Raw genomic sequence first — 57,671 nt, 5'->3', positions numbered from 1 at the left:
CTCGCACGGAGGCCTTCGCGTGGACCGCGACGGTCAGGGCACCAGCGCCCGGGCAGGATCCAGGGCCTCTCGTTCGGATCGTGCCGGGCTCGTGTGCCCCGGTGCGTACGCTCGCCGCGTTGTCGTCGGTCGCCCACGCTCCGCGTGGGCTCCTTCCTCCGCCGGGCGATCGCACGCACCGGACCCCGCTCACCGATCCATCCCGATCCAAACGAAAGACCCTAGAACACCGGAGCGCCGTCGCGGGTCAGCTTCCAGCCCACGGACGCGAATGCGGCCGGATCCACCGTGCCCTTCGTCGTCACCCACTGAATGATCGTGTTGCGGATCTCGTCCGAATTGGCCCACAGCTGCTGCGCCTTCGCGACGTGCGGGAACGCACCGCCGCCGCTCGCACGGTAGTTGTTCACCGCGAGCACGAACTGCCCCGCCGGGTCGATCGGCTTGCCGTCGAACGACAGACCCACGATGCGCGACCCGGCCGGCTTCGCGATGTCGATCTCGTACGTCAGCCCCGAGACGGCGTCGTAGTTGTAGTCCGGGATGCCGTCGGCGTTCGTCAGCTTGGCCGTGTCCACCGGCGCACCGGCCGGCGTCTGGACGTAGTACCTGGCCGAGTACTCCAGATAGTCCTTCAGCTGGGCACCGGTCAGCAGCCGGGCCTCCAGCGTGTTCTCGAACGGGTAGAGCCCTGCGGCGTCCCTGATGGTCACCTGTCCGGCCGGAATGGCCGCCGTACGCGAGAAGCACGACGCCTGCGAGAGCACCGGCAGGGCCGCGTACTGCCCGCCGGCCAGTGCCGCCTTCACCGTCTCGGCCTGGACCTGGTTGATCAGGTCGATGATCGGCTCGTCCTTCCACGGCGCATCGGCCGTGGCCATGGCGGCGGTGGAGGTGCCGATGACCTGGTTGACGTAGGCGACGACCTTCTTGTGCTCGTCCCCGAGGAGGCCCGCGATCGCCGGGTCCTCCGCCACGGTGTTGGAGTTGAGGACCTTCGCACCCACCTTCTCGACGCTCCAGCACCCCTTCTCCCACACGAGCTCGAAGTCGAAGAGGGTGAGGCGCTGGCCCCACTTCAGCGGCTCGGACAGGACCACCTGCTTGCCGGTCTGCTTGTTGGTGACGAAGTACTCGACGATCTCGGTGTGCGCGTGCCCGACCAGGATCGCGTCGATGCCCGGAACCTGCTCGGCGACGAGCGCCGCGGCGTTCTCGATGTACGGCAGCTGGTCACCGTAGGACGAGGTGCCGCTGGAGCCGGAGTGGGCCGAGACGATGACGACGTCCGCACCCATCGAACGCAGCTTCGGCACCCACTTCGCCGCCTGCTCCTCGAGCCCGGGGAACACCATCCGGCCGCTGACATTGGCCTTGTCCCAGATGGCGATGCCCGGGTTGGTGAGCCCGAGAACCGCGACCTTCACATCCCTGCCGTGCGGGGTGCACAGCCGGTGCATGCTGTACGGCGGGAAGGCGGGCCGGAGTGTCTTCGCGTCGAGGGCATTGGCGCCGAGGAGCGGGAAGTCGCACTGCTCCTCGAACTTGCGAAGGACCGGTATGCCGTAGTTGAACTCGTGGTTGCCGAGGGCGGCCGCGTCGTATCCGATGGCGTTCATGGCCTGCGCCATGGGGTGGACCGGACCGCGACGGGCGGTGATCGGGTCGACCTTGGCGTAGTAGTACGAGAGCTGGGTGCCCTGGATGGTGTCACCGGCGTCGATGAGCAGCGTGTTGCGCCGCCCCTTCTCCTGCCTGACCTGCTTGACGAGGGTCGAGATCTTCGCCAGGCCGACGTCGTTGTGGTTCTTGTCGTCGAACTCCTTGTCCGTGAAGTAGTCCCAGTTGAAGACATTGCCATGGAGGTCGGTCGTGCCCATGACAGTGAATGAGTACCGCTTCCTCCGTTCTCTGCGGCCGTGTGCCTGAGCGGGCACGGCAACGCTCCCGGCGACGGCCGCACCGGCCCCGGCGGCGGCCGAACGGCCGAGGAACGTCCTGCGATTCAGCGGCATGTGATCTCCCTCGTCAGTGCACAACGCGCGTAGATTCTGGCGCAGCGCGACCACATGCGAAAGTGATTCGAGGCCACAGGCGAACGAAGTGAGGGAGCCCACCATGAGCACCGATGCACCGGTACCGGCACCTTTCGGGACACCCGAGACGCCACGGGTGGCGGTGCGCGGCGAAGCACGGCTGGAGGTGGACCCCGAGATCGCCAGGATCGGGGTGACCGTCAGCGCACGCGGAACGGACCGGCGCAGCGCGCTGCAGGACCTGACCACCCGCAACGGAGCCGCACTCGACCTGATCAAGTCCTACGGCGAGGCGATCGAGAAGCTCGAGACCGGCGCCTTCTCCATCAGCCCGGAACTCGCCAGGCACGGCCGGGGCGAACGTGTCCGGGCCTACCACGGACGAGTCCACATCACGGCCGTGCTGAACGACTTCACCGCACTCGGCGAACTCACCACCCGCCTCGCCGACCAGGAACTCACCCGTGTGGACGGACCGTGGTGGTCACTGCGCCCCGACTCGCCGGCCCACGGCGAGGCCCGTCGCCAGGCCGTCCTCGAAGCCGTCCAGCGAGCCCGCGAATACGCCGAAGCCCTCGGATCCCGTCTCGCCGCCCTCGTCGAACTCGCCGACCTGGGCGCGGAAACCCCCGCCTCCTACGGCATGCCTCCGGCACCCGGTGCCATGCGTTCCGCGGCCTACGCCGGCGCAGCCCCCGAATCCGCCCCTTCGCTCGACCTCGAGCCCCAGCGCCAAACGGTCTGCGCCCAGGTCAATGCACGGTTCACCATGACGCCCCCGCAGCTTTGAGGCACGCAGTGCCCCGTCCGTTGAATTGCTCAGAAGAGCGACCCCCTGCACAATTCAATACTTGTCAATAGCCCTTCACTCAAAGGTTGTTGAGTGGTCATGTGCATCCAATTCACTACCGGCCGGTAGGTCTTAGGCTCGAACCATGCGCCGAGCAAAGATCGTCTGCACACTGGGCCCCGCCACCGACTCGTACGACCAGATCAAGGCACTGGTCGAGGCCGGAATGGACGTTGCCCGATTCAACCTCAGCCACGGCACCTACGCCGAGCACGAGGAGCGCTACCAGCACGTCCGCAAGGCCTCCGACGAAATCGGCCGCAGCGTCGGCATTCTCGCCGACCTTCAAGGTCCGAAGATCCGCCTCGGACGCTTCCGCGAGGGCCCCGTACTGCTTGAACGCGGCGATGAATTCACCATCACCGTCGAGCCCATGGAAGGTGACCGCCACAGCTGCGGAACCACCTACTCCGGCCTCGCCGCCGACGTCACCACCGGAGAACTCATCCTCGTCGACGACGGCCGCGTCACCCTCGAAGTCACCGCGGTCGACGGCCCCCGCGTCCACACCACCGTCATCGAAGGCGGCATCGTCTCCGACCACAAGGGCCTCAACCTCCCCGGCGTCGCCGTCTCCGTCCCGGCACTCTCCGACAAGGACGTCGAAGACCTCCGCTGGGCGATCAGAACCGGCGCCGACATCATCGCCCTCTCCTTCGTACGCAGCGGAAGCGACATCGACGACGTCCACCGGATCATGGACGAGGAAGGCCGACGACTCCCCGTCATCGCGAAGATCGAAAAACCCCAGGCCGTCGACAACATCGACGACATCGTCGCCGCCTTCGACGGGATCATGGTCGCCCGCGGCGACCTCGGCGTCGAGATGCCCCTGGAACAGGTACCCATCGTCCAGAAACGCGCGATCAAACTCGCCAAACGCAACGCAAAGCCGGTCATCGTCGCCACCCAGATGCTCGACTCGATGATCGACAACTCCCGGCCCACCCGCGCCGAAGCCTCCGACGTCGCCAACGCCATCATCGACGGAACCGACGCCGTGATGCTCTCCGGCGAGACCAGCGTCGGCAGATACCCCCTCGCAACGGTCACGACCATGTCGCGGATCGTCGAAGCAGCCGAAGAAGACGTCCTCGCCAAGGGCCTCCCCCCGCTCACCGAACGCAACAAACCCCGCACCCAAGGCGGAGCCGTCGCCCGCGCCGCCGCCGAAATGGGCGACTTCCTCGGCGCCAGATTCCTCGTCGCCTTCACCCAGTCCGGCGACACCCTCCGCCGACTCTCTCGCTACCGCTCCCCGATCCCCCTGCTCGCCTTCACCCCGGACCCGGCCACCCGCTCCCAGCTCAACCTCACCTGGGGCGTCGAAACCTTCCTCGTACCGCAGGCCGACTCCACCGACGCCATGGTCGCCCAAGTCGACGAAGAACTCCTCAGAATCGGCCGCTGCGACAAAGGCGACCTCGTCGTCATCACCGCCGGCTCCCCGCCCGGGGTGGCCGGCACCACCAACCTCGTCCGTATCCACCACATCGGCGAGGACGACTACCGCCACCCCTGACCGGGTTTGCCCACAAAGTTCCTGGGCAGTCGGCGACTACAGGAGGCCCCGCACCAAGGGCCCGCCGACAACGGACACAAACGGAGGTCCGGATGTCCACAGGAACACTCCTCGCCATCATCATCCCCATCGCGGTCCTCCTGATCCTCATCGCAGTGGGGGTATGGGTCACCATGCGCCGACGCCACCTCCAGGAACGGTTCGGACCCGAATACGACCGGACCATCGACGCAGGCGACAGCCGGCTCTCCGCCGAACGCGATCTGCGTTCCCGGGAACGACGGCACCAGAAACTCGACATCAAGGAACTCGCACCAGCAGCCCGCGACCAGTACGCAGCCGACTGGAAGGACGCACAGGAACGCTTCGTCGACCAGCCACGACAGAGCGTCAGCGACGCCGACCGCCTGGTCACCCGGCTCATGCAGGAGCGCGGCTACCCCACCGAAGGCTTCGAACAGCAGCTGCGCGACCTCTCCGTGGAGCACGGACGCACCCTGGAGCACTACCGCGTCGCCCACGACATCAGCCTCCGCGACAAGGACGGCACGGCGACCACCGAAGAACTCCGCGGCGCCATGGTCCACTACCGCGCCCTCTTCCAGGAGCTGCTCGGCGACCAGAACACCCAAACCCAGCGACACACACGACACACACGGCACGACGCAGCCTGAACCCACGTGCCGACGAGGTGAGTTGACATGCGAAACCGCGAAACCACGAGGAGCGCACCGCCGGACAGCGGCCTCACCACCGAGGACCTCGCGCACCCCAGGCAGGACACCGCAGAACACGGCACCCAGGACGCCCCCGCACCCGCCTACCCCGGTGAGGCCACGGCCGTGCCCGGGACCCCGGAAGGGAGCGAATCCGCCGAAGTCCCCGAAGCCCTGGGAACCGACGAACAGTCAACCACCCGGCAGGCAACGGCAGAAGAGCCGACAGCCGCACCGGAGCAGGCAACGGCAGCAGAACCCGCCCCCGAGAGCGCACAGCCCCTCATCCCGCCCGGGGACGCCGCCGACTACCGCGACCGCTGGCAGCAGATCCAGGGCACCTTCGTCGACGACCCGCAGGACTCCGTCCGCGCCGCGGACGCCCTCGTCGCCGAAGTCATCCAGTCCCTGGCCGCGACCTTCGCCGACCACAAGCAGGACCTCGAGTCCCAGTGGAGCCGCGGCGAGACGATCGAGACCGAAGGTCTGCGCGTCGCACTCCAGCAGTACCGGTCCTTCTTCAACCAGCTGCTCCACACCTGACCTCGAGCCAGCAGGGCACCCGCGCTCAGTACTTGGGCCCGATGTGCGCGTCCATCAACGCGACGGAGGCGCGCCGGGAGACGGAGATGCTGTAGGGCTTTCCGCCGCGGGTGCACCGCTTCCACTCGACACCCAGCCGGTCGAGGGTGTCCGTGTAGAGCAGCCGGATGTCGTCCGACACGTTCGTGAACCAGTACCTCGGATACTCGTACCGCTTCCGGACCCCGCTCACCACGCGCGTGGTCCAGTTCATGTTCCGGCACCCGTCCGAATGGACCAGTCCCCGCACGAACTCCCAGGGGTGGGCGTCGACGATGTCCTGCTGCCACGGTTCGAGGGCGATGGGGCGTTCGTGCTTCCTGCCGGGGCCGTGTTGGGGGAAAAGGCACGGCCAATGGCGGCCGTAGCTGGTGACCATGACGCAGCCCTGCTTCCGCACGAGGTGGACGCTGTCCTCGGGCCGCACATGCGCGATCGCCGTACGGCACGCGTCGATCAGCCCCGGCCAGGCGTCCGCGCAGGCGATGCGGAGCTGGTGACCGCCGCGGGGCTGGGCGCTGATGCAGCCGTCACCGAGGTAGAGGGCCAGTAAGTAGGCATACGCTGACGTGTCGTGGGGGGCGCCCGGGACGACCCGGCATCTTGGGCACGGGGCGGCCTGGGCGAGGAGGCGTGGCCGAGGTTCGCTGCGCGTCTTCCAGGCACGAATGGCAGACCTGGAAACGCCCGTCTCCTTGCTGACGGAGTTCAGGCTGCGCCCCGCGGCGAGTAGCGCAAGGGCCTGTGCGCGCACCCCCAAGTCGTACACGTGGGCGAGTCTGCCTCGTCGACGGTGACGGGAGGCGCACTCTGCGGGCTCTTCACGAGGACGGGTGAATTTGCGCGAAAACGGGCGTGACCTTGGAATTGAAGGAAAAGTGCCCCGGGTCGGACTCGAACCGACACTGTATGGGTTTTGAATCCATTGCCTGCTGCCAATTGGGCTACCGGGGCTTGCGCAATCGAAGGTCATCGAGGACCCGCTGCCCGTACACCTTACCGCAGCTGGGTAGGCTCATGGGCAGCAGTACCTGACCGCACCGAGGAGCCCCTGTGACCGCCCCCGAGTCGCCCCAGCCCGTCGCAGACGACGACAACAAGTCGCACGTCCCGCCGCTGACGACCCGCGTCGTCATCGCCGAGGACGAGGCCCTCATCCGCCTCGACCTCAAAGAGATGCTCGAGGAAGAGGGTTACACGGTCGTGGGTGAGGCCGGGGACGGGCAGAAAGCCGTCGAGCTGGCGCGGGAGCACCGGCCGGATCTCGTCATCCTCGATGTGAAGATGCCGATCCTCGACGGGATCTCCGCCGCGGAGAAGATCGCCGAGGAGTCGATCGCCCCGGTGCTGATGCTGACCGCCTTCTCGCAGCGCGACCTGGTCGAGCGGGCCAGGGACGCGGGCGCGATGGCGTATCTCGTGAAGCCGTTCAGCAAGAGTGACGTGGTGCCGGCCATCGAGATGGCGGTGTCGAGGTTCGCGGAGCTGAAGGCGCTGGAGCAGGAGGTCGCGGATCTCTCGCAGCGGCTGGAGACGCGCAAGCTCGTGGACCGGGCGAAGAGCATTCTGCAGACGCAGTACGGGCTGACGGAGCCGGCGGCGTTCCGGTGGATCCAGAAGACGTCGATGGACCGGCGGCTGTCGATGCAGCAGGTGGCCGAGGCGGTCATCGAGGACGCGGAGGAGAAGAAGGCCGCGAAGGGGCAGTAGCCCGCCGGGACGGTGGTCCGTCGGTGGTTGCCGTTTCGTCGGCGACGCACGGCGAGGGCGCGCTCGGCGTCAGTCGGCCGGCGTCCGGTGTGGGTTCGTTCGCCCGGCATCCGGCGTGTGCATGCGAGAGGCCCGCACCCTTTTCGGGGTGCGGGCCTCTCGGGTATTCGGTGGGTGTCAGTCCTCGCCGAGGTAGGCCTTGCGGACCGACTCGTCGTGGAGCAGGTCCCGGCCGTTGCCGGACAGGACGATCTTGCCGATCTCCATGACGTGACCCTGGTCGGCCAGGGAGAGTGCGGCCTGGGCGTTCTGCTCGACGAGCAGAATGGTGGTGCCCTGGGCCTTGAGCTCCGCGATGGTGGCCATGATCTTCTGCATCATGATCGGCGAGAGGCCCATCGACGGCTCGTCCAGCATCAGCAGCTTGGGCTGGGACATCAGGGCCCGGCCCATCGCGAGCATCTGCTGCTCACCGCCCGAGAGCGTGCCTGCCGCCTGCTTCCTGCGTTCGCCCAGGATGGGGAAGAGGTCGTAGGCGCGCTGGACGTCCTTGGTGATGCCTTCCTTGTCGTTGCGGAGGAAGGCGCCGAGGAGCAGGTTGTCCTCGATCGTCATGCGCGGGAAGATGTGCCGCCCCTCGGGGGAGTGGGCGAGCCCGAGCGAGACGATCTGGTGGGCCGGGGTCTTGCGCAGCGACTTTCCGTTGAACTTGATCTGCCCGCCCACGGGCTTGAGCAGTCCGGAGAGTGTGCGCAGGGTGGTGGTCTTGCCGGCGCCGTTGGTGCCGATGAGGGTGACGACCTCGCCCGCCTCGACCTTGAACGAGATGCCCTTGACGGCCTCGATCTTGCCGTAGGCGATGCGCAGGTCCTCGACCTCGAGAAGTGCGGTCATCAGTCGTTCTCCTTGCCAGAACCGGAGGCCTGGGCGGTGTCGCTGTCGCTGTCACCGTCGGTGGAGGCGTCCGGCGCGTCGTCCTGTGCCTCGTCCGGCGAGTCGGCCTCGTCGGCGGCCGGTTCGTCGGCCGACTCGGCCGGGGCCGGGTCGTCGTCGGTGTCGGCGGTGTCTTCCTCGGCGGTGGCCTCGGTGGCGGCCTCTGCCTCTGCCGCGGCAGCTGCTTCGGCTTCGGCGACTTCGGCGGCCTCTGCCTCGCCGGGCTCACCCTCGAAGGGCTCGCCGAGGTACGCGGCGACGACGCGCTCGTCGCTCTGCACCGTTTCCTTGTCGCCCTCGACGAGCTTCTGGCCCTGGACGAGTACGGCGACCCTGTCGCAGAGGTTGAAGATGAAGCGCATGTCGTGCTCGATGACGAGGACGGCGATGCCCATGTCCCTGATCGCGAAGACCAGTTCCTCGGTGGCCCGGGTTTCCTGCGGGTTCATGCCCGCGGTGGGCTCGTCGAGGAGGAGCAGGCCCGGCTCGCTGGCGAGCGCGCGGGCGATCTCCAGCTTGCGTTGTTCGCCGTAGGGCAGGTTGCGGGCGAGGTGTTCGGCCTTGCCCGCGAGGCCGATGAACTCGAGGAGTTCCATGGCCTTCTGGCGCGAGGCCTCTTCTGCCTTGTGGAAGCCGGGGCCGCGCAGCAGGGCGGACCAGAGGCCTTCCTTGGTGCGGGTGTGACGGCCGACGAGCACGTTCTCCAGCACGGTCATGTTGCTGAAGAGCCGGATGTTCTGGAACGTGCGGGCGATGCCGGCCGCGGTGACCTTGAAGGATTTCGGCGGCAGGACCGTGCCCTTGTAGCGGACCTCGCCCTCGGTGGGGATGTAGAGGCCGGTGAGGCAGTTGAAGAACGTGGTCTTGCCGGCGCCGTTGGGGCCGATGAGACCGACGATCTCGCCGCTCTTGACCGTGAGGTCGACGGAGCGTACGGCGGTGAGGCCGCCGAACCGCATGGTGACGCCTCGCGCGTCGAGGACCGTCTCGCCGGTCGGCGTGGGGGCGGTCGCCTTCATGGTGGTGTCGGTGGTCATGTTCAGACACCTGCCTTGGTGAGGGTGGCGGGCGCTTCCTCGTTCTCGTGGAACTCGAGCTGGCGGCGACGGTTGGGGATGAGGCCCTCGGGGCGGAAGCGCATCAGGAGGATGAGCGCGACACCGAAGGCGAAGAGCTGGTACTCACCCATGAACTGGAGCTTGTTCGGGATGAGGTACAGCAGTGCGCCGCCGACGAGCGGACCGCTGATGGTGCCCATGCCGCCGAGGACGACCGCGGCGAGCAGGAAGGCCGAGTTGGGCGGTACGACGTGGGCGAACTGGTACTGCTCGGGGGTCACGGTGTAGGTGACGTGGGCCTGGACGGCGCCGGCGAGGCCGGCGAGTGCGGCGCCGAGGGCGAAGGCGATGAGCTTGACGCGGAAGCCGTTGATGCCCATGGCTTCGGCGGCGGTCTCGTCCTCGCGGATGGCGACCCAGGAGCGGCCGATGCGGGACTCGGAGCTGCGGCGGAAGACCACCACGACGACGAGCGTGATCAGCAGCATGAGCAGGAAGTAGTTCGCGAAGCGGCCGATCGTGAACCCGGCGATCGTGTGCTCGGCGCCGAAGTCGAAGCCGAAGATGGTGAGGTTCGGGATCGACGAGATGCCGTTGGAGCCGTTGGTGATGTCGGGGCCCGAGGTGCCGTCCATGTTGTTGACGGCGATACGGAAGATCTCACCGAAGCCGAGCGTGACGATGGCGAGGTAGTCGCCGCGCAGGCGCAGGGTCGGGGCGCCGATGAGGACGCCGAAGACCATGGATGCGGCGGCGCCGATGAGGATGGCGGCCCAGAACGGCAGGTGGAGGCCGAAGGGGGACGACGGGGAGCCGGAGACCATGGCGGCGGCGTAGGCGCCGACGCCGAGGAAGGCGACGTATCCGAGGTCGAGCAGGCCGACGAGGCCGACGACGATGTTGAGGCCCAGGGCGACGGTGGCGAAGATCAGGATGTTGACGCCGATGGTCGCGTACTGGTCGTCGGACTGGGTGAAGGGGAAGGCCGCGGCGGCGGCGAAGGCGCCGACCATGGCCACGTTGCGGTGGCGGGCGGCGATTGCCGAGACGCGCGCCGCGAGTCCCGCCTTGCTGAGGGCCGCGAAGCTGAAGCAGGCGGTGATGAGGAAGCCGATGAACAGCTCGTCGTACTCGGTGCCGATGCCGTAGGTGAAGACGGTCAGTCCGAGTGCGAGCACCGCGGCGAGGATCAGGATCTCGGCGTAGGCCGGGAGCTTGCGCGCCGGGGCGGGGGTGCCGGTCGCGAAGGCGGCCTTGGTCACCGTCCACTTGTTGCCGGCGTTGTGCTTGAACTGGTCGAAGCCGGTGTCCTCGGGGTCGGCGGGCTCGGTGGCCGGCCGGTCGAACGGCAGCGCGAGCGCGCCGATGAGGGCGGCGAGTGAGGCGGCGGCGGCGACGAAGCCGCCCGGCTCGAGGTTGACGAGGCCGCCGAGCTGGGCGCTGATGGCGAGCACCGTGTACCAGGCGGTCACGAAGGTGCCGAGGGCGGCGAGCTTGATGGCTGCGTCGGCTCCGGCGGGGACGAGCCAGCGGGTGCCCTTGACGCCGTACGACGCGAGGCCGAACAGGGCGGTCAGGGCGCCGCCGATGAGGACGAGCCACTGGAGTCCGCCGGGGTAGCCGTAGACCGTGAGGTCGCCGGGGAACGCGGCGGTCCAGGTCCAGGACATGAAGGCGGAGGCGACGGCGAGTGCGCCGCCCGCGGTGGCGGTGGCCCGTGCGACGTTGGGCGGCAGGGCGATGAGGCCGGTGCGTGTGTCGGCCGGCGAGGTGCGCGGGGTGTCCGCGGTGGTGGTCTCAGTAGTCATGTTGATCACGCCCTGTCCGCCACGCGCTCGCCCAGCAGACCCTGGGGCCTGAAGAGCAGCACGAGGATGAGGAGTACGAACGCCCAGACGTCGGCCCAGGCCTGGCCGCCGAGCTGCTGCATACCAGGGATGTCACTGATGAAGGCCGTGGCCATGGTCTCGGCGATGCCGAGGACGAGGCCGCCGATCATGGCGCCGTAGATGTTGCCGATGCCACCGAGGACGGCGGCGGTGAAGGCCTTGAGGCCGAGCAGGAAGCCCATCTTGAAGTTGACCTCGCCGTACTTGAGGCCGTACGCGACGGCTCCGATGGCGGCGAAGGCGGCTCCGAGGGCGAACGCGACCACGATGATGCGGTCGGTGTTGATGCCCATGAGCTTGGCGGTGTCCGGGTCCTGGGCGGTGGCCTGCATGCCGCGTCCGGTGCGGGTCTTCATGACGAACCAGCCGAGCACTGCCATGGAGATCGGGGCCGCGATCAGCAGGAAGACGTCACCGGTCTGGATGGTGACATTGCCGAGGTGGAACGGTCCGCCGGGGATCTCCGGGAAGGTCAGGGAGGACTTGGCTCCGGGGTACCACGCCCATACGGCCTGCTGGAGGGCGAGCGAGAGGCCGATGGCGGTGATGAGTGGTGCGAGCCGTGGTGCGCTGCGCAGTGGCCGGTAGGCGAAGCGTTCGGCTCCTACCGCGATGGTGGTGGCGACGATGATCGCGCCGATGATCATGAGCGGCAGGGCCACCCACATGGTGGTGCCCGAGGGGAGCATCAGCCAGACCGTGAGGGCACCGAAGCCTCCGGTCATGAAGATCTCGCCGTGGGCGAAGTTAATGAGCTGGACAATGCCGTAGACCATTGTGTAGCCAATGGCGACGAGCCCGTACATCGATCCGAGTAGCAGGCCGTTGACCAGCTGTTGCGGCAGTTCGTTCACCGCAGGTCCTCCGAAGTCTTTCGCCGGATGTGACACCGCGCGGGGCGCGTGTTGCGTGCGCCCCGCGCGGCCATGAATGTGATGCGGTGGGGGATCAGCCGGAGAACGTGCCGGACTTGACGGGCGCCCAGGCGCCGCCCTTGTACTGGTACACGGTGAGCTGCTTGTTGGTGGCGTCGCCGAACTCGTCGAACGAGACCTTGCCGGTCACACCGTCGAAGGAGACGCCCTTCATGGCCTCGAGGACCTTGGCGCGGGCGTCCTTGCCCTCGGGCAGCTTGCCGTCGTTGTCGTCGACGGCCTTCTTCACGGCCTCGATGATCGCCCAGGCGGAGTCGTAGGAGTAGCCGCCGTAGGCCTCGAAGGCCTCCTTGTAGCCGGCCTCCTTGTAGTTCGCGACGAACTCCTTGGCGGACGGCAGGGTCTCGACGGGGGCGCCGACGGAGGTGGCGAGGTCGCCCACACCCTCCTTGCCGGAGAGCTTGATGAACTCGGCGCTGTAGATGCCGTCACCGCCGACGAGCGGGATCTTGGCACCGGCCTTCTTGATCTGCTTGCTCAGCGGGCCGGCCGCGGGGTACTCACCGCCGTAGTAGACGACGTCGGCACCCGAGTTCTTGATCTTGGTGGCGACCGCGGAGAAGTCCTTGGTCTCCGGGTTGATGTGGTCCTCGCCGGCGACCTTGCCGCCCAGCTTGGTGAACTCGGCCTTGAAGGTGGCCGCGAGTCCGGCACCGTAGGTCTTCTTGTCGTCGACGACGAAGACCTTCTTCTTCTTGGCGTCGTTGAAGAGGTACTGCGCGGCGAACGGGCCCTGGATGGCGTCCGTGGTGGCCGTACGGAAGTACGAGTTGAACGGGCGCTTCTTGGTGCCGGTGTTCCACTCCGGCCCCTGGGTCAGGGCGGGGTTGGTGTTGGCCGGGGAGACCTGGACGAGCTTCGCGTCGTCGAAGACCTTCTGCATCGACTCGGCGACCGAGGAGTTCAGCGGCCCGACGACACCCATGACCTGCTTGTCGGCGACGAGCTTGGTGGCGTTCTGCTGGCCCGAGGAGGGCTGTGCCTGGTCGTCGAGGGCCTCGACCTTGAAGGTGATGCCCTTGACGTACTTCTTCTCGTTGGCCTGCTTGGCCGCAAGGTCCACGGAGTTCTTGATGCCGAGTCCGAGCGCGGAGAGGTCGCCGGTGAGCGGCGCGTCGACACCGATGACCACGGTGGTGTCGCCACCGGCCGCAGAGTCTCCGCCCTTGTCGTCGCGCGAGCCACAGGCGGTAAGGGTAAGTGCCCCCGCAGCGAGTGCAGCGGTTATGGCTATGAGCGAACGTTGACGCACGAATCTGGTCCTTTCACCTGGCACGGCATCTCCCGTTGGAGTGCCGAGTCGAGCGCTGGAGCCTTACTGGCAAGGAATCCGGTGGCGCGGTGACTGGCCGTGACTCTAAGCGGGTAAATGGGAATTCAGCACTGGTCTGGGCAAGGCTGTGACGCTCTTGTTATCCCGAACGGATTTGCGGCATGGAGTGCATGACTGTTTCCGGACTTTGGTCATGACAGCCGTGGTGGTTGCTCGCAGTAGTCGGTCACGGCCCTGGCCAGGTCCCGTGCGTAGCGGTCGCCCAGGATGAAACTCTGGTCCTGTTTTGCGCGGACATTACGGAGCGTTACATCGAGGAAAGGGAGACCGGCATTCCGTGGCGCTTTTCCGCAGTCGCCCACTTTGATCATGATGTCTGCGCTACGGGCTGACCCGGCTTTCACCGTAAAGGGGGGGTTCGGGGAGGTGCTCAGGCGCAGACCGCCCGAGGGCTGCCGGATGCTCTCGACCGTGACGGGAGGGCCCGAGTCGACGGTGACCAGCACGGAGAAGCGCAGTACGCCGTCCGTGCGGCCCGCAGCCGTGGAGGCGCCCTCGTACGCCACCGAGACCACCTGCGCAGGCCAGGGGCCGGGGTCGGGACGGGGCCGGGTGGCGTAGAGCCAGACGGAGCCCGCGGCGAGCGCGAGCAGTGTGGGCACCGCTGCCGCCGTGCGGCGGTGGCGCGCCGTCCATGCCCCGGCCGGTCCCCGGCGGGGCCGTGGCGGGGGAGCGTGAACGGGGTGGGTGCCCTCGCCCGGCTCCACGGGGCCGACGCCGCTCATTGCCACGGCCCGCCGCCCGGAGTGCCGCCCCGGTGGCGCTCCCTGCAGCGTCCTTCCGCCTGACGGTCGATCAACTTCACTGCACCGGGGATACCGTTGCGCCTCTTCTCCGCGCGAGCTGCGTCCAGGGTCTCGCGCAGGATGTCGTACTGGGCGTTGGACAGGCCCATCGACTGGTAGTCGCCGTAACCGGTTTCGCCGGAGGCGAGGATCCGGTGTCCCCACTGGGCGACGACGTGTGCACACAGTTCCTGGGGTGAGGTCGTACGCGGCGAGGGGGCGGGCCGGGCGCTGCCGGGGCCCGCGGAGCAGCCCGCCGCGACAGCGAGGACACCGGCCGCCAGGGCTGCGCGGACGGCGGTCCCGGCCGGGCGGTACGCCTTGTGCCTCATGGCAGAACGCTAGGCCCGCCGTCTGCGGGTGCACAACACGTCGGTCAACAACACCCCGGGTGAAGGGCGTTGCGCACTGGTGTGCCCGGTGCACAAGCGGTGGAATGTGTCCGCGCTTCCTGCGTGATCGTCACCAACTCCGGCCGTGGAGGCAGGCACGATGGCGAGACCCATCCGAGTACGCGCGGTGCGTACATCCCTCTTCAGCACATCACCTTTCCGCACATCCACCACGGAAGTCACTCCCCGCGGGGCATCCCGTTCCCGTACGTCCCGCTCGATGCGCCGGGCCAGGACCTGGGGCACGGCGGCCCTGGCGGTCTCCCTGCTGACGGCGCTGCCCGCGCCCGCGGCAGGGGCCGGGGAACCCTCACTGAGCATTGTGGACAACGAGACCCGGCCGGTCTTCTCCCGCGCCGACGCGATCTACCAACAGGTCGACATCGAGACCGAGGCCGACAGTGACGGTGACGGCCGTCGTGACACCGTACGGATGAGGATCCTGCGCCCCAAGGAGACGGACGCGGGGCTCGAGGTCGCCACGATCGTCGAAGCGAGCCCCTACTGGGCCGGCGGCAACGAGGTGCAGAACCACAACGTCGACGTGGACGAGGACGGGCTCCCGGCGGGCAGGCTGCTGGCACCGGGGGAGCGTGTCCCGGGGCTCGTGGACGCCTCCGCGCAGTCCGGCCCCGGCTCCGCCGGGCTGTCCGGTCCTTCCGTTCCCTGGGCCGGATACACGGACAACTACTTCCTGCCGCGCGGCTATGCGGTGGCACAGGTCGACAGCCTCGGAACCGGCGGCTCCACCGGCTGCCCGACCTCCGGCGGCCGGAACGAGACCCTCGGCGCCAAGGCCGCGGTCGACTGGCTGAACGGCCGTGCCAGGGGCTGGGACCTCGGCGGCGATCCGGTGGACGCCCCCTGGTCGACAGGTGACACCGCCATGATGGGCATCTCGTACAACGGCACCCTGCCCACCGCCGTCGCCTCGACGGGGGTCGAGGGCCTCAAGGCGATCGTGCCGATCTCCGGGATCTCCTCCTGGTACGACTACTACCGCGCGGGCGGCGGGGTGGTGGCGCCGGGCGGCTTCCAGGGCGAGGACACGGACGTACTTGCCACGTACGTTCACACGCGTGCGGACCGTGAGGTCTGCAAGCCCGTGATCGAGCGGCTGACCGCCGAACAGGACCGGGTGACCGGGGACTTCACCCGCTTCTGGAAGGAGCGGGACTATCTCCGGGACGTGGGCAGGATCAAGGCGGGCGTCTTCGTCGTGCACGGCGGCAACGACTGGAACGTGAAGACCCAGCAGTTCGGACAACTGTGGGACGCACTGAAGAAGCACGACGTGCCGCGCAAGCTGTGGCTGCACCAGGCCGGTCACATCAATCCGATGCCGTTGCGCATGGAGGAGTGGCTGAAACAGCTGCACCAGTGGTTCGACCACTGGCTGTACGGACTCGACAACGGCGCGCTCACGGCGCCCCGTGTGGAGGTCGAGCAGGCCGACTTCAGCTGGCGGCAGCAGTCGGACTGGCCCGCACGCGGCACCCGTGACCTCACGCTGCGGCTGAACGACGACGGTCTCTCGCCGCTGCCGGGCAGGCCGGTGCTGCGGACGATGACCGATGCGGGCCGCACGGTGCCCGCGGAGCAGCTGGTCGCCGCCCCCGACACGGTCAGGCCCGACCGGCTCGCGTACACGACCGGACCGCTCCCGGCCGATCTGCGGGTCAACGGTGTGCCTCGGGTGTCGGTGCGCGCCTCGCTCTCCGGCACGTCACCGTATGTCACTGCGTTGCTGGTCGACTACGGCACCGACACCCGTGCGACCGCCGCGACCGTCGCCGACACCTCGCAGCAGATCTGCTACGGCGAGGGCATCCCCGGTGACACCGGATGCACGTTCCGGACCGTTCACCGGACCGAGACCGCCCCCTTCAAGATCGTGTCCCGCGGCTGGCTGGACATCCGCAACAGGCATTCCGCCGAGCGGGAGACCAAGGTGGTCGAGGGCCGGGAGTACCGCCTGAAGTGGGGGATGCAGCCACAGGACCATGTGTTCAGGAAGGGGCACCGGCTGGGAGTCGTGCTGATCTCGACCGACTACGACTACACGCTGCGGTACCCGGCCGGGACGGCGCTGTCCGTCCGGGCCGGGATCAGCAGCGTCACACTGCCGGTCGGCCGGTAGGGGCGGTCCGTCAGACCGTCGCCCCCGGGATGTTCTCCGCGTCCTGGGGGCGCACGTCCCGGAGCATGCAGGTCAGGCGGGCCGTGCAGACCCGCCTGTCCTGCTCGTCGGTGATCACGATCTCGTAGGTGGTGGTGGAGCGGCCCCGGTGCACCGGGGTGGCCACCCCGGTGACCGTGCCGGAGCGGACACCCCGGTGGTGGGTGCAGTTCAGGTCCACGCCCACCGTGATCCTGGAGACCCCGCCGTGGAGCATCGAGCCGACCGAGCCCAGGGTCTCGGCCAGGACCGCGGAGGCACCGCCGTGCAGCAGCCCGTAGGGCTGGGTGTTGCCCTCGACGGGCATGGTGCCGACGACGCGCTCCGCCGAGGCCTCGACGATCCGTACGCCCATGCGGGTGCCGAGCGTCCCGGCGGAGAACAGTGCGGGCAGGTCGATGCCGAGCTCCGCGTACTCGTCGATGACCTCTTGCGGGAACTTCACGGTGGTCTGCTCGCCCATGGGCCCGGCTCCGTTCGTGTGCGTACGTCTGTGTACGTCGTCATGCATCGGTATGAGTCCTCAGCTGCCTGAGCAAACGCTTAGGCGGACGGTGATTGTTCCAGACGGACGATGACGGACTTGCTGGCGGGGGTGTTGCTGGTGTCCGCGGTGGCGTCCAGCGGCACCAGGACATTGGTCTCCGGGTAGTAGGCGGCGGCGCAGCCCCGGGCGGTCGGGTAGTGCACCACACGGAAGCCGGGTGCACGGCGTTCCACTCCGTCGTGCCACTCGCTGACCAGATCCGTGTACGCGCCGTCCGCCAGGCCCAGCTCACGGGCGTCGGCGGGGTTGACGAGGACGACGCGACGGCCGCCCTTGATACCGCGGTAGCGGTCGTCGAGACCGTAGATCGTGGTGTTGTACTGGTCGTGGGAGCGCAGGGTCTGCAGCAGGAGCCGGCCCTCGGGCACCTCGGGGTACTCGACCGGGGCCGCCGTGAAATTGGCCTTGCCCGTGGCGGTGGGGAAGCGGCGCTCGTCGCGGGGCGCGTGCGGCAGTGTGAAGCCGCCCGGCCGCGCGATCTTCGCATTGAAGTCCTCGAAGCCGGGGACCACCCGTGCGATCCGGTCGCGGATCGTCGCGTAGTCCGCCTCGAACTCCTCCCACGGTGTCCGTGACTGCGCTCCGAGGACCGCACGTGCCATGCGCGCCACGATCGCCGGCTCGGAGAGCAGATGGGGACTTGCCGGCGGCAGGTTGCCCCGCGAGGCGTGCACCAAGCCCATCGAGTCCTCGACGCTCACCACCTGCCTGCCGCTCTTCTGCACGTCCTTGTCGGTGCGGCCGAGCGTGGGGAGGATCAGTGCGCGCATGCCGGTGACCGTGTGCGAGCGGTTGAGCTTCGTCGACACATGCACCGTGAGCCGGGCGCGGCGCATCGCCGCCTCCGTGACCTCGGTGTCCGGGGTCGCCCCGATGAAGTTGCCGCCCATGGCGAAGAACACCTTGGCCCGTCCGTCGCGCAGTGCACGGATGGACTGCACGACGTCGAACCCGTGGTGGCGCGGTGCCCTGATGCCGAATTCCCTGTCCAGGGCATCGAGGAAAGCGGACGTGGGCCGCTCGAAGATGCCCATCGTGCGGTCGCCCTGCACATTGGAGTGGCCGCGGACGGGGCAGACCCCGGCGCCCGGCCGGCCCATGTTGCCGCGCAGCAGGAGGAAGTTGACGACTTCCTTGATCGTCACGACGGCGTGCTTGTGCTGGGTCAGGCCCATCGCCCAGCAGACGATGATCCGCTTCGAGGCCAGCACCATCCGCAGGGCCCGGTCGATCGCCGAGCGCTCGAGTCCGGTGGCGGCCAGCGTCTCGTCCCAGTCCGCGGCCTTCGCGGCGGCCGCGAACTCGTCGTAGCCGTGCGTGTGCTCCCTGACGAACTCCTCGTCGACGGCGCCGTCCGTCTCCAGGACCAGCCTGTTGAGGAGCCGGAACAGGGCCTGGTCACCGCCGATACGGATCTGGAGGAAGAGGTCGTTCAGCGAGGCACCCTTGAGCAGGCCCATCGGGGTCTGCGGGTTCTTGAACTTCTCCATGCCCGCCTCGGGGAGCGGATTCACCGAAATGATCTTCGCGCCCGACTGCTTGGCCTTCTCCAGCGCGGACAGCATCCGCGGATGGTTGGTGCCGGGATTCTGACCGGCCACGATGATCAGATCCGCCCGGTGCAGATCCTCCAGGGAGACGCTTCCCTTGCCGACGCCGATCGTCTCCACGAGTGCCGAGCCCGAGGACTCATGGCACATGTTCGAGCAGTCGGGGAGGTTGTTGGTGCCGAACTCGCGGGCGAAGAGTTGCAGCAGGAACGCCGCCTCGTTGCTCGTCCGCCCGGACGTGTAGAAGAGAGCCTCGTCGGGGGAGTCGAGCGCGGTCAGCTCCTCCGCGATGATCGCGAACGCCCGCTCCCAGGTCACCGCCTCGTACCGGTCGGCGCCCGCCGGGAGATACACGGGCTGGGTGATACGGCCCTGCTGGCCCAGCCAGTACCCACTGCGGGACGCCAGGTCGGAGAGCGGGTGCGCGGCGAAGAAGTCGGGCGTGACCCGGCGCAGCGTCGCCTCCTCGGCGACCGCCTTCGCGCCGTTCTCGCAGAACTCCGCCACATGCCGCTTGTCACCCTCGGGCCAGGCGCAGCCCGGACAGTCGAACCCGTCCTTCTGATTGACCTTGAGCAGTGTGCGCGCGCTGCGCACCGTCCCCATCTGCTGCTGCGCGATCCTCAGCGTGTGCCCGATCGCGGGGAGGCCGGCGGCGGCGTGCCGGGGCGCCTCGACCTGCGGTGCGTCCTGCACCGGATCATCTGCGGGCGGCTTGCTGGCCATCGTGCTCCCCTTTGAGCGCCGGACGGAGTCGTACACAACAAATCCTGTCACGCATCGCCGACAACGAGCCCCCCTCCTTCCGCGCGAGCGGCATTGTCGGCGGTCCGTGGCAGGATCGTGTGCGTGGCAGAGACAGCATCGAAGAAGACCGCAGACGAAACCCGTCCCCGCCTGCTCCTCATGGACGGGCACTCCCTGGCGTACCGGGCGTTCTTCGCGCTGCCCGCGGAGAACTTCACCACCGCGAGCGGCCAGACGACCAATGCCGTCTACGGCTTTGCGTCGATGCTGGCGAACACGCTGCGCGACGAAGCGCCCACGCATTTCGGTGTGGCCTTCGACGTGTCCCGCAAGACCTGGCGCTCCCAGGACTTCCCGGAGTACAAGGCGAACCGCTCGAAGACCCCGGACGAGTTCAAGGGCCAGGTCGAGCTGATCGGCGAGCTGCTGGACACCATGAACGCGGTGCGCTTCGCGGTGGACGGCTTCGAGGCGGACGACATCATCGCCACCCTCGCCACGCAGGCCGAGGCCGCCGGCTTCGAGGTGCTGATCGTCACCGGTGACCGGGACTCCTTCCAGCTGGTCTCCGACCATGTGACCGTGCTCTACCCGACCAAGGGTGTCTCCGAGCTGACCCGATTCACCCCGGAGAAGGTCGAGGAGAAGTACGGACTGACCCCGCAGCAGTATCCGGACTTCGCCGCCCTGCGCGGCGACCCGTCCGACAATCTGCCGGGCATCCCCGGCGTCGGAGAGAAGACCGCCACCAAGTGGATCAACCAGTTCGGTTCGTTCGCGGAGTTGGTCGGGCGCGCCGACGAGGTCAAGGGCAAGGTCGGGCAGGCGCTCCGCGACCACCTCGAGGCCGTCAAGCTGAACCGTCACCTGACCGAGCTCGTGCGTGACGTCGAGCTGCCCCGGTCCGTCGCCGACCTGGAACGCGCTCCCTACGACAGGACGGCCCTCAAGGGCTTCCTGGAAGTCCTCGAGATCCGCAATCCGAGCCTGCGGGAGCGGCTGCTCGCGGTCGACCCGGGCGCCGAGGAGGAAGAGGCCCCCGCCCCGGACGCCGGTGTGGAGCTGGACGGCAGTGTGCTGGGAGCCGGCGGGCTCGCCCCCTGGCTGGAGCAGCACGGCGGACAGCCGCTCGGCGTGGCGACCGTCACGGCGTGGGCGCTGGGCGTCGGCAGCGTCAGCGAGGTCGCGCTGGCGGCCGCCGACGGGAAGGCGGCCTGGTTCGACACCACCCGGCTCGACGAGGCCGACGAGCGGGCCTTCGCCGGCTGGATCGCCGACCCTGCACGCCCGAAGATCATGCACAACGCCAAGGAGGCGCTGCGGGTCTTCCCCGAGCACGGCTGGGACATCGCGGGCGTCACGATGGACACCGCGCTCGCCGCCTATCTGGTCAAGCCCGGCCGCCGCTCGTTCGCGCTGGACGCCCTGTCCGTCGAGTATCTGCACCGTGAGCTGGCACCCGCCGCCGCCGACGGGCAGCTGGCGTTCGGTGTGGACGAGCACGCCGAGGCCGATGCCCTGATGGCCCAGGCCCGTGCGGTCCTCGACCTCGGCGAGGCGTTCGGCGAGAGGCTGAAGGACGTCGGCGCGGCCGAGCTGCTGCACGACGTCGAGCTCCCCACCTCCCTGCTGCTGGCCAGGATGGAGCGGCACGGCATCGCCGCCGACCGCGCCCATCTGGAGGCGATGGAGCAGCAGTTCGCCGGAGCCGTGCAGCAGGCCGTGAAGGAGGCGCACGCCTCGGTCGGCCATGAGTTCAACCTCGGCTCTCCCAAGCAGCTCCAGGAAGTCTTCTTCGGCGAGCTGAATCTGCCCAAGACGAAGAAGACCAAGACCGGTTACACGACGGACGCGGACGCGCTGGCCTGGCTGGCCGCTCAGACCGAGCACGAGCTGCCGGTGATCATGCTGCGCCACCGTGAGCAGGCCCGGCTCCGGTCCACGGTCGAGGGCCTGATCAAGACCGTCGCCGCGGACGGCCGGATCCACACCACCTTCAGCCAGACGGTCGCGGCCACCGGACGGCTCTCGTCGACGGACCCGAACCTGCAGAACGTGCCGGTGCGCACCGATGAGGGGCGTGCCATCCGCCGGGGGTTCGTCGTCGGCGAGGGCTTCGAGTCGCTCATGACCGCCGACTACAGCCAGATCGAGCTGCGGGTGATGGCTCATCTGTCGGAGGACGCGGGCCTGATCGAGGCGTTCACCTCCGGCGAGGATCTGCACACGACCGTCGCCTCGCAGGTCTTCGGTGTCGAGCGGCCGGCGGTCGACGCGGAGATGCGGCGCAAGATCAAGGCGATGTCGTACGGACTGGCCTACGGTCTCTCGGCGTTCGGGCTGTCACAGCAGCTGAACATCGAGGCGGCCGAGGCACGGGCTCTCATGGACACCTACTTCGAGCGCTTCGGCGGAGTCCGTGACTATCTGCGCCGTGTCGTGGACGAGGCCAGGGCCACGGGCTACACGGCGACGATGCTCGGCCGCCGTCGCTATCTTCCCGACCTCAACAGCGACAACCGCCAGCGCCGTGAGGCGGCGGAGCGCATGGCCCTGAACGCGCCGATCCAGGGCACTGCGGCTGACATCGTCAAGGTCGCGATGCTCCGCGTCGACGATGCGCTGCGGGCGGCAGGGCTCACCTCCCGCATGCTGCTGCAGGTCCACGACGAAATCGTGCTGGAGATCGCTTCGGGGGAGCGCGACCGGGTCGAGGAGATCGTCCGCCACGAGATGTCGACGGCGGTGGATCTGCGGGCGCCGCTGGATGTGTCGGTCGGCGTGGGCACGGACTGGGAGTCGGCAGCGCACTGACCCGACGGCGGGGGCCGACGCCCCCGCCGTCCGCCCGCCCGCCGGGCCTGTCCGCTTGCCTGTGGCCGGGCCCTGTGCGGGGACCGTTCAGGCCACGCCCGTGCGGTCGTCCTCGGTGCGGGGGACCGGTGCCGTGTCCCGGCGTATGCGCAGGCGCACCACCGCGCCGAAGAGCACCACACCCGCGGCCAGGCCCGCGCCCGCGCCGAAGCAGGCCGTGGGGATGATGTCCAGGGGCGTGTCGATGCGGCCCCAGTACTGGTACCAGCGCACACAGCGGTGGGCCGTGCCGGCGAGCACACACGCGACCAGCAGTGCCACCGCCGCCGCTCGCTCCCCACGGCCGAGCACCGGAAGGTCCGCGGGAAGCGGTGTCGTCACCGGCAGCCGGCGCAGTGACGAGGCCACGAACCAGACGACGGCCGTCAGGGCGAGCGCCGAACTGCCGTACTGCGTGTACGTATAGAGGGGAAACCCGGACACGGTCTCGCTCAGCACCGGCAGCGCCCGCACACCCCAGCGGTCGAAGTGCGTGAACGCGTCCCACACCACATGCGTCGTCGCACCCAGCACCGCCGAGACGTAGAACCACAGCGCCGCGACTGCCGGCGGCCGTTCGTCCCAGGCACGGCCCCGCAGCAGTGTGGACAGCCGCCCCCGCCACCGGCGCGGCAACAGGGACACCACCGGATCGCGAACGAGCAGCCAGAGCCCCACGAGCGCCGCGGTGAGGACCGCGTCGACCGTCAGCACCCCTGCCGGAGCGTGGGTCACGCTGCCGAACTCCATCGCGCCGGGCAGGACGCTCGCCGCGAAGTACGTCATGTCGGGCGAGAAGGACCCCGCAACGAGCGCCGATGCGAACAGCGGACCACGCGCAGTGCCGTTCCTCCGGATGCCGGGCAGCACGGCCGCGGCATGGCTGAGTGTGAACGGCATGAAGGTCCCCCAGTGCGACCGGCTTCGAGCAGTCCGACCCAGTATGCGCGATGCCGACCGTCCGCCCTGCGAACGCGTCGTCCCGGGGACCGCGCACTGCCGCCGGATGACCGGTTGGTGAACAGGACGCAAGAGCGGCCGGGGGGACTGTGTTACGCAACCCGTCGTTGCCGTAGGGTCGCCTGAGGCAAGGCGCGGGGAGCGCGGAAGCCGTCCACGGGGAGGGGACACACCTATGGCAGCGCAATTCGGCCGACGGCTGCGCAAGGGAGCCACCACAACTGCGGTGGCCGCGGCGGCGGTGGCGGCGCTTTCCGCGTCGCAGGCGCCAGGGGTGACCCCCGGCACCGCCGGAGGCGACGGCAACGCGGCCGGGTCGACCACCCCGCCCACGAACTCGGCCACCGGCGACTCCCCGTACTTCACGGATCTGCCCCCGCTCAACACCCCGAACAAGCCGGGCACTTCCGCGGACGTCCCGGTGGTGACGGGTCCGGCGGAAGCAGGTATCCCGGCCACGGTCCTGGATGCGTACAAGCGGGCCGAGACCGCCCTCACCACCGCCGACCCCGCCTGCCGCCTTCCCTGGCAGCTGCTCGCCGCGATCGGCAAGGTCGAATCCGGACAGGCGCGCGGCGGCCGTGTCGACGGCAACGGCACGACGACCTCACCGATCCTCGGCCCGGTCCTCAACGGAGCCGGCTTCGCCAACATCCCGGACACCGACAACGGTGCCTACGACGGTGACACCACCCACGACCGCGCCGTCGGCCCCATGCAGTTCATCCCCTCCACCTGGGACGGCTGGGGCCAGGACGGCAACGGCGACGGCCGCAAGGACCCGAACAACATCTACGACGCGGCACTCGCAGCCGGGAAGTACCTGTGCGCCGACGGCCGTGACCTGTCGCAGCAGGCCGACCTGGACCGGGCGATCCTGAGCTACAACCGTTCGCAGGAATATCTGCGCACGGTGCTGTCCTGGTTCGAGTACTACAAGCGCGGCAGCCATGAAGTCCCGGACGGTGCCGGCGTGATGCCGGTCGACCGCAGCGACAACGGCGTCTCGCCGGCCGACCCCGTCACCCCCGGTCCCAGCACGAGTCCCGGTGCCGGCCCCCGGCCCGGCCCCAAGCCCGGTGACAAGCCCGGCCCGAAGCCACCCCCGACGACCCCGCCGACGACCCCGCCGGCCAAGCCCGCGCCCGGAGGCGGCACGGCCACTCCGACGCCGCCGCCCGTCCTGGGCGTGGCGCGTGTCGAGGACGCGGGCACCGGGGCGCTCACGGCCACGGCGGGCAAGGAGTTCGTCGAGCGGATCAAGGTCCGAGCCGAGAACCGGATCGGCGCCGGTGTCGCGAGGACGGAGCTCACGTTCGAGATCGTCGGTGACACCGACGCCCGCTTCAGCGAGGGCCGCACCAAGGCCGTCGTCATGACAGGCGCCGACGGGCGCGCCGTCGCGCCCGTCCTCAAGGCCGGTGAGAAGACGGTCGACTTCAGCGTCCGGGTCACCGTGTCCGGCCGAACGCTGCCCGGCCTCGACTACGCAGCGACCGTGACCGAGCGCCGGGCCGACGCCCTGGCCAGGACCGGCGACAAGGAGCTGACCGCCGCGCCCGGCGCCGAGTTCACCGAAGCGGTCGAGGTCAAGGCCACGTTCAAGGGCGCCGCTGCCGCGGGCGTGGCGGTCACCGCCACCATGATCACCTCGGCCGACGACCCGGCGGAGAACACCAAGGGCCCCTACTTCAAGGACGCGGAAGGCAAGCCGGTCCGCACCCTGACGGCGCTGAAGACCGACGCCGAGGGTGTGCTCGTCCTGCCGAAGGTCTTCGCCGACGACCGGACCGGGACCTTCCTGCTGCGTCTGACCACGGCGGGCGGTGCGACGCTGACCCTCGAACTGAAGGTCGCGGCCCCGGACCCCGCCCCCGGCCCGTCGACGGACCCGGCCCCGGACCCGACGCCGTCCACGGACCCGGCCCCGGGCGCCTAGGGCCCTCGTTTGGATCTTGCCGGGCTCGCGTGCCCCGGTGACTGATCCAGCCCGATCCAAACGAAAGACCCCAGGTCCTGTCCGGGCCGTACGCCTCCCCGTCAGGGCCCGGCAGCCCGTCGCGTGCACGGCGCCGCCCCTCACCGCTCAGGTGAGGGGCGGCGCCGTGTCGTGTGCGGTGCCGTGTGTGCGGCTGTTCTCATCTCGCGGACGCATTGCTACGGTGCCTGCGCCCCGATGTTCTGACGCCATGTCAGTTCCAGCCGGATCCGATCCATGCCCCCGGGAGGCCGACCATGCGCGCCCTCGCCGCCGCCGCCATCGGACTTGCCCCCGTGCTGCTCGTCGTGCTGCTCCTCGCGGTGCTCGACGTGCCCCCGGGCGAGACCTCCCCCCGGCCGCTCCTCACCACCGTCCCCGGCCCCAAGAAGTAACGGGAGGACCAGCAAGCCATGCGCCGCCGAGCGAGCCTCGTGCTCCTGTCCCTCGCCGTCTTCTTCGCCGCCCTGGCGCCGGTCCTGCGCTGGTACGCCTTTCCCCGGCTGGCGAAGATCCCCCCCAGCCAGTACCAGGAGATGGTGCTCGAGGCGAAGCCGGCGACCCTGCTGCAGTACGACACGATGCAGGCGAAACAGGTCGAGAAGGTCACCATCGTGCAGACCCTCAAGGGGAACGTCGAGGAGTCGGAGAGGATCGAGCGGGACGCGGGCCGGGACGTCGTCGTGTGGGACTCGCTGTCCCATGTCCAGGGACCCGACGGCGCGATGATCTCCCAGATACCCGAGCGTTACATCTTCGACGCCCACACCCAGGCACCCGTGCACGCGACCGGTGAGACGGTCGACGGGGACGCGGTGCGGCGCGAGGGCATCGAGTTCAAGTGGCCCTTCCTCACGGAGAAGCGGGACTACGAGTACTTCGACGCCCAGACCCGTGCCTCCGCGCCGATCCACTACAGGGGGACGAGGACCTTCCGGGGTCTGGAGGTCTACTACTTCGAGCAGACGATCCCCTGGACGAAGGTCCCGTACCCGAAGAAGATGCCGATGCCGGGCATCGACGCGACGACCCTGGAGAAGCAGACCGGCACCACGCGCTGGTACACCACCAAGCGCATGTTCTGGGTCGAGCCGGTCACCGGCGCCCCCGTCAACGGCGAGGAGATCCACACGGAGGAGCTGCGCGGCGGCTCGCTGCTCGGCGGCAGGGACAAGGTCACGGCCTTTTCCGGTCATGTGAGGATGCGCGAGGACTACATCGCGTACACCGTCGATCTCGTCTCGGCCAACCGCACGATCGTCCTGCTGCTGGTCTCGTACCTGCCCTGGGGTTTCGTGGGCGTCGGGCTCCTGCTGCTCGTGCTCTCCCTCTGGCTGGAGGCACGGTCCCGGCGCCCCGACGGTCCCCCCGTGCCACGGCGCGAACCGGAACCGGTCAGCGTCTGACGCCGCGCGTGGGCTCCGCCGACATGGGGTCCTCGGGCCAGGGATGCTTGGGGTAGCGCCCGCGCAACTCCGCCCGTACGGCACGGTATCCGTCGCGCCAGAAGGACGCGAGATCGGCGGTCACGGCCGCGGGCCGCCCGGCGGGCGACAGCAGATGCACCAGCACCGGCACGCCCGCGACGGCCGGCGTCGCCCTCAGCCCGAACAGTTCCTGGAGCTTCACCGCCAGCACCGGCTGCTCGCCCGTGTAGTCCACCCGGACCCGGGAGCCACTCGGCACCTCGATGCGTTCCGGGGCGAGTTCGTCGAGACGGGCCGCGTCGCCGGTCGCCCACGGCAGCAGCCGCTGCAACGCCTGCCCGGCGTCGATACGCCCCAGATCGGCCCGCCGGCGGGCACGGGACAGCTCGGGCTCCAGCCATTCCCCCGCCCGCTCCAGCAGCGCCCCGTCCGACACCTCGGGCCAGGGTGCGCCGAGCACCCGGTGCAGAAACGCCAGGCGCCGGCGCAGTGCCTGCGCATCGCGCGACCAGGCGAGCAGCCCGGGCCCCTCGCGCCGCAGCCCCTCCAGCAGCGCGCCTCGCACAAGCGACGGATCGGGATCCTTCAACGGCCGGACGGACAGCTCCACCGCCCCCAGCCGTTCCACGTGCCGGGCGACGACGTCCCCGGCCTCCCAGTGCGTCTCCTCGCCACTGGACAGCAGATGGTGAGCGGCGCCACGGGCCATGCCCTCGTCGATCACCGCGGCCAGACGCACCCGCGCCGACGCGTCATGCGAAGCCCGGTCCGCGACGGCAACCGCCAGCCACGGCGCACTCCGCAGGCGGGAACCGTCCCCGAGCTCCGCCCCAGTGCCGGAGGCCATGAGAAACGCCTGTTCCCCGCGCGCCCGGGCGACCCGCTCGGGGAAGGCCAGCGCGGTGACGAACCCCGCGACGGTGTCGTCGGCGGCATGCCCCCCGCCGCCCGTCGGCCGCCCCCGCGAACCGGGCCCGGCCGTTGCCGGGGCGGTATCGCCCAGGGCGCGCGCCAGCCGCTGCGCCTCCGCGCGCCAGCGCGGCCCGTACGCGTCGCCGCCGTGACGGGCCGAGCGCCAGGCCGACGCGAGATCGTCGCCGTACTCCCGCGGGGGCTCCTCGCTCAGCAGGGCCACCACCTCCGCCGCGCGCCGCGCACCCACCTCCGGGGCGCCGTCCAGGAGGGCGCGGGCGAGCCGCGGGTGCAGACCGAGCCGGGACAGCCGGACACCCCGGTCGGTTGCCCGCCCGGACGCGTCGACCGCGCCGATCGCCGAGAGCACCGAGCGGGCTGCGGCCATCGCACCGTCCGGGGGAGGGTCCAGCAGCGGGAGCCCGGACGCCGAGGGGTCGCCCCAGCAGGCTGCCTGCAGGGCGAACGCGGTGAGATCCGCGATCTGGATCTCCGGGGCGGGAAAGCGCGGCAGCCGTGCGTCCTCGGCCTCGGTCCAGCAGCGGTAGACCGCACCCGGTGCCTCACGCCCAGCCCGGCCGGCGCGCTGGCGGGAAGCCGCCCGGGACGCCCTCACCGTCGTGAGCGAGCCGATCCCCCGGGCATGGTCGGTACGCGGTTCCCTGGCGAGGCCCGCATCCACGACGACCCGAACGCCCGGAACGGTCAGGGACGACTCCGCGACCGATGTGGCCAGCACGACCCGGCGGCCCGGCCCGGGGGAGAGAACCGCGTCCTGCACCGACGCCGGAGCCCGCCCGTGCACCTGCAGCACCTCGGCGTCCAGGCCCCGGAGCAGTCCCGCGACCCGGGCGATCTCCCCGGCGCCGGGCAGGAAGCAGAGGACGTCTCCCGTCCGTTCCGCCAGGGCGCGCCGCACCACCGACGCCACATGCGCGAGCAGTGCCGGATCCACCCTCATCCCGTGCGGCGGCCGCACGGGGCGGGCGGGAGGTGCCCACACCACCTCCACCGGATGCGCGACGCCCTGGGCCTCGACCACCGGCGCGTCGCCCAGCAGCCGCGCCCACCCCGCCGCGTCCGTCGTCGCCGAGGCGGCCACCAGCCTCAGGTCCGGCCGCAGGGCCGCCCGCACGTCCAGCAGGAACGCCGCCACCGTGTCGGCGTCCAGATGCCGCTCATGGCACTCGTCGAGGATCACGACGTCGACGCCCGGCAGTTCCTGGTCCCGCTGCAGCCGCTGCAGCAGAACGCCCGTGGTGACCACCTCGACGACGGTCTCCCGGCTCACCGCACGCTCTCCGCGCACGGTGAACCCGACCCGCTGCCCGATCTTCTCCCCGAGCAGCCACGCCATCCGCCGGGCCGCCGCCCGCGCCGCGATCCGGCGCGGCTCGGCGACGAGGACACGCCCGCCGGCCGGGTACGAACCGCTGCGCGCCGGTTCTTCCGACAGCCCTGCCAGGGCCAGCGGCACCAGCGTCGTCTTGCCCGTGCCGGGCGGTGCGCACAGCACCGCGGCCCCGTGCTCGTCCAGCGCCCGCCCCAGCGCGGGCAGGGCGGTGCGTACGGGCAGTCGGGACAAGGCGTCCTCGCGGACCACGGCCTAGTCCCTCCCCCCGGGGGCACCGCCGGCCGGAGGCCGGACGACGTCGGCAGGGGGGACCACCGTCCCGTCCCTCTCGCACACGAAGATCGCCGTCCCCGGGATGAGATTCCCCCGCAGCGGGGACCAGCCGCCCCACTCCTGGCTGTTCCAGGCCGGCCACTCCGGCTCGACCAGGTCGAGCAGACGGAAGCCCCCGGCCACCACGTCCCGCACCCGGTCGCCGACCGTCCTGTGGTGCTCCACATAGACGGCACGCCCCTGCTCGTCCTGCTCGACGTACGGCGTGCGGTCGAAGTAGGAGGAGCCCACGCTCAGCCCCTCGGGGCCGGGCTCGTCCGGGAACGCCCAGCGGACCGGATGCGTGACGGAGAAGACCCACCGCCCGCCCGGCCGCAGTACACGGTGGACCTCGCGGAACACCTTCACCGGGTCGGACACGAAGGGGACCGCACCGTAGGCCGAGCATGCGGCGTCGAAGGAGGCGTCGGCGAACGGCAGCGCCCCGGCATCCGCCTCCACCAGCGGGAAGCCGCCGCCGATGCGGCGGGCGTGCTGCAGCTGCCGGTGCGAGAGGTCCAGGGCCACCGGTCGCGCCCCCTGCGCCGCGAGCCATCGCGAGCACTGGGCCGCGCCCGCGCCGATCTCGAGCACGTCCAGCCCGTTCAGGGAGTCCGCGGGTCCGAGCAGCCGTGCGTCCGCCTCGTCCAGCCCCTCCGGGCCCCACACGAACCGGTCGTCGCCCAGGAACGTTCCGTGTTCTCTCTGGTACTCGTCCGCGTTCCGGTCCCACCAGCCGCGGCTCGCCCGGCTGCTCTCCGCGTCCCCGGCGTCACGCCGGGTGGCTTCCGGCTCCGATTCCGGTCCGGCGTCCGTTCCGTACTCTTGGATCATCTCGCCCGTCGTTGTACGTTGCTCGGGCCTCGCACGGACGTGTCGCCGACGTGTCGCGGAAGAGCGAGGCGCGGCCATTGTGGCCTTGGCAAACCTTAGTTGTGCCGGGTATGGGTCATTCCGCCCCGGGTGGGCGGCTTCGCGCATTGACCGTGCCCTGCCGCCCCCTTATGCTAAAGGTTGCGCTGCGGGCTTGCGCGCCTCAGACGGAGCAGGCCGCGCTCGCATCTGTTGTATGTCCCCTCGGTTTTCGAGGCGCCATTCCCCTCGGGTTGGCGCTTCCTTGGCTGTCCGGCTTCTTCAGCTGCGGTATCGGGCTCACGGCGTAGCAGTACCTACGACTTCAATGTCCGTACCGGAGCCCTTTCCCACATGACGAGCAGCACCGAGACCACCGCCACCACCCCGCAGGTTGCGGTCAACGACATCGGTAACGAGGAAGCCTTCCTCGCCGCGATCGACGAGACGATCAAGTACTTCAACGACGGCGACATCGTCGACGGCGTCATCGTGAAGGTCGACCGGGACGAGGTCCTGCTCGACATCGGTTACAAGACCGAAGGTGTCATCCCGAGCCGCGAGCTCTCGATCAAGCACGACGTCGACCCGAACGAGGTCGTCAAGGTCGGCGACGAGATCGAGGCCCTGGTTCTCCAGAAGGAGGACAAGGAAGGCCGCCTGATCCTCTCGAAGAAGCGCGCGCAGTACGAGCGTGCGTGGGGCACCATCGAGAAGATCAAGGAAGAGGACGGCATCGTCACCGGTACCGTCATCGAGGTCGTCAAGGGTGGTCTCATCCTCGACATCGGCCTCCGCGGCTTCCTCCCCGCCTCCCTCGTGGAGATGCGTCGCGTCCGCGACCTCCAGCCGTACGTCGGCAAGGAGCTCGAGGCGAAGATCATCGAGCTGGACAAGAACCGCAACAACGTGGTCCTGTCCCGCCGTGCCTGGCTGGAGCAGACCCAGTCCGAGGTCCGCCAGACGTTCCTCACCACCCTGCAGAAGGGTCAGGTCCGCTCCGGCGTCGTGTCCTCGATCGTCAACTTCGGTGCCTTCGTGGACCTGGGTGGCGTCGACGGTCTGGTCCACGTCTCCGAGCTGTCCTGGAAGCACATCGACCACCCGTCCGAGGTTGTCGAGGTCGGCCAGGAAGTCACCGTCGAGGTCCTCGACGTCGACATGGACCGCGAGCGTGTCTCCCTGTCGCTGAAGGCGACGCAGGAAGACCCGTGGCAGCAGTTCGCCCGCACGCACCAGATCGGCCAGGTCGTCCCCGGCAAGGTCACGAAGCTGGTTCCGTTCGGTGCGTTCGTCCGCGTGGACGAGGGCATCGAGGGTCTGGTCCACATCTCCGAGCTGGCCGAGCGCCACGTGGAGATCCCGGAGCAGGTCGTCCAGGTCAACGACGAGATCTTCGTCAAGGTCATCGACATCGACCTCGAGCGTCGCCGGATCTCGCTGTCCCTGAAGCAGGCCAACGAGTCCTTCGGTGCCGACCCGGCGTCGGTCGAGTTCGACCCGACCCTGTACGGCATGGCTGCGTCCTACGACGACCAGGGCAACTACATCTACCCCGAGGGCTTCGACCCGGAGACCAACGACTGGCTCGACGGCTTCGAGAAGCAGCGCGAGGAGTGGGAGCGCCAGTACGCCGAGGCGCAGCAGCGCTTCGAGCAGCACCAGGCGCAGGTCATCAAGTCCCGCGAGGCCGACGAGGCCGCTGCTGCCGAGGGTGGCGCCGCCGCTCCGGCCGCCGCGCCGACCGGTGGCTCGTACTCCTCGGAGTCGGACGACAACTCCGGCGCCCTGGCCTCGGACGAGGCCCTGGCTGCCCTTCGCGAGAAGCTGGCGGGCGGCCAGAGCTGAGGCTCTGACTTCCGGCACGGCTGACAGCAGCTGAGTGAGGCCCGCTCCCCTTCGGGGGAGCGGGCCTCATCCGTTGGAGAGGACGACCCGGTCGGCCCCTGACCGGACCGGGCACGCTCGCGGAACTGCTCGGCCCCTTCCGGCCGGCCCCTCCGGCACGGCTTCGCCGTCCCGGGAATGACCGCACCCGCCGTGATGTTGCTACCGGTGAGTTCGGACGAGGGGCGGTAATGGTGGTTGATCCTCAGAGTTTGTACGAGTGGGAGCCGAAGGGCCTGGCGGTCGTCGACATGGCGCTCGCGCAGGAGTCCGCAGGGCTGGTCATGCTGTACCACTTCGACGGATACATCGACGCGGGGGAGACCGGTGAGCAGGTCGTCGGTGCACTGCTCGACTCGCTTCCCCACCAGGTGGTCGCCCGCTTCGACCACGACAGGCTCGTGGACTACCGGTCCCGCCGCCCGCTGCTGACCTTCCGGCGCGACCGCTGGGCCGACTACGAGGATCCCGCACTGGAGGTCAGGCTGGTGCAGGACGCCACAGGCGCGCCCTTCCTCCTGCTCTCCGGCCCGGAGCCCGATGTCGAATGGGAGCGCTTCGCGGGTGCCGTCCGGCAGATCGTCGAACGTCTCGGGGTTCGCCTCTCCGTCAATTTCCACGGCATCCCCATGGGGGTCCCGCACACCCGGCCGGTCGGCATCACCCCGCACGGCAATCGCACGGACCTCATGCCCGGCCATCGCAGCCCCTTCGACGAGGCCCAGGTGCCGGGGAGCGCGGAGGCACTCGTCGAGTACCGGCTGATGCAGTCGGGTCATGACGTCCTCGGCGTCGCCGCCCATGTACCGCACTACGTCGCCCGTTCCTCCTATCCCGATGCCGCGCTCACCGCCCTCGAGGCGATCACGGCCGCGACGGGACTCGTCCTCCCCGGTGTCGCGCAAGCCCTGCGCACCCGGGCCCAGCGCACCCAGACCGAGATCGAACGGCAGATCGGCGAGGGCGACGAGGAGCTCGTGGCCCTGGTGCGAGGGCTTGAGCACCAGTACGACGCGGTGGCCGGTGCGGAGACGCGCGGCAGCCTGGTCGCGGAACCCGTCGACCTGCCGTCCGCTGACGAGATCGGGCGGGAGTTCGAGCGCTTCCTCGCGGAGCGGGAGGGCGACGCCTAGCAGCCCCGGCCGGACCCCTAAGCTTCGGCTCATGCTGAAGGTGGGCCTGACCGGCGGAATCGGAGCCGGCAAGAGCGAAGTGTCGCAGCTGTTCGTGTCGTACGGGGCGGTCCTCATCGACGCCGACAGGATCGCGCGCGAGGTCGTCGAGCCCGGGACGCCCGGCCTGGCCGCCGTCGTGGAGGCCTTCGGACCGGAGATCCTCACCGCCGAGGGCACCCTTGACCGGCCGAAACTCGGCTCCATCGTCTTCGCCGACGCCGACCGCCTCGCCGAGCTCAATGCGATCGTGCACCCCCTGGTCGGCGCACGTTCCGCCGAGCTCGAAGCCGCCGCCGGTGAGGACACCGTCGTGATCCACGACGTACCCCTTCTCGCCGAGAACCGGCTGGCCCCGCTGTACGACCTGGTCGTGGTGGTGGACGCGTCGGAGGAGACCCGGCTGGACCGGCTCGTACGGCTTCGCGGAATGACCGAGTCCGAGGCACGGGCCCGCATGGCCGCACAGGCCACGCGGGAGGAGCGGCGTGCCGTCGCCGACATCGTCATCGACAACGAGGGGTCGCTCGAGGAGCTCGAGCCCCGGGCCCGCAAGGCATGGGCGGTACTCACGGAGCGCGCGCACCGCTGACGGCCGTCCCCTCATCCCTGGCGGGCGACACCCGGGGGAGGGCGTGCAGGGTGTCGCGAGTCGGTGAACCCTTCCGGTCCGCGCACCGGCTCCTTGGGACGCGGGGCCGGGACTGGCGGCACACTCCCGGTGCGACGGTCCGGATCTCCTGGACCGCGGACCCGGCCGCAGCCGTCCCCTCCGGCCATGAGCGCGTCCGCGTCGAGGGATGCTTCGTGGTGGCCGGGGCCACTGATCGCACCGCTCGGGCCCGGCACTCGCTGTCACCGCGTTCTGACGGTCGGAATACCCATGTCCCGGGGGATGTTGAACGGCCAGAGCAAGGGGAAGGATGCGAGCGTGCCCGAGACGAACCCGGAGACTCACGTCATTGACTTCCGAGCAGCCGAGCAACTGCTCGCCGCCCGTGACCCACGCGGTGCCGTGAAGCTGCTCGACTCGGTGATCGCGGCCCATCCGGAAAACACGGCGGCACGGCTGCTGCGTGCCCGCGCCTTCTTCGCGGCTGCCCAACTGCGGCCCGCGGAGCTCGAGTTCGAGATCGTCCTGGAGCGCGAGCCGGACAATGCGTTCGCCCATTTCGCACTGGCGCGCACCTTCCAGCGTTCAGGCCGTCCGGAGCAGGCCAAGCGGCACTTCAGACTGGCGGCCGCACTCGACCCCAAGCCGGAATACCTGGAGGCGGCGCGTTTCGAGGACTGAGCGGTCGGCGGCGGGAGGGCCGGTGAGGGGTGCCCGGCTCCGGTGGCCGCCGGCTCACGGCGGTCAGTGGGGTGGCCTGTTGTCACCGTGGTCGGGTTCGTACGGCGGGATGTCGGGACCCGGCTGGTAGTGCGGCCCCTGGTGGAGCCGGTGCACCACCATCATCAGATCCGCCGCCACGACCAGCACCAGTACCGCACAGGCGATCGCCCAGCCCGGCCGCTCGGTCAGAGCGAAGGCGGCCGTACCCGCGACGGCCCAGAGCAGGCCCCATACGCTCAGCCAGAACCGCATCCGCAGGGGACTGCGTGCGGTTGTCGGTTCACTCCCAGTGCGCATGGCCATCGCCTCTTCCCCTCCAGGATGTACCCGATTCCTGCCGGATGTGCCGTGCTGACGAGGTGCGCGGGGCGGAGACGGGCATCGGGCGGTGACGGCGTCGTCCGTCCTGGTGGCGCCGGCCCCATGCCGACGCGTGACGCAGTCGGCGGCGGGCACATTCCATGGCCCCAACTGCGATGATTTCCGCGCGTGTTCCCGGTCTGAATCCATGAGGGCGCCACGAAGCCGGCGCCACGGATGCCGTACACGAGGAGAACGCCATGTCCGCCACACCCTCGACCGTTCCGACCACCGCCAACCCCGGCACGACCGCCAACCCCGGCACGACCGCCACGGCCGGAACGGCCGCCGGTGCGGCCGCGAGACGGCTCAGTCGGCGTTCGGACCTCGCCGTGCGCACCCTGCAGATCGTGCTCGCGCTGTTCCTCGCCGTGCCGAGTGCCTTGCCGAAGCTCGTCGGACATGCGTCGGCCGCGGAGTCGTTCGACAGGATCGGCTTCGGCGACTGGTTCATGTATGCCGTCGGGGCGCTCGAGCTGGCCGGCGCCGTGGCGCTGGTGATCCCCGTCCTGTCCGGGGTGTCCGCCCTGGCCCTGATCGGCCTGATGACCGGTGCGTTCATCACCCAGCTGACCGTGTTCGACGGCCGGTACGCGATCACCCCGGTCCTGGTGGCGATACCGCTCGGCGTCATCGCCTGGACCCGGCGGGACCGCACCGCAGCGTTCTTCGCGAGGGTCCGTGGGCGGTTCTGATCCGCGGGCGCGTCCCGCCGGGCGGGTGCTTCGCACCCGCACCGGCGATCACACCGCACCCCTGGCCCCGGACGGTCTCCGCCCGGGGCCAGGGGTGCGGTGCGGCTCAGTGCACGAGCGTGTAACTGCGCCACGGTGGGTAGCCGGGCGCGATGTTGCCGAAGAGCGTCGTCGGGATGTACGCCGACTGGGGCCCCGTGCAGTTGGGTGTCGTGTACATGATCATGTCGATCAGGGTGGCGTTCTCGACCCGGTGGGCACCGAGCGGGAGTCTGTGGCAGCCGTTCACACCGGGGTTGGAGATGGAAACGACCCGCTCGCCCACGGTCTCGTAGTTGACGGTGCCCACCGCGTTGCGGCCGAGGCCGGAGCAGCCGGCGACGGCGAGGGTCAGGAGCAGTGCCCCGGCGGCGATGCCGGGACGCCGGAGATGGGACATGGCCGGTCCTCGTCTGTCGTGGATCTTCTGCTGTCGGTCCTCGGCGGGACCCGGCGGGTGCGCCGTCGTCCGTGATCGCGGGGCTCGTGCTCGCCACACTGCCGGACATCCCGCGGGGCGGCACCCCGGATGCGGCCGCACAGGGGATCCGGATGCTCGACCGGGCGTCAGGACGGGAATACCGTTGAAGAGGGGACCGGTGCGGACGGCAAGGGGTGCCGTGATGGTCGAAGAACTCGTGGTGGCAGGTCTGGCGGCCGGATCCGCCTGCGTGGTGTACGGGCTTGCCGCGGCCAAGGTCATCAAGCAGTTCGAACGCGGTGTCGTGTTCCGCCTCGGGCGCCTGCGCGCGCGTGTCCGTGAGCCGGGACTCACCTTGATCGTTCCGGTGGTCGACCGGCTGCACAAGGTGAACATGCAGATCGTGACCATGCCGGTGCCCGCCCAGGAGGGCATCACCAGGGACAACGTCACGGTCCGGGTGGACGCCGTCGTGTACTTCAAGGTGGTGGACGCGGCCGACGCGATCGTCAAGGTGGAGGACTACCGTTTCGCCGTCTCCCAGATGGCGCAGACCTCACTGCGCTCGATCATCGGCAAGAGCGAGCTGGACGATCTGCTCTCCAACCGGGAGAAGCTCAATCAGGGCCTCGAGCTGATGATCGACAGCCCGGCGCTCGGCTGGGGGGTGAGCGTCGACCGCGTGGAGATCAAGGATGTGTCCCTGCCGGAGACGATGAAGCGTTCGATGGCACGGCAGGCCGAGGCGGACCGCGAGCGCAGGGCCCGGGTCATCAACGCCGACGCGGAACTGCAGGCGTCCAAGAAGCTGGCGGAGGCAGCGCACCAGATGGCCGATGCGCCATCGGCCCTGCAGTTGCGGCTGCTGCAGACCGTGATGGCGGTGGCCGCCGAGAAGAACTCCACACTGGTGCTGCCCATCCCCGTCGAACTTCTGCGCTTCCTGGAGCGGGGGCACTCCGGCCCGCAGTCCGCCGCCTCCTCCGAGTCCGGCCACGGCGGGTCCGCCCTGCCGGACGCGTCCGGCGCCGCCGCCGGTTCCCTCGCCCCGAAGGAGCTCACCACGGACGGACCCGACACGAACGACGCGGCCGAGGAAAAGCCTGCGGCCCTGGAAGGGCTGGAGAGGCTCACAAGCCTGGATGTCCCCCTGCCGGACGCGCCCGTGTCATCGGTGCCTCCAGAGCTCTCGCCGGAGCGTGCGACCGACGGTCGCGACAGGGAAGGGCGCAACAAGGACGGCCAGGACATGGACGCCGAGGACGCCGGGGGCCGAAGGACCGTCGACCGTCCGGGATGAATGCGCCGACCGTTTCCGTGTGGCTGTGGCTGTGGCTGTGGCTGTGGCCGGGGAGCGGGGAGCGGGGATGGCGCCGACCGCCCGTGGTGATCCGTGCGCGCGGCAGGGCACCGCGCAGCGGGCGCTGTCAGTGCCCACCCGTAGGGTCGCGGATGCGAGGGACTCGACCAGAGGGAGGGAGGTCCGCGCATGCTGCACACCTGTGCCGCGGTGTTCGTTCCTGCCGCCCTGCCGAGGGAGGGACGGGTCGCCTTCTGGAGCCCGGACGGCGCCGGGACTCCCGTCACGTCCACGGCCATGGGGGAGTCCGGCGAGCTGACGGTCGTCGGATCGCACGGCACCGGAGTCCGGAGCCGCTCCGTCCCCGTGGTACTGCTGTCCGTCGCCGAGGCCGTACCGCTGCTCCTGCGCGCCCGGTCCGACCCGGCGGCGCACCCGGCCACCGCCTGCTGGGGAGCGGCCGCGCAGCATGCCCTGCAGCTCGTCGCGCGCGGCAGACTGCTGCCCGGGCTGACGCACGACGACCACGATGCCTGGCGCGCGGGGCCCCTGGACGCCGACGACATCGCTCATCTGCGGGCCGTCGGCGCCGCCATGCCCCCCGAGGCGTACGCCACACCGCTCCCGGGCCCGCGCCCTCTTCGCCTGCCCGAGCCGGAGGCCCTGATCAGGGCGTTTCTGGACGCGGTCGCGGACACCCTGCCGCGTACACCCGCTGCCGAGCACGCGGCAGGACGGCCGTTCGCCGCGACGGCACCGCAGCGGCTGCCCGCGGCGCGGGAGTGGGCGGCGGAGGCCGCGGCCGGAATGGACGCGGGCGTGAGGATCTCGCTGCGCCTCGATCTGCAGGCGCACCAGCTCTTCGATCTCGCGGAGGAGGACGGCGCCGGACGGCAGGCGGGCGCCGCACTCGTGCAGGTGCACAGCCTCGCCGACCCGTCGCTCGTCCTGGACGCCGCCCGGCTGTGGGCGGGCGAGGGCGACGAGCACTTCGGACCGAGGGCCCGCATCGACGCTCTGCTGGCCCTGCGCCGTGCCGCCAGGGTGTGGCCGGCGCTCGGACGGCTCATGGAGCGCGAAGTCCCCGACGTACTGCCGCTCACCGACGACGAGTTGTACGAGCTGCTGGGTGAGGCGGCGGCCCGGCTCGGCGCGGCGGGGGTGGCGGTCCACTGGCCCAAGGAGCTGGCCCGGACCCTCAGCGCCACAGCCGTCGTCCGGGCGCCCGCGCCCGGCTCCGCAACCGACGGGACTCCGTTCTTCGACAGCGAGCAGCTCCTCACGTTCAACTGGCAGCTGGCGCTGGACGGCGACCCGCTCACCGAGAGCGAGATGGACGCGCTCGCCGAGTCGCACCGTCCGGTCGTCCGGTTGCGCGACCAGTGGGTCGTGGTCGATCCCGGTCTCGTGCGCAAGGCACGCAAACGTGAGTTGGGCCTCCTCGAGCCCGTGGACGCGCTGGCCGTCGCGCTCACCGGCACCGCCGAGGTGGAAGGAAGGACGGTCGAGGCCGTCCCCGAGGGTGCGCTGAGGGCCCTGCGCGACCGGCTCATCGAGGGTCCGGCGGGCCTGGCCCCGCCCGCCGGTCTCGACGCCACCCTGCGCGACTACCAGCTGCGCGGTCTCGCATGGCTGGACCTGATGACCTCGCTCGGCCTCGGCGGTTGTCTGGCCGACGACATGGGCCTCGGCAAGACGGTCACGCTCATCGCGCTCCATCTGCACCGCGCCGAGCGCGGCGCACACCAGGGCACCCGCACGGCACCCACGCTCGTCGTGTGCCCGGCCTCGCTGCTCGGCAACTGGCAGCGCGAGATCACCCGGTTCGCCCCCGGTCTGGCGGTGTGCCGCTTCCACGGTGCGGAGCGCACTCTGGACGGGGCCGACGCCGACCCCGACCGCCCCGGCTTCGTCCTCACCACCTACGGCACCATGCGCACCCGCGCCGCAGAGCTCGCGGCCCGGCGATGGGGCATGGTCGTCGCGGACGAGGCCCAGCACATCAAGAACCCCTTCTCCGTGACCGCCAGGGCGCTGCGCACCATCCCGGCCCCCGCACGGGTCGCCCTCACCGGCACACCTGTCGAGAACAACCTCTCGGAGCTCTGGTCCCTCCTCGACTGGACCACGCCAGGACTCCTCGGCCCGCTCAAATCGTTCCGTGCCCGTCACGCCCGCGCGGTCGAGAACGACGAACACGTCGAGAACCAGCAGGCCGTGGAGCGGCTCGCACGCCTCGTCCGGCCGTTCCTGCTGCGCCGCAGGAAGTCCGACCCGGGCATCGTGCCCGAGCTGCCGCCCAAGACCGAGTCCGACCACCCGGTCCCGCTCACCCGGGAGCAGGCGTCGCTCTACGAGGCGGTCGTGCGCGAGACCATGGCGCAGATCGAGAGTGCCGAGGGCATCGCCCGCCGGGGCCTCATCATGAAGCTGCTGACCTCCCTGAAGCAGATCTGCAACCACCCGGCGCAGTATCTGAAGGAGGACACCACCCGTCTCTCCGCCCGCTCCGGCAAGCTCGCCCTCCTCGACGAACTCCTCGACACCATCATCGCGGAGGACGGCTCGGTCCTGGTGTTCACCCAGTACGTATCCATGGCCCGGCTCATCTCCGGCCATCTCAGCGCCCGGGGGATCACGTCCCAGCTGCTCGACGGCTCCACTCCCGTGCCCGAGCGGGAGCGGATGGTCGACCGCTTCCAGTCGGGGGAGATCCCCGTCTTCATCCTCTCCCTCAAGGCCGCGGGCACAGGACTGAACCTCACCCGCGCCGGCCATGTCGTCCACTACGACCGCTGGTGGAACCCGGCGGTCGAGGACCAGGCCACCGACCGTGCGTACCGCATCGGCCAGACACAGCCGGTGCAGGTGCACCGTCTCGTCGCCGAGGGCACGGTGGAGGACCGTATCGCCGAAATGCTGCGCTCCAAGCGGGCGTTGGCGGACGCCGTGCTCGGCTCGGGGGAGGCGGCGCTGACCGAGCTCACCGACCGGGAACTGGCTGATCTGGTCTCGCTGAGGAGGCCCTCATGAGAGCGGTCGCCGGGACGTCCGTCATGCGGACGACGACCATGGGGAGGACTGCATGACGGCCCGTCGCGCCGGTGCCGGACGCAGGGACGCCCCACACAGGCCGGACGACCGGCGGCGTACGTTCCCGCCGCTCGCCCCCCGGGCCGCCGACGAGTCCTTCGCCGCCTCCTGGTGGGGAAACGCATGGGTGGAAGCGCTGGAGGACACGGCACTCGACCCGGCCCGGCTGGCCCGTGGCCGCACCTACGCCGGACGCGGCCACGTCGACGCGATCACCGTCACGCCCGGCCGGGTCACGGCGTACGTCCACGGCTCCCGCCCGCGCCCGTACCGTACGGACATCAGGCTCCGCACCCTGGGCGACGACGCCTGGGACCGGTTGCTCGGCACCGCGGCCTCCCGCCCGGACCACATCGCCGCCCTGCTCGACAAGGACGTCCCGCACGCACTCGCGGCCGCCGCCGACCTGCTTCCCGTGCCCGGCGACCTGATCCCCGACTGCTCCTGCCCCGACGACGGCTTCCCCTGCAAGCATGCGGCCGCGCTCTGCTACCAGACGGCGCGGATCCTCGACGAGGACCCGTTCGTGCTGTTCCTCATGCGCGGCCGTGGCGAAGGGGAGGTCCTCGCCGAGCTCACTCGGCGCAACGCCTCCTTCCTCCGGCCCTCGGCCGGGGGCGTTCCCCCCTCGGTTCGCCCGTCGTCCGACCGGACCGTGGCCGGGCGGGCGACCGAGGACGACGCCGATGCACCGCCGGCATCGGTCGTCGCCCGCGACGCCTTCGCGCCGCGCACACTGCCGCCGCTCCCGCCGCCGCTTCCCGCACCGCCGCAGCCCGGGCGCCCACCGGTGTACCCCCAGGCGCCCGGAGCCCCCGACCCGCTTGCCCTCGAGCTACTCGCCACGGAAGCCGCGGCCCGTGCCCACACCATCCTCGGCACCGGGTGCGACCCTGTCGCGGACCTCTCACCCTGGCAGGACGCGGTCCGGCTGGCCGCCGCCCACCCCGGCTCCGGGCTCACCGCCTCCACCCGCGCGCTGTACACCGCACTAGCCCGTGCCACCGGCCGCGCCCCGACGGAGCTGGCACGCGCCGTCGCGGCCTGGCGTCAGGGCGGCCTTGCGGGCCTTGCGGCCCTGGAGGAGGAGTGGGACCCGCCGGCCGGCCCCTTCGACCGGGCCCGCCCCGCTCTGATCGCGGCGGATTTCCCGGACTTCCGCCCCCGGCGCAACCGGCTCTCCACCCCCGCGCTGCAACTGCGCCTCGGCCGGGACGGTTTGTGGTACGGCTATGAATCGGACCCCGGCCGTGACGACTGGTGGCCCCGCGGCACCCCCGACGCGGATCCGGTCGGGGCGCTCGCCGCGCTGCTCGACCGATGACCGCCGACCGACCGATGACCGCCGACCGCTGAGGTGCGGCCCGTCCGGGCCGGCGCCGACGCCGGACGGTTCGTGAACACTCAGGAGCCGGTATGACCCGTGCGCACACGAACCGACCCGCCGACCTCGTGATCGAGGGGTGCACCGTGCTCACCCACACGCAGGACGGGGACATCGGATTCGAGGAGGACGGCGCCGTCGTCGTACGCGACGGGGCCATCGAGGCGATCACCTCCGCCCGTGAGGCGGCCGGCCTGCCCGCACAGGAGCGGATGGACGCGCGCGGCAGGCTGGCCATGCCCGGGCTGATCAACTGCCATACGCACGCCCCCATGGTGGCTCTGCGCGGCATCGCGGAGGACGTGCCGGTCGAGGAATGGTTCAACGACTGGATCTGGCCCGTCGAAAGCAACCTCACCGACGAGATCGTCGAGCTCGGCGCGCTCCTCGCCTGCGCCGAGATGATCCGCGGCGGGGTCACGGCCTTCGCCGACCACTACTTCTCGATGGACCGGGTCGCCGCCGCGGTCGTGCACAGCGGGCTGCGCGCCAACCTCGGCTGGGCCTACTTCTCCAGCCAGGGCCCCCAGGGGCGCGAGCGTTCCCTGGACTTCGCCCTCCGCCGCAACGGCGACGCCGGCGGCCGGATCACCACCTCGCTGGCCCCCCACTCCCCGTACACCGTCGACGAGACGGACCTCGGGGCCACCGCCGAACTGGCCCGTGAGCACGGGCTACCGGTCCACCTCCATGCAGCCGAGAACCGGGCACAGACGGAGTCCAGCCTCGAACGGTTCGGCCGGACCCCCATCGAGACGCTCCACCGCACGGGCCTGCTCGACGTGGACATTCTCATCGCCCATGGCACAGGCATCGTCGAACGAGATCTTCCCCTGCTCGAGCGGGCCGCGGGCCGCACCGGGATCGCGACCGCGCCCAAGGGCTATCTGAAGTTCGGCTGGGACACGACTCCGATCAGGGCGCTGCGCTCGATCGGTGTCCCGGTGGGCCTGGCCACGGACGGGGCCGCGTCGAACAACACCCTCGACGTATGGGAGAGCATGACGCTCACCGCGCTGGTGCAGAAGTCGGCTGAGCGGGACCCGCGCTGGCTCACGGCCCGCCAGGCCCTCGGCCATGCGACCGTCCAGAGCGCGCAGGCCGCGGGGCTGGCGGAGCAGGCAGGGGTGCTCGCGCCGGGGCGTCGTGCCGATCTGATCCTGGTGGATCTGACCGGCCCCCATATGCGTCCGCTTCATGACATCGCCGCGGCCCTCGTCCTCAGTGCACGGTCCGCCGATGTGCTGACCACGATCGTGGACGGCCAAGTCCTTATGCGCGACCGAAAGCTGCTGACCGTCGATGTGGAAGAGATCGCCGGTGAACTCACGGCCAGACTGCCGCAGTTGACCGACCGGAGTCATGGGCGTCGTATTCAGGAATACGCCCCCGGGCGCCGGGCGACCTGAACGCGTGGACGATGCAGAGCAGTTCGACAATGTGCCCACTCGATCGGGTGAAAGGATTGTCGGCCATAACCCGATTGGCTTCATGGCGTTATTTCCGGTGCGGGCGAGCACCCGTGTTGATTCTCCGGAAGGCAGTAACCAATGAGGCAGATTCGCCGAACAGGACTGGTCACAGTGATGGTCGCGGGCGGAGCCATCGTCGCGGCAGGAACCGCTCACGCCGACTCGGGCGCACAGGGGGACGCGACCGGGTCGCCGGGTGTGCTCTCCGGAAACACGGTGCAGATCCCGGTGCATGTCCCGGTGAATGTGTGCGGCAACACCGTCAATGTGGTCGGTCTGCTGAATCCGGCGGTCGGGAACGGCTGTGAGAACCGGGGCGGCGCCAATGCGGGCAGCGCCGCCCATGGCGACAACGGCGGTCATGCCCACAGCAGCGACCGCAGCGCCGGCGGTGCCGTCGCCCACGGCGACAGCAAGGACTCCCCGGGCCTCCTCTCCGGCAACGGCATCCAGCTTCCCGTCGATGTGCCCGTGAACGTCACCGGAAACTCGGTCAACGTCGTCGGTATCGGCAACCCGTCCGTCGGCAACGCGTCGTCGAACTCTCCCGTGAAGCCCCCGGCGCCGAGGCCGGTGACCCCGCCGAGGACGGAAGAGGTGCTCCCGGCCCACCACGAGCCCCACCACGGGCCCCGGCACCGCCTCGCCGAGACGGGCGCTCCCGGCGGCCTGGGCCTCGCCGTCCCCACGGGAGCGGCGCTGATCCTCGGCGGCGCGGTGCTCTACCGGCGCGTTCGCCCCGCGGTCCACGGTGCCGCGGTTCTTGGCGTCTAGGGCCCCTCGTTCGGATCTTGCCGGGCCCGCGTGCCCCGGCACGCACGCTCGCCGCGTTGTCGTCAGTCGCCTACGCTCCGCCCTCCGCCTTGCGAGCGCACGCACCGGACCCCGCTCACCGATCCAGCCCGATCCAAACGAAAGACCCCAGCGCGGTGACCCGAGCGTCTGCGGGATGCCGGCGGCGCCCGGATCACGGCGACTTCCCCGGTCCGCCGCCAGGGGCCGAGGGGAACGACCGCAAGGCGGTGGGGGCGCTCCCCCCCGGCCTTGTCGGGGTGGCCCCGGCCGGCCGGAGACCGGGGGATCGCCCTCGTACCGGCCATGGACGGATGACCCGACGATGCGGCGAGGTGTGGTGCAGGGTGTCGCGAGCCGGTGAGCCCTTCCGGTCACCGCACCGGCCGTGTCAGGCCCGTCGGCGCCACGAGGAGAGCACCGCTTCGATGGCCGAGGCCACACGCGCACGGGCCTCGTGCCGGGGCACACCCTGCATGAGCAGAGCGTCGTACTGCGTGTCCAGATGGCGCACGGAGGCACGCACCGCCGCTGTGACCGCGCCCTCGTCCAACGCGCGGCCGGCCGCGGTGCGGCCCACGCGGCCGCTGCCGCGCACCGATGTGTGGGCCGCGACGTCCAGTGCACGGTCGAGCGGGCAGGACGGAAAGAGCCTGAGGATCTCCGCGGTGAGTGCGGCCGTGAAGCGTACGTCCTCGGCCGCCCGCCGGGCGGCGTCGCGCTCCCGGCGACGGGCCCGTGCATCGGCATCGGCCAGACAGGCCGCCTCCGCGCGCATGAGCGCCGCCTCCTCGACGAGCACCCCCTGGCGCTCAAAGCGGGTACGGCTTCTGTTGTGCCGTACGACGACGGCCCACAGCGAACTCGCCTCACGGGCACGCCGGGTCAGTGCCGCGTTCCCGCGCGGCAGGAAGACGAGATGCCCGAGGTCCGCGCAGTCCAGACAACGCGGCGAGTTGAACTCCAGGACCATCCGCTCCAGCGGGCCGCGCCGGCATTCCGCACAGTGCCGCCGCTTCAGCGGCTCGACGACCACCAGTGGTTCCATGCCCCGATCCCTCCCCGACCCCGCACCTCTCCACCGCCGTCCCTCCAATATTCGGTCGAGAAGGAGGTGTTGGAGTTGTTAGGTTCTCGGACGTGGCGAAACTCAATCAGATCATCGCAGTCGAGAAGGGCGTCAAGTCCAAGGCGCACCAGGACCTCACGGCGGCCCACCACGGCCTCCAGAAGCCCGCGCTGCTGGCCGGAATCGCCAGGACGTACCAGCCGAAGGACGAGGAGGGCGAGCAGCTGCCACCCGAGTCCACGCTGGTCCAGGTCAAGGCCGAGGACGTGCTGCGCGACACCGCGAAGACGCTGACCCGGCTGTTCGACGTCACCGCCACCAAGGACTGGGCGAACTGCACGGCCCGCGCCGATGTCACCGTCGACGGGCGGGTGCTGGTGGCCGAGGCGCCTGTGGCGTATCTCCTCTTCCTGGAGAAGCAGCTGACGGACATCAACACCTTTGTGCGCAAGCTGCCGGTGCTCGATGCCGCCGAGTCCTGGTCGCAGGACCCGTCCACGGACTCCTGGAAGACCGAGCCGGTCAAGACGGTCCGCACCAAGAAGGTGCCCCGCAACCATGTGAAGGCCGAGGCCACCGAGAAGCACCCGGCGCAGGTGGAGGTGTACTACGAGGACATCCCGGTCGGTTACTGGACCACGGTGAAGTTCTCCGGCGCACTGCCCGCCCGCCGTGTCAACGAACTGCTCGACCGGGTGGAGAAGCTCCAGCAGGCGGTGAAGTTCGCCCGGGAGGAGGCGAACGGTGTGGACGTCACCGACCAGCGCATGGGGGACGCCGTATTCGGCTACCTCTTCGGTCAGTAGACCGGAAGAGGTCGGCCGCACAGACTCCCCGGCCGCAGATCGCGGCCGGGGTGCGCGAGGAGCGCAAAGCTGAAACTGAAGCTTGTCGTGAACCACGCGGTTCCAGTGGAGGTTCGAGTCCTCCCCCCGGCACTTCCCGTACGGACGACGGATACGGGACATCGGGCCGGGGTAGCCCAACTCGGCAGAGGCAGACCGCGATGAATCTCAGACTCTCGCTCCAGACTCAGCATTCGCCGCTCATCGCCGGATCGACCGGGCCCGGGCCCTGGTGCGTCGAATTGCCGGTTCAAGTCCGGCCCGCGGAGCTCGATCCGCGGTGGTCCAAAGGAAGGACGCGACGCAATGACGACTGACCCGGGTCCTCAAGCGTGCCGGCGTGTGAATATGGGTGGCATCAACAGGGCTCGGGGGCCGGCTACGCCCCCGGGCCCGCTCCCCTTTCCGGCTGCGTCTACTGACGGTATCCGCTCAGGAAGCGGCCGATACGGCTGATCGCCGCGTCGAGATCGTCGGCGTACGGGAGCGTCAGGATCCGGAAGTGGTCCGGCCGTGGCCAGCTGAAGCCCGTGCCCTGGACGACCTGGATCTTCTCGCGCAGCAGCAGGTCCAGCACGAACTTCTCGTCGTCGTGGATGGGATGCACCTTGGGGTCGAGACGCGGGAAGGCGTACAGCGCACCCTTCGGCTTCACACAGGAGACCCCCGGGATCTCGTTGAGTCGCTCCCATGCGCGATTGCGCTGCTCGTGCAGCCTCCCGCCGGGAGCGGTGAGTTCGCCTATCGACTGGCGTCCACCGAGCGCGGCCTGGATGGCGTACTGCGCGGGCGCGTTGGGACACAGCCGCATGGAGGCGAGCATGTTGAGCCCTTCCAGATAGTTGCGCGCATGCTGCCGGGGGCCCGTGACGACCAGCCAGCCTGAGCGGAAGCCGGCCACACGGTATGTCTTCGACAACCCGCCGAAGGTGAGGACGACCAGGTCGGGGGCGAGAGCGGCGGCGCTGTGGTGAATTGCGTCGTCGTACACGATCTGGTCGTAGATCTCGTCGGCGAACACCATCAACTGGTGCCTGCGCGCCAGATCGAGGATGCCCTCGATGATCTCGCGCGGATACACGGCACCGGTGGGGTTGTTGGGGTTGATGATCACGACGGCCCTGGTGCGGTCGGTGATCTTCGAGGCCATGTCGTCGAGGTCCGGATACCAGTCGGCGGACTCGTCGCACACATAGTGGACGGGCTTCCCGCCGGAGAGGGTGGTGACAGCCGTCCACAGCGGGAAGTCGGGTGCCGGGACGAGGACTTCGTCGCCGTCCTCCAGCAGGGCCTGCACCGCCATGGAGACGAGCTCGGACACGCCGTTGCCGAGGAAGATGTCGTCGACGCCGACCCCGGTCAGTCCGAGGGACTGATATCGCTGCGCGACGGCGCGGCGCGCGGAGAGGATGCCGCGCGAGTCGGTGTAGCCGTGCGCCTGCGGAAGCATCCGGATCATGTCCTGGACGATCTCTTCCGGGGCCTCGAAGCCGAAGAGTGCCGGATTGCCCGTGTTGAGGCGCAGGACACTGTGGCCCGCCTCCTCAAGTGCGTTGGCGTGCTCGATCACCGGGCCGCGGATCTCGTAGCAGACCTCGCTGAGCTTGCTCGACTGCCGGAACTCCATGCCGTGGCCTCCCCAGAAACGGTGTTACTTGGTTTTACCAAGTGGAAGCTTGGAAAGTCCAACAACATGTCTAGACTGCGGGCCATGCCGTCACATCCGTCACCTCCGACGCGTGGTCCACGCCGCCGGAGTTACGACCAGTACTGCGCCGCCGCGCGCGCCCTCGACGCCGTCGGTGACCGCTGGACCCTGCTGATCGTCAGGGAACTGCTGGCCGGTCCGCGCCGCTACACCGATCTGCACGCCGATCTGCCCGGTGTCAGCACGGATGTGCTGGCCTCCCGGCTCAAGGACATGGAACGCGACGGTCTGGCCGGGCGGCGCCGTCTTCCGGCACCCGCCTCCGCGTTCGTCTACGAACTGACCGAACGGGGCAGGGCGTTGCTGCCGGTGCTCACCGCACTGGCCGAATGGGGCACGTCCGAGCTCGCCGAACGCCGGGACACGGACGCGGTACGGGCGCACTGGTTCGCGATTCCGTTGCTGCGAGGCCTGGAGCGGCAGGGGGTGACCGGACTCGTGCATGTGCACCTGGACGAAGGGGAGTTCCATCTGCGAGTCGGTGGCGACGATGACGGGCCGGCGTACCGGGACGGAGCGGCCGCGGTCACCGACGGACCCGTCGTCCGGCTGGAGCTCGACGCGGAGACGTGTCTGGCGGTCAGCCGGGGCAGCCTCACGGTCGAGGACGGCGTACGGGAGGGGCGCATCCGTGTCTCCGGCGACGGGCCTCTGGCGACCGCCCTGTCCGGCCTCACGGCTTCGGCCGGCGCGGGCGCGCGGTGACCGTCGCCGGGACACATGTGCGGAGCCGGCCTCTCCAGCAGGGCACCACCACCTGGGCCGGTTCCTCGCCGCCGATGCCGACAGTGCAGTCGGTGCCGTCGGCGATGATCCGGCGTTCCGGCGGGACGCCGGAAGGACGTCAGGCGCGGTCGGCAGCCCCACGGGCACGACCTGCGTGGAGCCGAGCATGATGGAGCGGTGCGACTCGAACCGATCACCTGGGAACGGCTGACCGAGGCCGTCGCCGACCGGATCATGGGGACCACGGCCGGTGACGGCAGTCCCTGGCTGCGCATCGCCGTCGACGGTGCACCCGCCGCCGGAACCGGCCCCGTGGCCGGTGCGCTCGCCGAGGCCCTGCGGCTGCTCGGTCGTTCCGTGCTGGTGGTCGACACGGGCGGGTTTCTGCGGCCCGCTTCGCTGCGGTACGAGTACGGGCGCGAGGACCCCGAGACCTACTACGACGGCTGGTTCGACACGGGCGCCCTCCGGCGAGAGGTGTTCGGGCCGCTGGAGCCGGGTGGGTCCGGGCGCGTGCTGCCCGACCTGTGGGACCCCGTGACGGACCGCGCCACCCGCACCGCGCACCACGAACTCCCGCCCGGCGGCGTGCTGGTGCTGCACGGTCCGCTTCTGCTCGGGCAGTGGTTCCCCTTCGACCTGACCCTGCATCTGCGGCTTTCGCCCGGCGCCCTGAGCCGCCGGACCGACGGGGCGCAGCGATGGACGCTGCCCGCGTTCGAGCGATACGAGCAGGAGGTCGGCCCGGACGAGGCCGCCGATGTCGTCGTCCGCACCGACGATCCGCGCCACCCGGCCTGGAACGACCCCTGGGGGCCACAGCGGTCCTGAGAACGTCAGGGGCAATCGTCGTCGCGGACCGGCGGACGGCCGCCGTGCAGGGTGACTGCGAGCGCTCCCGCGCGGCAGCCCTCGTGGGCGGCGGTCCCCGGTCCCGCACCCGTCAGGAGCGCGGCGAGGAACGCACCGGTGAAGGCGTCGCCCGCGCCCGTCGAATCGACCGCCTTCTCCGGAACCGGCGGCACTCGGGCCGTCACCCGACCCCCCTCCGCCACCAGCGCCCCGCCCGCGCCGAGCGTGACGACGGCGAGCGGCACCTGACGGCTCAGCTTGGCGGCGGCATCGGCGGCGTCCGGGATACCGGTGAGGAGCCGGGCCTCGTCGGCATTGGGCAGCAGCACGTCCGCGCCCGAGACCAGGGCGAGGAAGCGGTCCACCCCGAGCGCGGTGATGAAGCCCGCCGAGGCCGGGTCCACGCTCACCGGGACGCCCCTCTCGCGGGCGTCCGCCAGCGCGAGGACGGCCAGTTCGCGGCTGGAGGCCGCGAAGAAGAGATAGCCGGACAGATGCAGCCGGCCGACCCCGTCGAGAAGGGCGGGCGACCAGTCGGTGGCGGAGATCCGCAGGGCCGCCCCGCTGTCGGTGAGGAAGGTGCGTTCGGCATCCGCGTCGACGAGCGCGACGACGGTGGCGGTCTCCGCCTCGTGATCGGGTACCAGGAGCGGCCGCACCCCTGCCCGGCGGAGGCGGGTGTCGTGCCAGGACGCGCTCTCGCTGCCGACGCGGCCGAGCAGCCGTACGTCGGGACAGCCCGCATAGGCGGCCCAGCAGGCCGCGTTGGCACCCGCGCCGCCCGGCAGGGTCCGTATCTCGGCGGCCGTGTCGGTGCCATGGGCGAGCCCGGAGCCGTGCCGTGCCACGACATCGGTGGCCACGTCCCCGACGACCAGCAGCGCACCCCCGACTCCGGGGTGCTGACCGCCTCCGCCGTGCTTCGTACGCTTCACAGCGCCGCCGCGATCCGGGCCGCCAGCCGGACGTTGCCGCGTACGGCCGCGAGGTTCGCCTCCAGCGACGCGCCTTCCGTGCGCCGCATCAGATGGTCGAGGAGGAAGGGGGTGACCGCCTGGCCCGTGATGCCCCGCTCCCGGCACGCGTCCAGGGCCTCCTCCAGCACCCGGTCGTGCAGCCGGGGGTCGAGCTGCTCGTCCTCCGGGACCGGGTGGGCGACGATCAGTGCCGTGTCCGGGCCGCCGAGTGCGTCCTGGGCCCGTATCACCTCCGCCACTTCCCGGGGCGTGTGCACCGTCCAGTCGACCGGCTCCCCCGAGGAGGTCAGATAGAAGCCCGGGAACCGGTCGGTGCCGTAGCCGACGATGCCGACGCCCAGGGTCTCCAGTCGTTGGAGCGTCGCCGGGACGTCGAGGATCGACTTCACCCCGGCGCAGACGACGGCGATCCGAGTCTGCGCGAGCAGCCGCAGATCCGCGGACTCGTCCTGGGACGTGGTCCACTCCCGGTGCACCCCGCCGAGCCCGCCGGTCGCGAAGACCCGGATCCCCGCACGGGCTGCGAGGAACGCGGTGGCGGACACGGTCGTCGCCCCGCTCGCTCCCGCCGCGAGGGCGGGGGCGAGATCGCGGTGGCCGAGCTTGCGCACCGCCGGGTCCGATGCGACCCGCTCCAACTGGCCCTTGTCCAGGCCGGCATGGGCCCGGCCGTCCAGCACGGCGATCGTCGCGGGTACCGCACCGTTGTCCCTGACCAGGGACTCCAGTTCCTCCGCGACGGCGAGATTGCGTGGGCGCGGCAGTCCGTGCGCGATGATCGTGGACTCGAGGGCGACTACGGGCCGGCGCGCTGCCAGCGCCTCCCGTACCTCTTCCGACAGCAGCAGTGTGGTCTCGGGCATGTCCCATCCCTGGCACGGCGGGGCCCTGCGCAAACGTTTCGGCAGCAATGAGTGCGGGGTCGCACCGACCGTCCCCGCCGCGACACGCTGCTCGGCCCCCGCTAAGGTGACGCGCCATGACGACCTTTGATCACAGCGCCGCCACCCCCGGTTCCCCTTCGTTTGTCGTGCACATTCCGGACGCCGAGCTGGAGGTCGAGCCGCTCGACCCCGGCCAGATCGTCGCCGGCGAGCCGGTCGTGACCGGCAAGGTGCTGTGGGAGTCCGAGGACGGCAAGCAGCTGCGGGGCATCTGGCAGATCACCCCGGGCGTGGTCACCGACACCGAGGCCAACGAACTGTTCGTCGTCGTCAGCGGGCGCGCCACCATCGAGGTCGAGGGCGGCGACACCCTGGAGGTCGGGCCGGGAGACGCCTGCGTGCTGCGCGAGGGCGACCGTACGACATGGACCGTTCACGAGACCCTGCGCAAGGCGTACCACATCAGTCTCTGAGCCCGGTCTCCGAGCACTTCGCCTCACTCGGTGGGACGGGTCTCCCGGGTCACCGGGACCGCCGGGGGTTCCGATGCGGCGGTGGGGGACGGAGCCGCGGCGTCCGCCGGGGCCGGTGCGGCCACGAGAGGCTCCGCACCCGGTGACGGGACGGCCGAGGGCACGGTGCCCGGACGCGGCCTGATCGCGCGATGGACGGCCAGCGCGGCCAGTGGGAGCAGCAGACAGGCCCCGACGGCGTTGAGGAAGCCGTAGCTCGCCTTCGACACGATGAGGCCCGCCGCCACGCCGCCCACGCCTGCCGCCGTGTTCATCGTGAGGTCCGAGAGGCCCTGGACCGCGGCGCGGGCGGGCCCGGGGACCGAGTCGGTGAGGAGCGCAGAGCCCGAGACGAGACCGGCGGACCAGCCGAGGCCGAGCAGGAACAGGCCCGCTGCCGTACGGCCGTGACTCGCCCCCGCCGTACCCGCCAGGAGCGCCGCGCAGGAGATCAGCGCCACGGCCAGACCGATCACCGAGAGCCGTCCCAGTCGGTCGGACAGCCAGCCCATCACCGGCGAGAAGGCGTACATGCCCGCGATATGGCCGCTGATGACCAGTCCGATGAGCTGTATTCCCGCGCCGTGGTGGCTCAGTGCGATCGGGGTCATCGACATGATCGACACCATCGCGGTGTGCGAGACGGCGACGGTGACGAGCGCCAGCCGGGCCCCCGCGGACTCCCGCACGGCCCGCACCCCCGCCCGTAGCGAGCGCCCTTCCCGTACGTTCTCCTCGGCCGGGGCCAGGGCCCGGGCCGTCAGAAGCGGATCGGGCCGCAGCAGGACCACGACGACCAGCGCCGAGATCAGGAAAACGCCGGCGGCCCAGAGGAACGGGCCTGCTGTCTCGGGTATCCCGAGACCCGATGCGCTCCGCCCCGCCGGCGCCGCGATGTTCGGTCCGAGAACGGCTCCGATGGTGGTGGCCCACACCACCGTGGAGATGGCCCGAGCCCGCCGGTCCGGCTCGGCCAGATCCGCAGCCGCGAACCGCGCCTGCAAATTCGCCGACGAGGCCGCCCCGAAGCCCGCCATGCCCAGCAGAAGCAGTGGGAAGCTCCCGGCCACCGCGGCCAGGACGACCACGCCGGCACCGGCCGCCCCGATCAGATAGGCCAGGACGAGCCCAGGACGCCGCCCACGTGCGGTCATGAGCGCCGCCAGCGGGACGGACAGCAGCGCCGTGCCGGCGACGGTGGCCGTCGGGGCGAGCCCGGACAGCGCCTCGCTCCCGCTCACCTGCTGCGCGAGCACCGAGGCAAGAGCGATGCCCGTTGCGACGCCGAGCCCACCGAGGATCTGGCTGGCGATCAGCACGGCCGCGATCCGTCGCCGCAGTGCGGGCAGACCTTCCACGTCCGACGGAGCCGCTTCGGCCGAGACCGCTTTCCCGCCGGCGCTCACCGGGCGACCGTGCCGGAGGCGGGAACCGTGCGCGGTGCGGGGGAGAGGGCCGGCGAGGAAGCACGGCCCTCCGTGTCGGTGGCCATGGGGCCGGCGAATATGAGGCCCGCCGCGGCCGCGGGGAGGTCACGAGGGGTACTGGTCACTGCCGAAGTGTGCCAGTTACCCACAGTCGTAGGGAACCGTCCTTCCGGCCCCACCGCGTCAGAACAGCGGTTGCGGCAGCACTCCCTCCAGCGCCAGCAGCTTCCGCTTGGTCTCCAGTCCGCCTCCGAAGCCGCCCAGCCCTCCGTCGCTCTCCACGACCCGGTGGCACGGAACCACCACCGGCAGCGGATTGGACGCCATGGCCACGCCCACCGCCTGGGCTGCGCCCGGCTGCCCCGCCCGACCCGCCAGCTCGCCGTAGCCGACGACCGAACCATAGGGAACCCCCGATTCCAGCTCGCGCAGCACCTGGCGGTTGAAGCCGGATGTCAGCGACCAGTCGAGCCGGAGCCCGAAGTCCCGGCGCCCGCCCGCGAAGTACTCCGTGAGCTGCCGGACCGGCTCGGCGAGCAGATCCGGGCCCGGTGCGCCCCGTGACGGATCCCCGGCCCCGCCCAGCTGCGCGGCCAGCCGGGCGATCGCCTTGTCCCGCACCGGTGGGTGGGCGTGGAAGACGACGCTCACCAGCCCCTCCCCAGTGGCGGCGAGCAGCAGCGGCCCGATGGCGGAGTCCATGACCGTCCACTCGAAGCTGTTCATGCGGACCACCGTACGGCTGCCCACTGACAGCGGTCCTGACCTGCGAAAGCAGCGGGAAGCCCGCGGAGGGGCCGCTTCCGTCCCGGCGCCCGCGGATGAATCCTGCCCCCGATGTTTGTTTGCCGCCCCATGCGCCATACCCTCGCCCGGTACGGGCTTCCTCGACGGGGGCACACGGGGGCACGAGCGGAGCAAGGGGCGAAGGGCATAGAACGATGCAGGGCACAGTCGACGGTTTCAGCTACGGCGTCGTCACACCTGTGGCCGCCTATCTCATGGCCTGCCTCGGGGGTGCGCTGGGGCTGCGCTGCACCACCAGATCCGTACGCGGCAGCGGCCCCTTCAAGCCCGGCTGGCTGGCCCTCGGCGCGATCTCCATCGGCTCCGGGATCTGGACCATGCACTTCGTCGCGATGATGGGCTTCACCGTCGCGGAGGCCCCGGTCGACTACCACCGGCCGACGACGCTCGCCAGCCTGGGCGTCGCCGTCGTCATGACCGGCATCGGCATCTTCATCGTGGGTTGCCGCGGCGCCACGGCGATGACCCTGTTCACCGGCGGCACCATCACGGGCCTCGGTATCGCCTCCATGCACTATCTGGGCATGGCGGGAATGCGCCTGCAGGGCCGTCTCGAGTACGACACGGCCACCGTCGCCCTCTCCGTGGTCATCGCCGTCGTCGCAGCGACCACGGCACTGTGGGCCGCCGTGTCCGTCCACGGCTTTCTGCCGAGCCTCGGCGCCTGCCTGGTGATGGGCGTCGCCGTGAGCGGGATGCACTACACCGGAATGGCGGGCGTCAGCGTGCATCTGCACTCCACCGCGCCTGCGGCCGGTGCAGGTGCCCCGCCCGCCACCCTGATCGCCCCGTTGCTGGTCGGCCCGGCCGCTTTCCTGGTGCTGGCCGCTGCCGTCGTCATGTTCGACCCGCTCGCCGTCGTGGGCGACCCCGGTGGCCCGGACCGGCAGCAGCCCACGGCCCCGCGCCGGATCGTGATCGGGCGCAAGGGGATCGGGCGCCGGGTCCGGGCAGACGTGCCCGCGCAGCGGAGGCTGCCCACGTACGCCGAGCCCGGGAAATGGTCGGAGCCCTCCCGCTCGGTGCGGCGCACCTCCCAGCGCACCCGCAATCGCTGACCGCTTCCCCTCCGCTTCCCCTCCGCCCGCTCGTCCTCCTCCTCCTTCCTGCGCGTCGTCGCCGCTGCCCTCCGGCCCCCGGGACGGATCCAGGACCGGGCCCGGTTGTCAGTGGCGGGTCGTACGGTGGTTCCATGCGGCCCGTATCCCAGATCGAACGCACGATGGCGCCCTTCGAGGTCGTCAGCCCCTACCAGCCCAGCGGTGACCAGCCCACGGCCATCGCCGAGCTCGAGAAGCGCATCCGCGCAGGTGAGAAGGATGTCGTCCTGCTCGGTGCAACCGGCACGGGCAAGTCGGCGACCACGGCCTGGATGATCGAGAAGCTTCAGCGCCCCACTCTGGTGATGGCGCCGAACAAGACGCTGGCCGCCCAGCTGGCCAATGAGTTCCGCGAGCTCCTGCCGAACAACGCGGTGGAGTACTTCGTCTCGTACTACGACTACTACCAGCCCGAGGCGTACGTCCCGCAGTCGGACACCTACATCGAGAAGGACTCCTCCATCAACGAGGAGGTCGAGCGACTGCGCCACTCCGCGACGAACTCGCTGCTGACCCGCCGCGACGTCGTCGTGGTCGCCTCGGTCTCGTGCATCTACGGTCTCGGCACCCCGCAGGAGTACGTGGACCGTATGGTGCCGCTGAAGGTCGGCGAGGAGATCGACCGCGACCAGCTGCTGCGCCGTTTCGTCGACATCCAGTACACGCGCAACGACCTGGCGTTCACCCGCGGCACCTTCCGGGTCCGGGGCGACACCATCGAGATCTTCCCGGTCTACGAGGAGCTGGCCGTCCGCATCGAGATGTTCGGCGACGAGATCGAGGCCCTCTCCACGCTCCACCCGCTCACCGGCGAGGTGATCAGCGACGACCAGGAGCTGTACGTCTTCCCCGCAAGCCACTACGTGGCGGGTCCCGAACGCATGGAGAAGGCGGTCAACGGCATCGAGCGCGAGCTGGAGGAGCGCCTCGCCGAACTGGAGAAGCAGGGCAAGCTGCTGGAGTCGCAGCGGCTGCGCATGCGCACCACGTACGACATCGAGATGCTCCGCCAGATCGGCTCCTGCTCCGGCGTCGAGAACTACTCGATGCACTTCGACGACCGCGCCCCGGGCACCGCGCCCAACACCCTCCTCGACTACTTCCCGGAGGACTTCCTGCTCGTCATCGACGAGTCGCATGTGACGGTCCCGCAGATCGGCGCGATGTACGAGGGGGACGCCTCCCGCAAGCGGACCCTGGTCGAGCACGGCTTCCGGCTGCCTTCGGCACTCGACAACAGGCCGCTGAAGTGGGAGGAGTTCCAGAAGCGGATCGGCCAGAGCGTCTATCTCTCCGCCACCCCGGGCACCTACGAACTCTCCCGCTCCGACGGCTTCGTCGAGCAGATCATCCGGCCCACCGGCCTCGTCGACCCCGAGGTCGTCGTCAAGCCCACCGAGGGGCAGATCGACGATCTGGTGCACGAGATCCGCAAGCGCACCGAGAAGGACGAGCGCGTCCTGGTCACCACGCTCACCAAGAAGATGGCCGAGGACCTCACCGACTACTTCCTGGAGCTGGGCATCCAGGTCCGGTATCTGCACAGCGACGTCGACACCCTCCGCCGTGTCGAGCTGCTGCGCGAGCTGCGCGCGGGTGAGTACGACGTGCTGGTCGGCATCAACCTGCTCCGTGAGGGCCTCGACCTCCCCGAGGTGTCGCTGGTGGCCATCCTCGACGCCGACAAGGAGGGCTTCCTGCGCTCCGGCACCTCGCTCATCCAGACCATCGGCCGTGCGGCACGCAATGTCTCCGGTCAGGTCCATATGTATGCCGACAAGATCACCCCGGCGATGGAGAAGGCGATCGAGGAGACCAACCGCCGCCGTGAGAAGCAGGTTGCCTACAACAAGGCGAACGGCATCGATCCGCAGCCGCTCCGCAAGAAGATCAACGACATCGTGGCCACCATCGCGCGCGAGGAGGTCGACACCGAGCAGCTGCTCGGCTCCGGCTACCGCCAGGGAAAGGACGGCAAGGGCGCCAAGGCGCCGGTGCCGTCGCTGGGTGCGCACGGGGTGACGGGGGCGAAGGGGACGAAGGCGGCCAAGGGCGGCAAGGCCGCTGCCGGCAGGGGCGATGTCACGAGCGACCGGCCGGCCGCCGAACTGGCCGGAATCATCGAGGAGATGACCGACCGGATGCGGGCCGCCGCGGCGGAGCTCCAGTTCGAGGTCGCGGCAAGGCTGCGGGACGAGGTCGGCGAGCTGAAGAGGGAACTCCGGCAGATGAAGGAGGCCGGCCTGGCCTGACGTGCCGGCAGGTGTGTTTCAGGACAGACACAGCAGATGTGTTTCAAGACCGACACAAAAGCAGCCCAAGTGGCTGCGCCGTCGGCGTGGGTGCGTAGGGTACGGGGCAACCGCACATACGGACGGTTGCGGGGGACTGTGAGAGGGGA

General features: G+C 70.2%; 49 protein-coding genes and 2 tRNA genes. 27 read left to right on the top strand and 24 right to left on the bottom strand.

The features are described from left to right. Positions 1-221: 221 nt before the first annotated feature. On the bottom strand, positions 222-2,015 hold the full coding sequence (locus tag AC068D_RS14560) for a bifunctional metallophosphatase/5'-nucleotidase (RefSeq protein ID WP_478823349.1): 1,794 nt from the start codon (positions 2,013-2,015) through the stop codon (positions 222-224). Between the two features lie 103 nt (positions 2,016-2,118). Here AC068D_RS14560 and AC068D_RS14555 point away from each other — a divergent pair, with 103 nt between their 5' ends. The 4 genes from AC068D_RS14555 to AC068D_RS14540 all read left to right on the top strand — a co-directional run bounded on the left by AC068D_RS14555 (position 2,119) and on the right by AC068D_RS14540 (position 5,667). After that, complete coding sequence (locus AC068D_RS14555; protein WP_478823348.1) at positions 2,119-2,826, top strand: SIMPL domain-containing protein; 708 nt, start codon at positions 2,119-2,121, stop codon at positions 2,824-2,826. Between the two features lie 145 nt (positions 2,827-2,971). After that, on the top strand, positions 2,972-4,408 hold the full coding sequence (pyk, locus tag AC068D_RS14550; protein ID WP_478823347.1) for a pyruvate kinase: 1,437 nt from the start codon (positions 2,972-2,974) through the stop codon (positions 4,406-4,408). A gap of 92 nt (positions 4,409-4,500) precedes the next feature. Beyond that, positions 4,501-5,082 carry a hypothetical protein gene (locus AC068D_RS14545; RefSeq protein ID WP_478823346.1) on the top strand — a complete coding sequence of 194 codons (582 nt, stop codon included), beginning with the start codon at positions 4,501-4,503 and terminating at the stop codon, positions 5,080-5,082. A gap of 27 nt (positions 5,083-5,109) precedes the next feature. Continuing rightward, entirely contained in the window at positions 5,110-5,667 is a 558-nt protein-coding gene (locus tag AC068D_RS14540) for a hypothetical protein (RefSeq protein ID WP_478823345.1), read from the top strand. A 25-nt stretch (positions 5,668-5,692) separates the two neighbouring features. On the opposite strand, the gene AC068D_RS14535 is transcribed toward AC068D_RS14540, so the two are convergent. Both AC068D_RS14535 and AC068D_RS14530 read right to left on the bottom strand, forming a co-directional pair. Further along, complete coding sequence (locus tag AC068D_RS14535; protein WP_478823344.1) at positions 5,693-6,475, bottom strand: transcriptional regulator; 783 nt, start codon at positions 6,473-6,475, stop codon at positions 5,693-5,695. Between the two features lie 110 nt (positions 6,476-6,585). Then, a tRNA-Leu gene (locus tag AC068D_RS14530) sits at positions 6,586-6,660 on the bottom strand. A gap of 99 nt (positions 6,661-6,759) precedes the next feature. Here AC068D_RS14530 and AC068D_RS14525 point away from each other — a divergent pair. Beyond that, entirely contained in the window at positions 6,760-7,416 is a 657-nt protein-coding gene (locus AC068D_RS14525) for an ANTAR domain-containing response regulator (protein ID WP_478823343.1), read from the top strand. 177 nt (positions 7,417-7,593) lie between these two features. Here AC068D_RS14525 and AC068D_RS14520 read toward each other — a convergent pair whose 3' ends face one another. From AC068D_RS14520 to AC068D_RS14490, 7 genes are all read right to left on the bottom strand, one after another. Continuing rightward, entirely contained in the window at positions 7,594-8,310 is a 717-nt protein-coding gene (locus AC068D_RS14520) for an ABC transporter ATP-binding protein (RefSeq protein WP_478823342.1), read from the bottom strand. Beyond that, a complete protein-coding gene (locus AC068D_RS14515; RefSeq protein WP_478823341.1) occupies positions 8,310-9,386 on the bottom strand; it encodes an ABC transporter ATP-binding protein in 1,077 nt (358 codons plus the stop codon). Before AC068D_RS14515 ends, AC068D_RS14520 begins: the two co-directional genes overlap by 1 nt. A gap of 2 nt (positions 9,387-9,388) precedes the next feature. After that, entirely contained in the window at positions 9,389-11,215 is a 1,827-nt protein-coding gene (locus tag AC068D_RS14510) for a branched-chain amino acid ABC transporter permease (protein WP_478823340.1), read from the bottom strand. 5 nt (positions 11,216-11,220) lie between these two features. Beyond that, positions 11,221-12,150, bottom strand: a complete 930-nt coding sequence (locus AC068D_RS14505; protein WP_478823339.1) for a branched-chain amino acid ABC transporter permease — start codon at positions 12,148-12,150, stop codon at positions 11,221-11,223. Between the two features lie 94 nt (positions 12,151-12,244). Then, positions 12,245-13,483, bottom strand: a complete 1,239-nt coding sequence (locus tag AC068D_RS14500) for a branched-chain amino acid ABC transporter substrate-binding protein (protein WP_478823338.1) — start codon at positions 13,481-13,483, stop codon at positions 12,245-12,247. A gap of 212 nt (positions 13,484-13,695) precedes the next feature. After that, the gene (locus AC068D_RS14495) at positions 13,696-14,166 is read right to left on the bottom strand and encodes a Tat pathway signal sequence domain protein (protein ID WP_478823337.1); all 471 of its coding nucleotides are present in this window, start codon (positions 14,164-14,166) and stop codon (positions 13,696-13,698) included. A gap of 119 nt (positions 14,167-14,285) precedes the next feature. Next, positions 14,286-14,681: a hypothetical protein gene (locus AC068D_RS14490; protein ID WP_478823336.1), complete on the bottom strand. Its 396-nt coding sequence runs from the start codon at positions 14,679-14,681 to the stop codon at positions 14,286-14,288. 280 nt (positions 14,682-14,961) lie between these two features. On the opposite strand from AC068D_RS14490, the gene AC068D_RS14485 reads away from it, so the two are divergent. Continuing rightward, entirely contained in the window at positions 14,962-16,881 is a 1,920-nt protein-coding gene (locus tag AC068D_RS14485; protein ID WP_478823335.1) for a Xaa-Pro dipeptidyl-peptidase, read from the top strand. 10 nt (positions 16,882-16,891) lie between these two features. On the opposite strand, the gene AC068D_RS14480 is transcribed toward AC068D_RS14485, so the two are convergent. Further along, on the bottom strand, positions 16,892-17,383 hold the full coding sequence (locus AC068D_RS14480; RefSeq protein ID WP_478823334.1) for a PaaI family thioesterase: 492 nt from the start codon (positions 17,381-17,383) through the stop codon (positions 16,892-16,894). Positions 17,384-17,463: 80 nt separating this feature from the next. Continuing rightward, positions 17,464-19,743, bottom strand: coding sequence for an FdhF/YdeP family oxidoreductase (locus tag AC068D_RS14475; RefSeq protein WP_478823333.1), 2,280 nt, complete (start codon positions 19,741-19,743; stop codon positions 17,464-17,466). A gap of 180 nt (positions 19,744-19,923) precedes the next feature. Here AC068D_RS14475 and polA point away from each other — a divergent pair, with 180 nt between their 5' ends. Next, positions 19,924-22,578 (top strand): DNA polymerase I, encoded by a 2,655-nt coding sequence (gene polA / locus AC068D_RS14470; RefSeq protein ID WP_478823590.1) that lies wholly within the window; start codon positions 19,924-19,926, stop codon positions 22,576-22,578. A gap of 87 nt (positions 22,579-22,665) precedes the next feature. On the opposite strand, the gene AC068D_RS14465 is transcribed toward polA, so the two are convergent. Next, positions 22,666-23,517, bottom strand: a complete 852-nt coding sequence (locus AC068D_RS14465; protein WP_478823332.1) for a DUF4184 family protein — start codon at positions 23,515-23,517, stop codon at positions 22,666-22,668. A gap of 235 nt (positions 23,518-23,752) precedes the next feature. Here AC068D_RS14465 and AC068D_RS14460 point away from each other — a divergent pair, with 235 nt between their 5' ends. From AC068D_RS14460 to pgfA, 3 genes are all read left to right on the top strand, one after another. Beyond that, a complete protein-coding gene (locus AC068D_RS14460) occupies positions 23,753-25,516 on the top strand; it encodes a lytic transglycosylase domain-containing protein (RefSeq protein WP_478823331.1) in 1,764 nt (587 codons plus the stop codon). 296 nt (positions 25,517-25,812) lie between these two features. Next, entirely contained in the window at positions 25,813-25,950 is a 138-nt protein-coding gene (locus AC068D_RS14455) for an SPW_0924 family protein (RefSeq protein WP_478823330.1), read from the top strand. 18 nt (positions 25,951-25,968) lie between these two features. After that, complete coding sequence (gene pgfA, locus AC068D_RS14450) at positions 25,969-26,961, top strand: cell envelope lipid trafficking protein PgfA (protein ID WP_478823329.1); 993 nt, start codon at positions 25,969-25,971, stop codon at positions 26,959-26,961. On the opposite strand, the gene hrpB is transcribed toward pgfA, so the two are convergent. Then, complete coding sequence (gene hrpB, locus AC068D_RS14445) at positions 26,951-29,497, bottom strand: ATP-dependent helicase HrpB (protein ID WP_478823328.1); 2,547 nt, start codon at positions 29,495-29,497, stop codon at positions 26,951-26,953. The genes pgfA and hrpB overlap by 11 nt on opposite strands. Positions 29,498-29,500: 3 nt before the next feature. Continuing rightward, entirely contained in the window at positions 29,501-30,394 is an 894-nt protein-coding gene (locus AC068D_RS14440; protein WP_478823327.1) for a class I SAM-dependent methyltransferase, read from the bottom strand. Positions 30,395-30,766: 372 nt separating this feature from the next. Here AC068D_RS14440 and rpsA point away from each other — a divergent pair, with 372 nt between their 5' ends. The 4 genes from rpsA (at position 30,767) to AC068D_RS14420 (ending at position 34,765) form a co-directional block, all read left to right on the top strand. Continuing rightward, on the top strand, positions 30,767-32,260 hold the full coding sequence (gene rpsA / locus AC068D_RS14435; protein ID WP_478823326.1) for a 30S ribosomal protein S1: 1,494 nt from the start codon (positions 30,767-30,769) through the stop codon (positions 32,258-32,260). 233 nt (positions 32,261-32,493) lie between these two features. Next, positions 32,494-33,432, top strand: coding sequence for a PAC2 family protein (locus AC068D_RS14430; protein WP_478823589.1), 939 nt, complete (start codon positions 32,494-32,496; stop codon positions 33,430-33,432). Between the two features lie 31 nt (positions 33,433-33,463). Then, a complete protein-coding gene (gene coaE, locus AC068D_RS14425) occupies positions 33,464-34,063 on the top strand; it encodes a dephospho-CoA kinase (RefSeq protein WP_478823325.1) in 600 nt (199 codons plus the stop codon). 339 nt (positions 34,064-34,402) lie between these two features. Continuing rightward, positions 34,403-34,765 carry a tetratricopeptide repeat protein gene (locus tag AC068D_RS14420; RefSeq protein ID WP_478823324.1) on the top strand — a complete coding sequence of 121 codons (363 nt, stop codon included), beginning with the start codon at positions 34,403-34,405 and terminating at the stop codon, positions 34,763-34,765. 63 nt (positions 34,766-34,828) lie between these two features. Here the strand turns inward: AC068D_RS14420 and AC068D_RS14415 are convergent, their stop codons facing one another. Further along, positions 34,829-35,104, bottom strand: a complete 276-nt coding sequence (locus AC068D_RS14415; RefSeq protein WP_478823588.1) for a DUF6343 family protein — start codon at positions 35,102-35,104, stop codon at positions 34,829-34,831. Between the two features lie 263 nt (positions 35,105-35,367). On the opposite strand from AC068D_RS14415, the gene AC068D_RS14410 reads away from it, so the two are divergent. After that, positions 35,368-35,862, top strand: coding sequence for a DoxX family protein (locus AC068D_RS14410; RefSeq protein ID WP_478823323.1), 495 nt, complete (start codon positions 35,368-35,370; stop codon positions 35,860-35,862). A gap of 106 nt (positions 35,863-35,968) precedes the next feature. Here AC068D_RS14410 and AC068D_RS14405 read toward each other — a convergent pair whose 3' ends face one another. Next, positions 35,969-36,301: a hypothetical protein gene (locus AC068D_RS14405; protein WP_478823322.1), complete on the bottom strand. Its 333-nt coding sequence runs from the start codon at positions 36,299-36,301 to the stop codon at positions 35,969-35,971. Between the two features lie 223 nt (positions 36,302-36,524). On the opposite strand from AC068D_RS14405, the gene AC068D_RS14400 reads away from it, so the two are divergent. The 5 genes from AC068D_RS14400 to AC068D_RS14380 all read left to right on the top strand — a co-directional run bounded on the left by AC068D_RS14400 (position 36,525) and on the right by AC068D_RS14380 (position 44,345). Beyond that, complete coding sequence (locus AC068D_RS14400) at positions 36,525-37,622, top strand: slipin family protein (protein WP_478823321.1); 1,098 nt, start codon at positions 36,525-36,527, stop codon at positions 37,620-37,622. 189 nt (positions 37,623-37,811) lie between these two features. Next, positions 37,812-40,655, top strand: coding sequence for a DEAD/DEAH box helicase (locus tag AC068D_RS14395; RefSeq protein WP_478823320.1), 2,844 nt, complete (start codon positions 37,812-37,814; stop codon positions 40,653-40,655). 52 nt (positions 40,656-40,707) lie between these two features. Then, on the top strand, positions 40,708-42,039 hold the full coding sequence (locus AC068D_RS14390) for an SWIM zinc finger family protein (protein WP_478823319.1): 1,332 nt from the start codon (positions 40,708-40,710) through the stop codon (positions 42,037-42,039). Between the two features lie 92 nt (positions 42,040-42,131). Beyond that, positions 42,132-43,508, top strand: coding sequence for an amidohydrolase (locus tag AC068D_RS14385; protein WP_478823318.1), 1,377 nt, complete (start codon positions 42,132-42,134; stop codon positions 43,506-43,508). 141 nt (positions 43,509-43,649) lie between these two features. After that, positions 43,650-44,345: a chaplin gene (locus AC068D_RS14380; protein ID WP_478823317.1), complete on the top strand. Its 696-nt coding sequence runs from the start codon at positions 43,650-43,652 to the stop codon at positions 44,343-44,345. Between the two features lie 409 nt (positions 44,346-44,754). Here the strand turns inward: AC068D_RS14380 and AC068D_RS14375 are convergent, their stop codons facing one another. Beyond that, positions 44,755-45,411: a DUF2293 domain-containing protein gene (locus AC068D_RS14375; RefSeq protein ID WP_478823316.1), complete on the bottom strand. Its 657-nt coding sequence runs from the start codon at positions 45,409-45,411 to the stop codon at positions 44,755-44,757. A 92-nt stretch (positions 45,412-45,503) separates the two neighbouring features. On the opposite strand from AC068D_RS14375, the gene AC068D_RS14370 reads away from it, so the two are divergent. Then, positions 45,504-46,238 carry a DUF7873 family protein gene (locus tag AC068D_RS14370; protein ID WP_478823315.1) on the top strand — a complete coding sequence of 245 codons (735 nt, stop codon included), beginning with the start codon at positions 45,504-45,506 and terminating at the stop codon, positions 46,236-46,238. Between the two features lie 44 nt (positions 46,239-46,282). Beyond that, positions 46,283-46,370 (top strand) — tRNA-OTHER (locus AC068D_RS14365). A 322-nt stretch (positions 46,371-46,692) separates the two neighbouring features. On the opposite strand, the gene AC068D_RS14360 is transcribed toward AC068D_RS14365, so the two are convergent. After that, the gene (locus AC068D_RS14360; RefSeq protein WP_478823314.1) at positions 46,693-47,904 is read right to left on the bottom strand and encodes a pyridoxal phosphate-dependent aminotransferase; all 1,212 of its coding nucleotides are present in this window, start codon (positions 47,902-47,904) and stop codon (positions 46,693-46,695) included. A 66-nt stretch (positions 47,905-47,970) separates the two neighbouring features. Here AC068D_RS14360 and AC068D_RS14355 point away from each other — a divergent pair, with 66 nt between their 5' ends. Next, positions 47,971-48,690: a winged helix-turn-helix transcriptional regulator gene (locus tag AC068D_RS14355; RefSeq protein WP_478823313.1), complete on the top strand. Its 720-nt coding sequence runs from the start codon at positions 47,971-47,973 to the stop codon at positions 48,688-48,690. Between the two features lie 198 nt (positions 48,691-48,888). Then, complete coding sequence (locus tag AC068D_RS14350) at positions 48,889-49,542, top strand: nucleoside/nucleotide kinase family protein (RefSeq protein WP_478823312.1); 654 nt, start codon at positions 48,889-48,891, stop codon at positions 49,540-49,542. A gap of 5 nt (positions 49,543-49,547) precedes the next feature. Here the strand turns inward: AC068D_RS14350 and AC068D_RS14345 are convergent, their stop codons facing one another. Then, positions 49,548-50,498: a carbohydrate kinase family protein gene (locus tag AC068D_RS14345; RefSeq protein ID WP_478823311.1), complete on the bottom strand. Its 951-nt coding sequence runs from the start codon at positions 50,496-50,498 to the stop codon at positions 49,548-49,550. Further along, positions 50,495-51,403, bottom strand: a complete 909-nt coding sequence (locus AC068D_RS14340; protein WP_478823310.1) for a pseudouridine-5'-phosphate glycosidase — start codon at positions 51,401-51,403, stop codon at positions 50,495-50,497. The genes AC068D_RS14345 and AC068D_RS14340 overlap by 4 nt, the downstream gene beginning before the upstream one ends. Before the next feature lie 116 nt (positions 51,404-51,519). Between AC068D_RS14340 and AC068D_RS14335 the strand changes: the two genes are divergently transcribed. Then, positions 51,520-51,897, top strand: coding sequence for a cupin domain-containing protein (locus tag AC068D_RS14335; protein ID WP_478823309.1), 378 nt, complete (start codon positions 51,520-51,522; stop codon positions 51,895-51,897). A 23-nt stretch (positions 51,898-51,920) separates the two neighbouring features. On the opposite strand, the gene AC068D_RS14330 is transcribed toward AC068D_RS14335, so the two are convergent. Genes AC068D_RS14330 through AC068D_RS14320 form a run of 3 tightly spaced genes read right to left on the bottom strand, consistent with a single transcriptional unit; the run spans position 51,921 to position 54,089 of the window. Continuing rightward, complete coding sequence (locus AC068D_RS14330) at positions 51,921-53,342, bottom strand: MFS transporter (RefSeq protein WP_478823308.1); 1,422 nt, start codon at positions 53,340-53,342, stop codon at positions 51,921-51,923. Then, positions 53,339-53,488, bottom strand: coding sequence for a hypothetical protein (locus AC068D_RS14325; protein WP_478823307.1), 150 nt, complete (start codon positions 53,486-53,488; stop codon positions 53,339-53,341). Before AC068D_RS14325 ends, AC068D_RS14330 begins: the two co-directional genes overlap by 4 nt. A 58-nt stretch (positions 53,489-53,546) precedes the next feature. Then, positions 53,547-54,089 (bottom strand): methylated-DNA--[protein]-cysteine S-methyltransferase, encoded by a 543-nt coding sequence (locus AC068D_RS14320; protein ID WP_478823306.1) that lies wholly within the window; start codon positions 54,087-54,089, stop codon positions 53,547-53,549. A 215-nt stretch (positions 54,090-54,304) separates the two neighbouring features. Here AC068D_RS14320 and AC068D_RS14315 point away from each other — a divergent pair, with 215 nt between their 5' ends. Together AC068D_RS14315 and uvrB are read left to right on the top strand one after the other, a co-directional pair. Further along, complete coding sequence (locus AC068D_RS14315) at positions 54,305-55,228, top strand: MHYT domain-containing protein (protein WP_478823305.1); 924 nt, start codon at positions 54,305-54,307, stop codon at positions 55,226-55,228. Between the two features lie 134 nt (positions 55,229-55,362). Beyond that, the gene (gene uvrB / locus AC068D_RS14310) at positions 55,363-57,522 is read left to right on the top strand and encodes an excinuclease ABC subunit UvrB (protein WP_478823304.1); all 2,160 of its coding nucleotides are present in this window, start codon (positions 55,363-55,365) and stop codon (positions 57,520-57,522) included. Positions 57,523-57,671 lie beyond the last annotated feature (149 nt).

The sequence above is a fragment of the Streptomyces sp. NPDC043861 genome (genome assembly GCF_056435905.1).
This window is presented reverse-complemented; position numbering and strand designations above follow the sequence as displayed.

What these genes read in the sequence shown, in the direction of transcription:
- AC068D_RS14560 (WP_478823349.1), bottom strand. Translation starts at nt 2,015, where the DNA reads ATGCCGCTGAATCGCAGGACGTTCCTCGGCCGTTCGGCCGCCGCCGGG.
- AC068D_RS14555 (WP_478823348.1), top strand. Translation starts at nt 2,119, where the DNA reads ATGAGCACCGATGCACCGGTACCGGCACCTTTCGGGACACCCGAGACG.
- pyk (WP_478823347.1), top strand. Translation starts at nt 2,972, where the DNA reads ATGCGCCGAGCAAAGATCGTCTGCACACTGGGCCCCGCCACCGACTCG.
- AC068D_RS14545 (WP_478823346.1), top strand. Translation starts at nt 4,501, where the DNA reads ATGTCCACAGGAACACTCCTCGCCATCATCATCCCCATCGCGGTCCTC.
- AC068D_RS14540 (WP_478823345.1), top strand. Translation starts at nt 5,110, where the DNA reads ATGCGAAACCGCGAAACCACGAGGAGCGCACCGCCGGACAGCGGCCTC.
- AC068D_RS14520 (WP_478823342.1), bottom strand. Translation starts at nt 8,310, where the DNA reads ATGACCGCACTTCTCGAGGTCGAGGACCTGCGCATCGCCTACGGCAAG.
- AC068D_RS14515 (WP_478823341.1), bottom strand. Translation starts at nt 9,386, where the DNA reads ATGACCACCGACACCACCATGAAGGCGACCGCCCCCACGCCGACCGGC.
- AC068D_RS14510 (WP_478823340.1), bottom strand. Translation starts at nt 11,215, where the DNA reads ATGACTACTGAGACCACCACCGCGGACACCCCGCGCACCTCGCCGGCC.
- AC068D_RS14490 (WP_478823336.1), bottom strand. Translation starts at nt 14,681, where the DNA reads ATGAGGCACAAGGCGTACCGCCCGGCCGGGACCGCCGTCCGCGCAGCC.
- AC068D_RS14485 (WP_478823335.1), top strand. Translation starts at nt 14,962, where the DNA reads ATGCGCCGGGCCAGGACCTGGGGCACGGCGGCCCTGGCGGTCTCCCTG.
- AC068D_RS14480 (WP_478823334.1), bottom strand. Translation starts at nt 17,383, where the DNA reads ATGGGCGAGCAGACCACCGTGAAGTTCCCGCAAGAGGTCATCGACGAG.
- AC068D_RS14475 (WP_478823333.1), bottom strand. Translation starts at nt 19,743, where the DNA reads ATGGCCAGCAAGCCGCCCGCAGATGATCCGGTGCAGGACGCACCGCAG.
- polA (WP_478823590.1), top strand. Translation starts at nt 19,924, where the DNA reads ATGGACGGGCACTCCCTGGCGTACCGGGCGTTCTTCGCGCTGCCCGCG.
- AC068D_RS14465 (WP_478823332.1), bottom strand. Translation starts at nt 23,517, where the DNA reads ATGCCGTTCACACTCAGCCATGCCGCGGCCGTGCTGCCCGGCATCCGG.
- AC068D_RS14460 (WP_478823331.1), top strand. Translation starts at nt 23,753, where the DNA reads ATGGCAGCGCAATTCGGCCGACGGCTGCGCAAGGGAGCCACCACAACT.
- AC068D_RS14455 (WP_478823330.1), top strand. Translation starts at nt 25,813, where the DNA reads ATGCGCGCCCTCGCCGCCGCCGCCATCGGACTTGCCCCCGTGCTGCTC.
- pgfA (WP_478823329.1), top strand. Translation starts at nt 25,969, where the DNA reads ATGCGCCGCCGAGCGAGCCTCGTGCTCCTGTCCCTCGCCGTCTTCTTC.
- AC068D_RS14440 (WP_478823327.1), bottom strand. Translation starts at nt 30,394, where the DNA reads ATGATCCAAGAGTACGGAACGGACGCCGGACCGGAATCGGAGCCGGAA.
- rpsA (WP_478823326.1), top strand. Translation starts at nt 30,767, where the DNA reads ATGACGAGCAGCACCGAGACCACCGCCACCACCCCGCAGGTTGCGGTC.
- coaE (WP_478823325.1), top strand. Translation starts at nt 33,464, where the DNA reads ATGCTGAAGGTGGGCCTGACCGGCGGAATCGGAGCCGGCAAGAGCGAA.
- AC068D_RS14415 (WP_478823588.1), bottom strand. Translation starts at nt 35,104, where the DNA reads ATGCGCACTGGGAGTGAACCGACAACCGCACGCAGTCCCCTGCGGATG.
- AC068D_RS14410 (WP_478823323.1), top strand. Translation starts at nt 35,368, where the DNA reads ATGTCCGCCACACCCTCGACCGTTCCGACCACCGCCAACCCCGGCACG.
- AC068D_RS14405 (WP_478823322.1), bottom strand. Translation starts at nt 36,301, where the DNA reads ATGTCCCATCTCCGGCGTCCCGGCATCGCCGCCGGGGCACTGCTCCTG.
- AC068D_RS14400 (WP_478823321.1), top strand. Translation starts at nt 36,525, where the DNA reads ATGGTCGAAGAACTCGTGGTGGCAGGTCTGGCGGCCGGATCCGCCTGC.
- AC068D_RS14395 (WP_478823320.1), top strand. Translation starts at nt 37,812, where the DNA reads ATGCTGCACACCTGTGCCGCGGTGTTCGTTCCTGCCGCCCTGCCGAGG.
- AC068D_RS14390 (WP_478823319.1), top strand. Translation starts at nt 40,708, where the DNA reads ATGACGGCCCGTCGCGCCGGTGCCGGACGCAGGGACGCCCCACACAGG.
- AC068D_RS14385 (WP_478823318.1), top strand. Translation starts at nt 42,132, where the DNA reads ATGACCCGTGCGCACACGAACCGACCCGCCGACCTCGTGATCGAGGGG.
- AC068D_RS14380 (WP_478823317.1), top strand. Translation starts at nt 43,650, where the DNA reads ATGAGGCAGATTCGCCGAACAGGACTGGTCACAGTGATGGTCGCGGGC.
- AC068D_RS14375 (WP_478823316.1), bottom strand. Translation starts at nt 45,411, where the DNA reads ATGGAACCACTGGTGGTCGTCGAGCCGCTGAAGCGGCGGCACTGTGCG.
- AC068D_RS14360 (WP_478823314.1), bottom strand. Translation starts at nt 47,904, where the DNA reads ATGGAGTTCCGGCAGTCGAGCAAGCTCAGCGAGGTCTGCTACGAGATC.
- AC068D_RS14355 (WP_478823313.1), top strand. Translation starts at nt 47,971, where the DNA reads ATGTCTAGACTGCGGGCCATGCCGTCACATCCGTCACCTCCGACGCGT.
- AC068D_RS14340 (WP_478823310.1), bottom strand. Translation starts at nt 51,403, where the DNA reads ATGCCCGAGACCACACTGCTGCTGTCGGAAGAGGTACGGGAGGCGCTG.
- AC068D_RS14335 (WP_478823309.1), top strand. Translation starts at nt 51,520, where the DNA reads ATGACGACCTTTGATCACAGCGCCGCCACCCCCGGTTCCCCTTCGTTT.
- AC068D_RS14320 (WP_478823306.1), bottom strand. Translation starts at nt 54,089, where the DNA reads ATGAACAGCTTCGAGTGGACGGTCATGGACTCCGCCATCGGGCCGCTG.
- AC068D_RS14315 (WP_478823305.1), top strand. Translation starts at nt 54,305, where the DNA reads ATGCAGGGCACAGTCGACGGTTTCAGCTACGGCGTCGTCACACCTGTG.
- uvrB (WP_478823304.1), top strand. Translation starts at nt 55,363, where the DNA reads ATGCGGCCCGTATCCCAGATCGAACGCACGATGGCGCCCTTCGAGGTC.